The organism is Leucobacter sp. L43 (assembly GCF_016597785.1).
GTDB lineage: Bacteria > Actinomycetota > Actinomycetes > Actinomycetales > Microbacteriaceae > Leucobacter > Leucobacter alluvii.
Map to the genome: position 1 here is coordinate 55,252 of NZ_JAENJG010000002.1, position 56,639 is coordinate 111,890.

A 56,639-nucleotide genomic window follows, 5' to 3' on the forward strand; every position below is an offset into this window, starting at 1 on the left:
CCACACGAGGCCTGCCATGCCGATCCAGAACGAGCCGATCAGGCCCGCAATGACGGCACCGAGCCCGAGAACGATCGGGGCGATCTGGCCTTCGCCTTGGCTATTCGCCACGGCTGCTCCCACATGCGTCGCTGTGTTCATCGCTGGTCCTCGAACGGGTCGACGATGCTCTGAACGCCGTGCTCGGGGCAGACGAACGCCATGCGCGCCCCTTGGCCGTCGACGCTGATGCTGGGGTCGGGGTAGCAGTCTGCGCCGCACTCGGCGCACGTCCGATAGTCGTCGCTGGTGGGCATACGGACCGGCACGCCGTCCGGGCCGTCGAACTCGTCGTACTCCATGGAGCCGACTCTATGCGAACCGCCCCTCAGACGGCCTGGGGCCCGCACGTGTTCACTACACTGGCCGGCAAGGAGGTCCCGATGAGCGAAGGCGACGCAGGAAGCGAGACGCCAGCGCCTGTCCAGAGCAGGGAAGATGCCTTGGCCCTGATCGAGAAGGGGCAACAGCTCGCTGGCCACTTCCCCTCCGAGGAAGCCCTGGACCGCGCGCGTCGCCTCCTGGACGGCACCATCACGCAGGAGCAGGGCCTGCAGGAGCTCAACGCCAAGTACAAGCGCACCTGAGCGCCAGCGTCAACCGCAAAGCTCACCCTGGACAAGCAGCCGGTCACGACGTATCCCCAGCCCCGGCGCGTCAAGGCATGGGTCAGGTTCGGGCCGCAGCCGGCGCGCGTCAACGCTCTGCTGTTGCGCAGCACTGACACCGCCGTCGGCATCGAGTTCACCATCGCCGAGAAGACCTACCGCTGCTGGGTCTGGGGCAACGCCGTGGAGCTGGTGGGCTCGGTGCGCTGAACAGAGCTCGGGTGAGGGCGATGAGTAACCTCGAGGATATGAACGACCCCACCAAGCCAGGATCTGACGGGAACGATGACCGCGAAGAGAAGCTCCCGCCGATCTGGTCTGCGGACGGCCACACGTGGGTGCCGACCACGTGGAAGGCTCTACTCGTCGTGGCTGTTGGTGCCATCGCTGTCGGCATGTTGATCGCATGGCTCTCATGAAGCGTGACTACGAGCCAGGCACATCGCTCCAGCAGCAGCCGGCGTGGAAGTTCTGGCTGAGCATCCTGTTCTGCTTCCTGCAGGTGGCCGTGGGCCTGCCGGCCCTGGGGTACTTGATGCTTCGAGGGCTTGGCTGCGGACAGGGGTGCGCCGCCGCGGGTTTCGGCTACACCCTCTATGGCTTCGCCATTTTCGGCTTCGCAGTCGCACTCTCAAGCATCGTGCTGCTGTTCCTGCTCAATAAGCGAACCTGGGCCTGGATGATCCCCGGTGTCGCAACCCTGATCATCATCGTCGGATTCTTCATCACGAACAGTGCTGTGGACACTCTGCTGACGAAGTGAGAGCGCGATCGTCTCAGTACTCAGGCTGCGTCTGTGATCGGCGTCAGCATGCTCGGCACTGTGGCGATCAGGGCTTACCTTGCTGTCACGAAGACGCCCGAAGGCCGAGCTCCTGGTGAACGAGCTCCCGGTACACCGAGGCGCTGTTTCGGTGCTTGCCGCTGGCTGACCCTGAGTAATGCGTGATCCGCAAGATCGACTCGGGGCTGATGCCGGTCTGGCTCTCAATCAACTTGGCGCGTCTGCTGACCTCGCGGTAGCAATGGCCGCCGATGCACACGATCGTGTCAACATCTGCAAGTTGGTTCACCTTCGCGATGAGATCCTCAACGGCAAGCTGAACCAGCTCCGACTCTGGGCGTACCAGCGCGGAGTTCGATTGCCAGATGCTCGGGTGCAGGTCCGTCATGTACGCGCCCCAGTAGGGAGTGCCGCGGAACGCGTGCGCGAGGAAGATGTCGTTGTGTCCCGCTGGAGCGTGGAAGTTGGACCACTTTGGCCTGTTCGCGAGACCAGTCTCTGTGCCGCCCGGATTGAGGGCCACGATGATCGCACGGCCGTGAACATCCTCAAGCGCATTCGCCGTGGGGAAGGTCTGCTTGCCGGTGAGCTCTCCGGAGTCGTCAAGCTCCCAAACTGCCCAGGAGTCGATCGACGTGTGATCGGCCATTTTCGCGAAGAGGTCCATGGGACAGATCATCGCATACGGGCCGCAAGATAGGGATTGAGGTAGACCATGGTGTCCAGGGGCTTGGGCCGCAGCCAGCGCAGGCCGTTGCTCGACTTGCCGGAGACCTGATCCTCAATCTCCGCCATCAGTTGGTGCGGCAAGCGCTGCAAGCGCTTCGAGGTGCTGCCGAAATGCTCGTCGCCCTGGCGCGGTGAGCTGGACCCATACCCGGCTCTTTCCCCCGCGCACAGCTCGGCGCTGGGAGATGTACCCGGCATGCGCGAGCACCGAGAGCTGCTTGCTCAGGGCGGAATCTGTCGTCTGCAGCAGATCCCTCAATGCCGCGAACTCCTCTTCCGTGACTGGATCGAGCAAGGCGCAGATCCGCAGTCGAGGGAGTGGATGGATCACTGCATCGAGCTCCACCGGCGTAGGATCGGCCATCGTCAAATGCCGCTGACGTGGCGCGCCCAGGAGCGGTCCATCATCGGTCCGATCGTCACGACGATGAGGAACATCACCAGCGCTGCGACTGCTGGCACCCACCACCAGCCCTGCTCGGCATACACCGCGTGGCTCACGCCGCCGAGGATGCCGGCGAGAACAGCGAAACCGGCCAGCTGCCATGCCATACGGGCCGATAGCCGGATCTTTCTCACTGCGGTCGGTTGTTTCCATGCAGCGACACCGGCGATGGCCAGGACGGCGAGAACCGGAACGATGTACTGCAGCAGTCCCGGCCATGCCGAGAGGTAGGGGCGCAGCGCGAAGACTGACAGCATCAGCCCGACCATGACCCAGTACCGCCTTGGACGCCTCAGGCGCTCGGCGTTGACCTGTTTTGTCGCCTCGACAACGTCCAGGCCCCGCCGTGCGTCAGCTGCATCGTTTTCCATAGGGGCAACTCTAGCAACCCTTTTTCCTTGATGGAAAAGAGCTCTTGGTTTCCTGGCTGGACGAGCTGCCTCATGCCATCTTCAGCGTCAGCAGGTGCCCGCGGGCCAGTGCGGATGCTGTTTGGCTGTCGCGGTCGGCGATGGCGTCGAGGATGCTGGTGTGGGCGTGCTGGTCGGCATCGCTGCCGAACTCGCCTCTTAGTCGCAGCATGTCGATCATGGCTTGGCGGCTGCGCGGGGTGAAGCTGTCGAACAGGTCGACGAGGATCGGGTTGTGCGATCCGGCCACGATGGCCCGGTGGAAGGCGATGTCAGCGTCGACGTGAGCCTCGATGTCCGTTCGCTGGGCGTTACGTTTGCTCGCGGCATGCCGGATCGTGCGCAGCTCAGCGGGGGATCGCCGCTCGGCCGCGAGAGCCGCGGCTTCGACCTCGATGGCGATGCGGGCTTCGATGACCGAGTTGATGTCTGCCTTGCGCAGCGCTGTGCTCCAGTCCTCGACGACATCGAGCGCAGCTACGAAGACGCCAGCTCCTTGTCGCGTAGCCACCACGCCCTGGCCCGCTAGACGGCGAATCGCTTCGCGCACAGTCGACCTGCCGACCCCGAGCTGGGGACCGAGAGTGTTCTCCCCGGGGAGCTTCGATCCCAGTGGCCACTCGCCGGCACGAATCCGATCGAGGAGCAGATCTGCCGCCTGCTCTGCGAGCGGGGTGCGTTGCACCTGTGCCATGAAGCCTCCACTTCGCTACTTGTCTGAGAAGTTGTGTAGAGTCTAGCCCATGCCCCAGCGACTCCTCCTTCGCCGCCGCGCCAGGAACTGACTGAACCAGCCAACCTGCGCGCGGAGTGACTCACCCTTGCTGGTCTCCCTCACTTCTTGCGCGCCGTGTCTCTGCGCGCCCTGGATCGAAAGAAGCACATGAGCACGACCTCTTCCTCTCCTCGAACCCGCAACAGGCTGGGCTTGTGGGCACTGACAGCCACCCACGCAGCGAACGACTTCTACACCGGCGCAGTCGCGGCGCTGCTGCCGTTCTTCGTGCTCCACGCGGAGTACTCCTATGCCGCAGTCGCCGGCATCACGCTTGCGGCGACTGCTTTGTCGAGCGCTGCCCAGCCGATGTTCGGATACCTCAGCGACCGCTACGGGATGCGCTGGATGAGCCTGGCTGGCCTTCTTGCCGCCGGCGCTGGCATCGCCTTGAGTGGCATTGTCGCCGACTCGTATGCGGCCGTCTGGATCGTCGTGGCGATCTCCGGCATCGGCGTCGCCGCGTACCACCCGGCAGCGACGATGGAAGCCCGCGAGCTCGGCGGCGGTACCAGCGGATCGATGAGCCTGTTCTCCGTGGGAGGGAACGTCGGCGTGGCCCTGGCACCGTCGGCCGTGATTCTCGTCGTGGGCACCTTCGGGCTGTCGGGCTCGGGCTTCCTCGTCATCCCGGCGGTGTTTCTGGGGCTGGTTTACGTGCTCGTCTCGTGGAGGCACCTGTTCTCACGGACAGTGGCTGCCGAGCGGGCACCTGCCGCTACAAAGGTTTCGATCCCCGACGACTGGCGCGCTTTCCTGTGGCTCAGCGCGGTGCTGGCGACCTGGTCGGTCGCCTATGTCGGCACCTCGACGTTCATTTCGCTGTACTCGATCCAGCGGTTCGATGTGACCACGGGGTTCGCAGCGATCGCGCTCTCGGTGTTCCCGGCGGCTGGCGCGGTGGGAACCCTCGCGGGCGGCTGGCTCGCGGACCGCTTCGGGCGGCTGCGCGTCGTCCGTACCGGCTATCTGCTGGCGGCTATCTCCACCATCGCGATCGTGCTCGCACCGTCCCCTGTGGTGGTGATCATCGCGACGGCGGTCCTGGGAACCAGCCTGTTCCTGCCGTTCGCCGCGCAGATCACCCTGTCGCACTCATACCTCCCGAACAGGATCGGCATGGCCAGCGGAGTCACGCTGGGACTGACGCTCTCGCTCGGAGGTCTGGTCAGCCCGCTGCTGGGATCCATCGCGGATCAGACGAGCGTCCAGTCGGTCTTCGTGATCGTCGCTGTCCTGCTGGTGGCCGGTTTCGCGCTTTCGTTCGTCCTCAAGGAGCGCCGGAATACCTCAGTTGAGAGCCTCGCGCAGCATGAGAAGAGCACCGAGCTGGAGAGCGCCAATGATTGACCGGGAAATCCTCCGCCTTGAAGGCGTCGACTTTGTGCGCGAGTCCCGGCAGATCCTCACCGGCATCAACCTGACGGTTCGTGCGGGGGAGCGATGGGCGCTGATCGGCCCGAACGGAGCTGGCAAGAGCACCATCCTGAGCATGTGCGGAGCCGTCAAGCACCCGACCCGCGGCAGCGTCCACGTGCTCGGCCGCAAGCTCGGACGAGTCGACATCCGCGAACTGCGCGAGTCCATCGGGCACGTCAATCCTCGGCATCCACTCAGCTCGCCGCTCACCGTCCGGCAGGTGATTCTCACTGGCGCAACGGGCACGACAGAACTCATGCCGCGATGGACGCCGGACACCGCCACCCAAGCTCGCGCTGACGAGCTGGTCGAGACGCTTGGACTCGCAGGGCTCGAAACGGCAACCTGGCCGACGATGTCGCAGGGTGAGCGAGGACGGGCTCTCATCGCGCGCGCCCTGCTGCCGGACCCTCCGCTTCTGCTACTGGACGAGCCCTCCACGGGACTGGACGTCGCGGCGCGCGAGCAGTTCCTCAGCACCGTGGACCAGCTGCACCGGTCCCGCCCGCAACTTTCCACCATTCTGGTGACGCATCACTTGGAGGAGCTGCCCACAACGACAACGCATGCGATGCTGATCAAGGGCGGTCAGGTGCATGCTGCTGGACGAGCCCGAGAGGTCTTGACGACCGAACTGGTGAGCGAGTGCTTCGACCATCCAATCGAGATCGAACACCGCGCTGGCCGCTGGCAGGCACGAGCGCTGGTGAGCGCCTGAATGGTCAGGATGCGCATGGCCGTTGACTCTGCGTATCCAGAGGTTGGTATCTGCGGCGACGTGGTTGAATTTAGATTCTCGAACTGAACCTTTGGCGCATGCCGCATTCCATCGGCGGCATCCTTCTCTCCAATGAGCGCTCAAGAAAAGGGGCTCTCGCGGAGGCTTGGCGCGCCGTGAGGTGGTGGAGTTTAGGATTAACGTCTGACGGTCTCTTTGTTGAACGGCGGTACACGAGTGGCCCCAGCCGGTCGAAGCCTATTCATTTTCCTCTTGCGAGAAAACACTGGGCGATCATCGCTGCCACGGCGATGCTGGTGGTCGGCGGGTGCGCGATGTACCTGTCTTGGGGTGCGTGGGGCGTGTTCGTGGCCTGTGGTGCTCTGACGTTGGTGGGCTCGACGGCCCCGGCGTTGATGCTCCTTCCGCGGTCTGCGGTGACGAGAATGTTGGTCATGCAGGTGGCGTCTTGTGCGGTGTGGTTCATGCTCATCGGATGGGGGCTGGTCGCCCTGTTGTATCCCGCGTACACCGTCGGTTGGAGATTTCCGGGTAGAGGCGGCGGTGGCATGCGCGTGGAAGATGAGGCCGATGCATGGTGGATAGGTTGGTCCGTGCTCGGCATGGGGGTCGCCTGCGCGGCGTTGATCATTACAGCTGAGATCATCCCTCGCATCCGCCGAGCACGAGCGGAGCGGTGACTTCGAGAACGTAGTGGTCTGCCTCCTGCTGTCCGTCGAGCGTGCAGCCTTGGTATCAGCTCGAGGTGATCTTGTAGATCCAGAGGTTGGTTTGTGCGGCGACGTGGTGGAGTTCCGGTTCAACGTGTGACTTCCGCTACGGAAGTTCCAAGAGCCGACGAGTGCGGACGGTCTTACCAGTCCCGGTCTCGATCGTCAAGAACACGCCACCGGCGTCGGCCCGAACCGTCTGACGGGTGGCATGGATCAGCGCTTTCGCATCTTGCAGCTCGGCGTGCCATGTCGCCGACTCGCCTGGTTCGAGCCAGTAGGGGAGCTGCGGTGACCACGCATTGCTCTCCGGGTACTGCGCGCTCATTCCCCCTCGCTGCAGCTGGATGCCGAAGCGAGTGATTTTCGCACGCGACCTGCCATAGTTGGTGACAAGGACAGCAACCACGTCCGGCCCATTCCAGCCCTGCTCGCGCATCGACGACATGTCCCTCAGCTTGCTGTTGCGGCCGACGGTCGAGACAACAACCCCGCCGCGGCCCAGGACTCCGTGCTGGAGCGTGGCGCGAAGACGTGGTCCGTCCAGAGCCCAGGCCGCAATCTGCCAGCCCAGAGCGAGCGCTGCCAGGACAAGGCTCAGTATTGCGATCGCAAGAGCGGCGACCTCCATCAGGCGGCCTCGGTCTCTTCGCGGATCTCGCGAAGAACAGCGCTGATCGCAAGTTGTGCCTCAAGCGCTTCCTTCTTGTACTCCGGCATCTCCGGGTCGGCAAACGCCGCACGCAAGCGGTCATCGCTGCCCACCTTCCGCTCCCACAGCTCAGGGACCCGATCAGGGCTAAGGACTCCAACGAGCGTGAGGGCCTCCGCGCCCATCTGCGCTCGCTCGAGATCATCAGTTGACCCGCCGCGATTCAGATTCTGCGTCAGCCGTGTCAGCGCTTCGAGCTCGAACATCAGGTGCGAGTGCCGAAGTGCGCTTGCCCGGTCTGCGTCAGCGATCCGGCGCGCGTTCCTGCGGTCGAGCCACGAGATGATCAGAGCGATAATCGCGGCGACTACGGCTGCCAGAACGGCGGCAAGCTGGATCAGGTCTGAAGTGGTCATGATCGAAGACTAGGTTCAGGCTCCGACATCGCTGAGCACACGGTCGGGGACGGACCTCGCGACGGCCCTGATGACGCATCATCTGGAAGAGCTGCCTGCGACGAACCACGGAACGCTGATCAAGGGCGGCCAGGTGCAGTCGGCCTCGCCGATAGAAGACAGGATCTACATGGTTCGGGAAACGAAGAGCACCGCGAACGCCGAACTCCTAGGTCTGTTCGAGCGCCAGAAGACCACGACCGCGACCGCTCACTTCAGCGTGTCGGGTATCGACTATGCGAAGTCGTCGCCTTCTGGGTGGAGCCTCTAACTGTGAAGTACCAGGCTCTCGTCTGCAACGACGATTTGCCAGTCGCTCCGATGGCCAAGAGCCCTAAATGCGGGTTTAGTGGACGAGATGACAAGCAACGAGTGGTACGTATCGCTATCGACTAGGTAATAGCGCGCCAGCTACTTGTGGAGCGCTCAAGCCCAATATTCATGTACCCGCAAATGTACCCGCAAGCTCCGGGTTTTTGCCGGTTTGGGCGGGATGCGACGGGATCGTGCACTCTCCCGACTTGCTTACTCCCGCAAGGGATCTACGGCTATCGAGCGTGATAGAGAGCGAACCTATCTTCGACTCAAGGGGTCGCAGGTTCAAATCCGTCGACTCGACCGGCGGTGGCCGAGGATTTCACACACGACTCGTCAACGGATCGGAGGCACCCAAGAGTGGCGATCGTCGCAGCCTTCGCGACGCAGGCTCAGTCATCCCACATGGGCTCATGGAGTTGATCTCGATGCTTGGCATCATTGCGTGCCCCGTCAGCGCTTCGCTTACGCGAGCCTGGAAGGCGAGGCACCGTATGAGGCGTCTCGAACCAGTCCGCCTGAAGCTCATGCGCACGCGTTGCATGAATCGTTACCTGAGATGCGAGTAGGTTTCCCTTAACGATTAGCCATGCCGCAGTCGTCATCCCAAGCGAATCCAAATGCCAGATCGTCGGAAGAAAATGCTGGCTCGATGATGGCGTTAACTGACCGATGCGCTCGCCATCGATTCGAACCTCGACAACCTCCTTGCTGCTCTTACGAGCGGCTTGGAGGGGTATAAGCGTGCCAAGGACGAGCGCTTCGCCATCAGGCGTGGCGTAATTCGAGAGCACATCATGATGATGCTCCTCGCCGGTCACTTGTAGCGACGAGCCCCATGGAAGCACGCTGTACTCCTCGAAAACGGGGTCGTTCAAAGGAACCATGCGCTGCGCGTCTGTGAGCGCGAGGCGCACGTTCGCATGATGCTTGAGCGCTCGACTATTGAAGTCAGAACGCGCGACTGCCCAGATGCGAGCACCGACCACCGGAACGTATCCTGCTTCGACAATTCGCCGAATCATCGGCTGGACGATCGCGGCGACTTGCTTCTCGAGGTACCCCACGTGCTGGCCTGTGATGACGACCTTGACCGCGTTTCGATCAAACTGGTTCGTTGGCTCCGGGATCAGCTGAGCAAGAAGCGCTTCCTCTACGATCTCCTCATCTCTTCTTGGAACGCGTCCCAGTGCGCGATGGATAGCATCCATGTGTGCGAACTCGCCAGCGACCTCCGTGTTGGCATAGCTGTTGTAGCCGGGGAGGAAATATGGCGGCAGCGTCAATGCCCGCACTTCGAGCTCTCGTGCTTCACGCAGCTCACGCTCTGCCGCCTCTTGGGCCGCGCGTTTGCGAGCTTCATCGAGGAGACGTTCTTGTTCACGGGCATCCTGTTCTGCTCGAGCCTGCTCGCGTGCCGCCTGCTCTCGGGCAGCTCGTTCAGCAGCGGCTCGCTCTCGTTCGATGCGCGCAAGCTCCTTCTGAGCTGTCTTCTCGGCGCGAATCTGCTCTGTGCGCGCAACCTTCTCCTGCTTTCGGGCCTCGCGCGGAGTGAGCCGTACTGCTGGTTTCGGCCCCGACTCAAGCGGATCGAGCGTTTGCGCACCATTGTCAGCAGCGTGCTCAGTCCAAATATCGCCATCCCAGTAGCGAAATTGATGACGGCCAGTCGGATCCGGGTACCAGTTTGCCGGAGGGGTGCTGTGCATGCGAACTCTTTCAGCGGAGGGGCGTGGCAGTACTTTACGAGTATGCCAGCGCCGGACAGACGCGCGGCGTTTCGATTGCTGCTCGCATCAGCAGGCAATATCGGCACAACGGCTGCGATGACGAGCGGCCGAAATCAGAACAACTTTCGTAATCGCTCTCGCAAAGCCGCGTCACACACGTACACATACGTCCCGCGGATCCCGCGAGTGAGCAGCACCGTGTAGATGTTCCGCACGTACTGCAGCAGGTCGTCGTCGCTGTAAGTAATTCCGAGCTTCGGGTTGTTCTCCTGGCCCTTCTTGTCGTGGTACTCGGCGCGTTCGAAGACGACTCGGCCGGTCGGAGGGTCGAAGCGAAGCTCCTTGCCGATAATGACGCCCGCAAAGTTCAGGTCGTAGCCCTGAACCGTGTGGATGGACCCCACCTCGTTCACGGCGCCAGGGGAGTTGATCCAGTCGCGATCGGTCGAGTTCCAGCGCAGACGCTCGCCGTCGAGCTCGATGTCGAACGCTTGCTTGTCCTTCTTGCTGCGCCAGGGCCACGCGAAGCCGGCGACCAACCGCGCGAGCCCGTACTCAGCGTCGCGGCGCACGATCTCTCGGCGCATCTCGCCGAGATCGTCGAAGAACCGCAGGTCGTACTCGCCGAAATCCTTGCGAACGTCCGGGGGAGTATCGCTGAGGGCCGCACGCACGTATCCGACGTAGTCCGTGTCGGCCGCGATCCTCATCTGCGACCGCAACGGATACACCCGGCCGCGCGCAGAAGCCTCGTCGAGCAGCGCCCGGGTGGTGCGTTCGGGGAGGTCGGCCGGGCGCACGCTCTGGCCCGTATCGAGCATCAGGATCGTGTGCGTGCTCTGCTTCGTGATCCAATCGAGCTGCGTGAGCTGTGGGTCGTCGTTTCCGAATTGCTTCTCGTTGATGCGCTGAAACTTCTGATTGAGCGGCCCCGAAGCCTGGTTCGCGCGTTGATTGAGGCGGTGCGCCTCGTCGACGATGAGCAGGTCGAACTTCTCGTCACTCTCGCCGACGGCGAAGGGCGTCAGCACGAGGTTCTTGTGCAGGCCCGGGGTGAGCGTAAAGACCTTGGCGATGGATCGCCGGAGCGACTGCTGAGGTACCACGATGCCGACCTTGAGCGAGGACAACAGCTCGGCGTGACCCGGAGTGAAGAAGTCGCTGAAGATCGAATCGTGGTCAACGGGTTCTTCGAAGTCGTACCGCCGAATGTCTTCCAGCAGCTTCAACAAGTAGATCGCGACGACGGTCTTGCCGGTGCCGGGGTTGCCCTGCACCACCACCGTGCTCTCCGCGCCCTGCTCGAGGTCGGCGAAGAGCCCCTCGAGGATGTCTTCGACAGCGATCGCCTGATCGTGGTTGAGCGCCTTGAACGGCGAGAGCTTGAAGAGGTCGCTGTTGATGATCTCGGGCAGGCTGCGCTGAAAGAGGTGCTCTTGGGTGCGCAGCTGCTCGAAGACAGCGTCGAACGTCGGCTGGTAGGTCTCCCGCCGGTAGTAGTCGGCATCTGTGATGCCCGCGTTGTGATTGAGTACCTGGAGGTGTCCATCTCCCGAGAACATTCGGATCAGGAACGACTCGAGGTCCAGGCACGTCGACTTGTTGAACGTGTCGTCGAGCACCACGCGCACCCAGTCGAGTCGACTCTTCTCCGCGGATTCGAGGTGCTGGCGCATCCGCCCGTGGGCGTTGAGCGATTCACCGACGTACACTTCGCGGTCATTGTTCAGTACATATACGACCGGCCAGTTGCGATGACGAGGATCAGCCGCGCCCCATGCCTGCACCGCGTCCGCCGCGAAGGGGAGTCGCTCCAGCTCGAAGCCGGTCATGCGCTTCGCTGCTGCCTGCAATTGACCGCGCCGAGAACGTCGCGAAGCAGAACCTCATCCATGGCGCTCACGCTATCAAACGGCGGGCAGGTGCCTCGGAAGCACCGGCCCGTATCATCGAAGTTCGCGCCGCTGAACCCCCGACGGCTACCGCGACGAGCAACAGGGGCTAAGCCCGTTCGCGATTGCCCGCCAGATCGAAATTGCGTCTCAGGCAATACCAACGCACGATCCTCTTCTCGCGAGCGTTCGTTAGTACATCTCCCAACTCCCGGTGCCATTCGAGATGTGCGAACGCAGCGTCTTGATGGCGAGTCGGGCGAAGTCGCGTGTCGCCGGTGAAAGCGCATGGTCCTTTCGCTTCACGAGAGCAATGACGTCGTAGACGGGTGGATCGTACGAGTGGACGACGAGGTTCTGCGGAAACTGAGGGGCCTGTGTGACGGCGCGGCAAGCGAAGGTCTCCCCATGCCCCGCTGCGACAAGACCAATGGCGGTCTCGACCCGCTCGACCTCGATCTTTGACTCGAGATTCTTGCCGACCGCGCGTGCGCGTGCCGCGATCTGGCCACGCGTGGGATCCGTCGCTCCGTGGGATGCGTCGTAGAGGATCAGAGGGCGTTCGAGGGTGGCCTCGATGCTCAGCGGCTCCGTGATCCCCGCTGAACCGGGTGAGATGTGCACGACCTCGTCACGAACAAGTCGTTCGACGTGCAGGCCCTTGGGTTCGCCGTTCAAAACGACGAGCCCGGATTCGAGCTCGCCGTTGACAACGGACCGCACGGTCTCCGCCGAATTCTGGCCGACGAGCTTGACGGATACGAGTGGGTGCAGGGCATGGAAATCGATGACGAGGTCTGAGAGATGGTAGTAGTCGGCGTTCCGGAGGAGGCCGAAGCTCGCGTTCCCTCCCTCAAGCCGATTGAGCGCGAGAACCGAGGCCGACGCCGCTGTCGCGGACGCGACCGTTTGGCGAGCGTGGGGGAGCAGCTCCTCTCCCGCCGCCGTAAGCGTGAGTTTGCGGGGTCCTCGAACAAAGAGCGCGGCCTGGAGCTCTTCCTCTAACCGCCGCACCAGGTCAGAGATCGCGGGCTGGGAGAACTTGAGTTCGCGTGCGGCTGCGGTGAACGACCCCCCGTTCACGGCAGCGAGGAAGGCGTGGAGTTGGGTGAGCGTCATGGCGCAGTGACTCCTCGTGGTCGGCGGAAAGTAGAGCCATAAGTTTATCTTTTGGCAACAGCAAGTAAAGACGGTCTTGTCTATAGCATCTGAACTTTCTTAACCTGGGTCGAGCAACGAAGCACAGGAATTGAAACGACCAAAGCACGTTTCGTTCCGACCGAACAGCCCCGCTAGGCGGGGCTGAAAAGGAGAGAAGATGACCAAGCTCACAGGCGGTCAGATTGTGGCTCAAGCTCTCAAAGAGTACGGCGTGGAGTACGTCGCGGGGATCCCCGGTCACGGAATCTGGACTCTGACCGACGCGTTTCTCGAAGAGGGGTCAGAGATCCCCTTCATTCAGACGTTCCACGAGCAGAGCGCCGTCCACATGGCCGACGGGTACTTCCGGGTCACCGGGAAGCCGATGGCCGCGGTGACGTCGATCGGTGCGGGCGCGAGCAACACGGTCATCGGTATGGCGACTGCGTACACGGACTCCACGAATGTGGTGCTGGTCACCGGCGGCCCGCCCACGCACATGCGCGGACACGGGCTGCTGCAGGAGCTCGAACGATTCACGGCGAACGACTTCCCAAAGATCGCGGAGGCAGTATCGAAGCGACATTGGACCGTGAGTCGAGTTGATGAACTGCCGTTCGTGATGCAGCGGCTCTTCAGCTCGATGTGCACCGGCCGGCCCGGCCCCGTGCACCTCGAGATTCCCATGGACGTGCAGGCCGAAAGCGCCGATGTCGAGATTCACGAGCTGTCGAAGCGGCTCCCCATCGGCAAGGTCTTCCCCGATCCGGCAGCCGTTTCGGCTGCGGTCGACGTGCTCACCGCTTCAGAGCGTCCGGTCATCGTTGTCGGAGGCGGAACCATCACTGCCGACGCCACGAATGAGGTGCTGCGGTTCGCCGAGCACTGGAACATTCCGGTCGTGACCACCTGGAACGGTAAGAGTGCCTTCCCTGAAGATCACCGACTCTTCGCGGGGAGTGTCGGCCAAACAGGAACAACGGCGGGAAACGCGATGTCGTCAACGGCCGACGTCGTCATCGCAATCGGCTGCCGATTCACCGACTGGTCAGCATCGAGCTTTGTGCAGGGAATCTCCTTCTCGCTTCCGCCGGGCAAGCTGATCCATATCGACATCGATCCGCAGGAGATCGGCAAGAACTACCCCGCCGAGGTCGGCATCGTCGCCGATGCCAAGCACGCCGTCGACGCCATCGAGCGCGCGTTGCCCAGTGCAGTGCCGGCACGGGAAACGTATCTCGCCGAGCTTGACGAGAAGAAGGCCGAGTGGGAGGAGCAGCTTGCCTCGCGCCGCGACTCAGATCGATTCCCGTTCACTTCGCAGCGCCCCCTCGGCGCACTGCGCAAGGTTCTGCCCCGCGACGGCATTGTCGTGGTCGGGTCGGGGAACACGCAGGGCGCGGTCAAGCAGACCTTCCCGGTCTACGAGCCACGAACGCACCTCACCTCTGGCGGATTCTCATCCATGGGCTGGGCCGTACCCGCAGCGATCGGCGCCAAGCTCGGCGCACCCGACCGCAAGGTGGTGTGCGTGCTCGGGGATGGCGACTTCCTGATGACGAACCAGGAGATCGGCCTCTGCGTCACCAACAACATCCCGGTCGTCTTCTTGATTCAAGACAACTCGGGCTTCATGTCGATTCGCGGAGGGCAGCGGAAGCAGACGAGCCGCCACATCGGCACTGAATTCAACCGCCCCGACGGCACCCCCTACAGCCCCGATTACAAGATGCTGGGCGAGTCGTTCGGGCTCAAATCCTTCCGAGTGAACTCGGACAGTGAACTTGAAGACGTACTCCGTGAAGCGGTCGAGTCTGACGAGCCGACGCTCATTGTGGTTCCGACTGATCGAAACGCAGCGGGCCCCTGGGTTCCGGGCTGGTGGGATTTCCCGATTCCCGGCTACATCGACGACGAGCGTCAGGCCGAGTACTCGGAGTTCCGAGCACGAGAACAGCACCAGTAGCCTGCCCACCCGGCGGGGCGTTTATCCGCACACCGGCAACGCCCCGCCCGCTCGATTCCCCTGAGACCTCGACAGATCAAGGATGACCATGACCACTCCATCGCAACCGCTGAGCTCGGACGCGCTCCTCGAGAAGCCCGCGGGCGACCTGGCCACCGACGTGGTGATCGTCGGGTCGGGGATGGGGGGATCCGTGGCAGCGTGGGCTCTGCGAGATTCAGGGCTGAACGTGCTGGTGGTGGAGCGCGGCGACTTTCTTCCCGAGGAGCCGCAACGGGGCGATGCCCGGGCGGTGCACATCGAGAAGCGGTACGCCAATGCAGAACAGTGGTACGACGGGAAGACCGGGAAGCCGTTCTCACCCGGCGTCTACTACTGGGTCGGCGGCAACACCAAGCTCTACGGGGCATGCCTGCCGCGATTCCGCGCCGAAGACTTCGCCCGCACCCAGCACCACGACGGATTCTCACCGGGGTGGCCGTTCACGTACGACGATCTCGAGCCCTTCTACTCCCAGGTTGAAGAGCTGTTCGAGGTTCGGGGAAACCTGGGTGAGGATCCGACGGAACCCCGGCATTCATCGGAGTACCCCGCGCCGGCACTGCGACACGAACCCGCCATCGAGAATCTTGCGGAGCGTCTCAAACGCCAGGGGCTGCACCCGTTTCACATGCCAAACGCGCTGAACGTCGAGTCTCAAGCAGATCGCGAGCTCGAAGCGATCTCAGACGGAGCGCCTTCGGCTGGAGGGCTGAAGGGTGACGCAGAGAACCGGGCACTGGCACCGGCGCTGGCATCGGCGAACGTGTCTCTGCTCACCCGCACGCGCGTCGTTGAGGTGCTGACCACGGAAGACGGAACGACGACCACCGGGGTTCGGGCGACGCGCGACGGTGAGACATTCACCATCTCCGCAACAACTGTGCTGCTGTGTGCGGGCGCGGTGAATAGCGCGAGCCTGCTCTTGTCATCTACGAGCGCGGCCCACCCTGACGGGCTGGCGAACAGTTCGGGACTCGTCGGGCGAAATTACATGGTGCACAACAGCACCTTCTTCATGGGGGTGAAGCCCTGGCGCAAGAACCGCACGGCGTGGCAAAAGACCCTCGGTGTGAACGATTGGTACCTCGCGGGACGGGGTCGAACGTACCCGCTCGGCAACGTCCAGATGCTCGGGAAGCTGAGGGGCGCGATGGCGAAGGGGGTGCGCCCGCTGATCCCGATGTTCCTGCTGAATTTCGTTACGAACCGCACCGTCGATCTGTACCTCACCACTGAGGATCTGCCTGCGGAAGACAACCGCGTGCGATTGGTCGACGGCAAGATTCACGTGGATTGGACCCCGACGAATCTGAAGCCGCACGACGAACTGGTCACTGAGGTTTCTCGAGCGGTGCGCCGGGCAGGGTATCCCTTCATTCTGACCGAGCGAATGGGGATCGCGACGAACTCCCATCAGTGCGGCACCGCAGTGGCCGGTACAGATCCGCGCAGCAGCGTGCTCAATGCGGACTGTCGCACGCACGACGTCGACAACCTGTGGGTGCTCGACAGTTCGTTCTTCCCGTCTTCGGCGGCGTTGAACCCCGCACTCACCATCGCAGCAAATGTCTTGCGAGTGATGCCGAAGATTGTCGCATCGAGCGTGCGCCAGCCATGAACCCCACGCATTCCCATTCCATCCGTAGATGAGAAAGAAGACATCATGACGAAAGTGCTCTCCCTGTTCGGCGGATGGCCCGGACACTTTCCCCAGGAGATCTCGGCCTGGGCAGACGCCCTCTACGCAGAGCTGGGGTACAACGTCGATCGGTCGAGCGACATCTTCACCCTGGACCGTGATTTGACGGGCTACGACTTGATCGTCATCGGGTGGAACAACGCCCTCACGACGGAGGATCTCACCGATGCTCAGGAGGACCGGCTTCTCGAAGCAGTCGAGGCTGGCACCGGGCTCGCGGCGTGGCACGGGGCCTCGGCAGCGTTCCGGGCGAGCCTCCGCTATCGGTTCTTGCTCGGCGGCGATTTCGTGGAACACCCGGCGGGCGAGGCGTTCCCAGAACCGTACACGGTGCAGATGACCGGGTCGGGGCACCCGGTCGCCGACGGCGTCGACGACTTCTCAGTGGCATCCGAGCAGTACTACATGCACGTGAACCCGAATAACACGGTCCTCGCAACGACGACCTTCTCGGGCGAACACCTCCCGTGGATTGAGGGTCACACCTCCCCGGTCGCCTGGGTACGGAACTGGGGCGAGGGGCGCGTGTTCTACCACTCCATCGGACACACGCCGGCCGACCTCGACGAACCGAGCGTGCGCAAGCTGACGAGACAGGGCCTGGAATGGGCAAAACGAGAATGACGGTGTAGCGCGCAGCGCCAGTACCGCGCCTCACTCAGCGGTGTGATCGCACACCGCACCAGACACCTCTTCCGAGGGATCCTCCCTCGGGTCTATTTGGCGTGCCGTAAACCGAGGCACGCAACGCAACGAAAGCGACAGACAAATGGCAAGACACCTCAAAACGGCGAGTGGATCTGCGTCCGACGCCCCCGATCTTGTTGGCGTGCCGGATCGAGTCCGCGAGATTATCGCGGAGGTATCGGCAACCGGGGATCAGGCCGTGCGCAAGTTCTCGACCGAGTTCGACGGCCACGAACGCGACACCTTCAGGCTCAGCGAAACCGAGATCCACGACGCGATGGCGCGGGTACCCGACCAAACGCTGGCCGACATCCGCACGGTGCAAGAGAACGTGCGGCGCTTCGCGCAGTTGCAACGCGAATCGATCCGCGACTTCGAATCCGAGGTCGACCCCGGAGTCATTCTCGGCCAGAAGAACATTCCCATCACTTCAGTCGGTGCCTATGTGCCCGGCGGGCGTTACCCATTGCTCGCCTCAGCTCACATGACGATCCTGACCGCCAAGGTCGCAGGAGTTTCTCGCGTCATCGGCACCACACCGGCCCCGAAGGGCGTGCTTCCCGATGCGTCCGTGGCAGCGATGCACCTCGCCGGCGCAGACGAGATCTACGCGCTCGGCGGCGTGCAAGCGATCGCGGCCATGGCGATCGGCACGCAGACCATCGCTCCGGTTGATTTTCTCTGCGGGCCCGGCAATGCGTTCGTCGCCGAGGCGAAGCGTCAGATGTACGGCCGAGTGGGAATCGACCTCTTCGCCGGGCCGACCGAGGTGCTGATCCTCTCGGATGGAAGCGCCGACCCCTTCTTGGTCGCTGTCGACCTCCTCAGTCAGGCTGAGCACGGACCTGACTCGCCGGCCATTCTGATCACCACGGATGAGACACAGGGCGCAGAGGTGATCACCGAGGTCGACCGGCAACTCGAAAGCCTATCGACGGCGTCGATCGCGCGACCCGCGTGGAAAAACTTTGGTGAGGTGATTCTTGCCGATGATCTCGACGAGGCGTACCGCATCGCTGACCAGTTCGCGAGCGAGCACGTGCAGGTGCTCACGAGCGACCCGCGTCACGCGCTCGAGAGGCTGCAGAACTACGGTGCGTTGTTCTTGGGCGACAAGACCTGCGTCTCATATGGCGACAAGGTCATCGGCACGAACCACGTGCTTCCCACTCGGGGGGCCGCTCGCTACACGGGTGGCCTCTGGGTCGGCAAATTCCTCAAGACGGTGACGTACCAGGAGGTGACCACGTCGCAAGCCACCGCCGAGCTGGGGGAGCTGCTGGGACGCTCCGCCCGCGCGGAGAACTTTGAAGGACACGCCCGTGCCGGTGACCTGCGAGTTGCACGGGCCCGCGGCGAACACCTCTCGTGGGCGCCCGAGCGGTTCTAGGCGGAAGTCATCATGTCACTCACACTGGATCGAAGCGCGGAAATGATAGCGCTCCTGCTGCCCGGAACGGGTGGAACGGTCGCGCGCGACTTCGCACTTCTGGCTGCCGCACTGGAGTCGCACGTGCGATCCGACGGATACGACTATCGATCGGACACGGGATCGACCTATGAGTCCATGGTGGAAGAAGTGATCGGGCGAATCACCAGCGAGCCCGTCGGAGAGTTCCTCATCATCGGGTACTCGCTGAGCGCAGCAATTGCCGTGGGAGTCGCCGCGAAGATTCCCGACCGCGTCGCAGGCCTCGTGCTGATCGCGGGCTTCGCAGACGGAACCGACCCTCGCGTGGTCAACGAATTCCGATACTGGCAGCACCTGATCGAGCTCAATCCGGCCAGTTTCGCATCGCGGGTCGCCGTGATCGGACATCACGCGGACGTCGAGGCAGCGCTCGGCGAGACCGAGATCGCGCGCCGGGTGTCTGAGTACCTCAGCATCATCGACCTTCCGAAAACGATGTCTCAAATCGCGATCGATCTTGAAGTGCAACTCGGACGCGTCCCCGCAACAATCGCAGCGCCCGTTCTCGTCATCGGGTGCGAGGGAGACCGAATCGTTCCCGAGCCCGTCACCCGCGAGCTCGCCGGTCAGTTCCCGAACAGTCAATACGAGGTCATCGACGCCGGCCACTTCGCTCTGGTCGAGCAACCCGAACGAGTCACGCAGATCATTCTGGACTGGATTGCAGCCTCCTCGAGCGGGCGAAGCGTCGGCGCCAGCTCGAATCTTCGGAGTGACCGAGAAGAAAGTACGCACATGAAGCATCTCGCACGACACCCCCTGACCGAGTCCGGAAGCCTTGATGGAGGTCGGACATCATGAGCCTGATTGAGATTGAGGGCGTCTCGGTGATCTTTCCGGGCGTCAAAGCACTCGACAACGTGGGCTTCACTGTCGACGAGGGCGAGGTCATCGCACTGTGCGGTGAGAACGGCGCGGGGAAGTCCACCGTCGGCAAGGTCCTCTCAGGCGTGATCAGTGTCAGCGATTACGTCGGCACGGTGCGCATGAACGGAGAGGTGCTCCGGAGCACCAACACGATCGACGCCGCGGAACAGGGCATCGTCATCGTGCATCAAGAGCTCAACCTCTTCCCCGAACTCTCCGTCGGGGAGAACATCTTCATCGACCAGCTGCCCGGGCGAGCGGGTGTCATCGACGCCGCGCTGCTGCGCAAGCGAAGCGTGGAGATCTTGGACCTGCTCGGGGTCGACATCGACCCGGATGAGAAGGTCAAGAACCTCGCGGTCAGCGGGCAGCAGCTCGTCGAAATTGCCAAGGCGCTCGCGCGGGATCCGAAGGTGATCGTGTTCGACGAGGCCACGAGTTCCCTGAGTAAACCCGAGGTGGCCGCGCTGTTCGCGATCATTCGACGACTCCGCGCACGTGGCATCGCGATTCTCTACGTCTCGCACAAACTCGACGAGATTTTCGAGATCTGCACTCGCGTCATCGTGCTGAAAGACGGGCAGTTCGTTCGTTCCTCGCCGGTCGGCGAGACGAACCACGACGAGGTGGTCTCCTGGATGGTGGGGCGTGCGGTCTCCGATCTGTACCCCTCGCGCTCGTCCGCGCTGGCGCTGACGGATACGCCAGCGCTCGAGGTTCGCGGGTGGACCGTTCCCAATGGTGTTGCGGGGCAACGGAACCTCGTCGACGACGTGTCGTTCTCGCTCGGCCGGGGAGAGATTCTGGGTGTATACGGGCTCGTCGGTGCGGGGCGCACCGAACTGCTCCGGTCCATCTTCGAGGGCCGAGCATCCGCTGTCCGCGGTCAGTTGTTCCTCAACGGTGTCGAGACGACCCTGCGGGATCCACGCGATGCCATTCAGCAGGGGCTCGCACTCGTCACAGAGGATCGAAAGCACGACGGTTTGGTCTTCACGATGAACGTGAGGGAGAACCTCACGCTCGCAGCGCACCGACTGGTGAGTTCGAGAGCGGGCGTCATCCGCCGTTCCGACGAGCGAACGCTCGCACAAGACATCTCAGACCGGCTCAAAGTCAAAGTTCCCGGGATCCAGTACGGGGTGAAGAAGCTCTCGGGCGGCAACCAGCAAAAGGTCATTCTCGGAAAATGGCTGCTCACCCGACCGCAGGTCTTGATCCTCGACGAGCCGACTCGGGGTATCGATATCGGCGCCAAGTCAGAGATCTACCGAATCATGCACGAGCTCAGCGCCGCGGGCGTCTCGATCATCATGATCTCCTCCGAACTGCCCGAAATCCTCGGCATCTCCGATCGCATTCTGGTGCTCCGCGAGGGGCACCTGCAGGGCTCGATCGATCGTTCCGAAGCGAATGAAGAGCGCCTCGCTCACATCGCGATGACCGGCGCGACGGCCTAGCGATGCAACGATGCGTTCGCCGAATTCACCTGAAAGAGAGAACCCCATGAGTAGCTCGGCAACGAGAACCCGCTTCACGTTCGACTGGAGGGAGAACACCTCTCTCATCGGACTCGCCCTGGTGGTGGCGGCAGCAGCGGTGCTGTCTCCTACATTCTTCACCTCGCCGAATCTGATGAACCTGCTGGTGCAAGTGTCTTCCCTCGGTATCCTCGCCGTCGGAATGACGTTCGTGATCCTGACAGCGGGAATCGACCTCTCAGTCGGGAGCCTGCTCGCGCTTATCGGCGTTATCGTCGCCATGGTAGCGAACCACTTCGGTGTGTGGAGCGGGCTGGGAGCGGCGCTCGCACTGGGACTGTTGGTGGGGTGGTTCCACGGAACCACCATTACCAAACTGAAGGTACCTGCGTTCATCGTGACGCTTGCGGGACTCACCGCGTACCGTGGACTCGCTTACGTGATCACCGGGTCCGCCGCGGTCCCAGCCCAAGACGAACTCTTCTTCGTCATCGGATACGGCCGAGTTCCCGCCCTCGCCGTAGCGGTGGCCGCGGGCATCGTGGCCACGATGATGGTCATTCAGCTCGTTCGCGCCGCGCGCAGCGGGGTGCGCCCGAAGTACTTCGCGGCCGCTCTCGGGATCGTGTTCATGCTCGGATTCGCCGCCTTCACGTTCACCACGAACGGGCTTCCCGTTCCGGTGATCATGATGCTGGTGGTGTTCGCCGCTGGGTGGTTCGTGCTCAACCGCACGACATTCGGCCGGCAGACGTACGCCATCGGCGGCAATATCGAGGCCGCCCGCCTCGCCGGGATCCGCGTCGATCGAAACCTCGTCATCATCTATGCCTCACTCGGGCTTCTCGTATCCCTTGCCGCAATCATCACCACTTCTCGCCTGGGTTCGGGCGCGCCGTCGGTGGGCAACCTGGCAGAACTCGACGCGATCGCCGCGGTCATCATCGGCGGAACGAGTTTTGCGGGCGGCGTCGGACGACTCGGCGGCACGGCCATTGGTGTGCTTCTCATCGGTGTCATCAACAACGTGCTCTCCCTGCTCAACGTCACCTCGAACATGCAGATGATCGTCAAGGGACTCATCATCTTCATCGCAGTGGCGCTCGATTCGAAGGTGAGAAAGCGGTAGAACGCCACCTTCGAGCTTCGCATTCACAACGCACGAAACCATACGAAAGGATATTCAATGAAGAAATCACGATGGACACTCGGGGTCGCAGCTGTGTTGGCGGCAGGGCTGCTGCCCGCATGCGCGACAGGCGGCGCTGCAAGTGGCGGCGCGGACGCCGATGACCAGATCGTCATCGGCGTCACGAACACGTCGATGAAAACCCCGGTCTACGAAGTCATGCGCGAGGCTGCCCTGGAAAAGGCGGAGGAACTCGGCGCAGAGGTGATCTGGCAGAGCGCGGAATTCGATGCAAATGCTCAACTGAGTCAGGTCCAGAACATGATCGCCGAGGGCATCGACGTTCTGGTCATCGAGCCCGTCGACAACAACGCCGCCGCACAGCACGTGCAGCTCGCGTTGGATGCAGGCATTCCCGTGGTCAATCTCGAGTACTACATCGAGGGCGCCGACCTCTCCCTTCGTATTGTCGCTGACAGCGAAGCTGTTGGAGAGCTCCAGGTGCAGACGTTTGTCGACAACTGGGACGGGAGCGGAGAGGCGAACGCCGTCATTCTGTCGGGCACGAGTGGGTCGGAGATCGCGGATTCGATCACCGCCGGGAACGAGAAGGGGATTGAGGACGCAGGCAACATCAACGTCGTCGCGCAACAGAACCACAACAACTGGGACCAGGAATTGGCACTGAAGACGATGGAGAACGTCCTGCTTCGGGAGAACAATGACGTTCAGGTCGTTTTCGCGAACAACGACGAGATGATCCTCGGCGCTTACCGCGCGGCGCAGCAGGCCGGGGTCGCTGACGACATCATCTTCGTGGGATCTGACCACGACGAGATGGTGGTCCAGGCAATCCTCGACGGGGCGAATATGTTCACCGTCGATAAGGGAGCCAGGACTCAAGGAGAGCGGATCACCGAGGGCGCGATTGCGGTAGCGAAGGGAGAAGAAATTCCTCAGGATGAGGTGATCGACGACATCCCGGTCTGGTGGACTCCCGTGGCTGTCGTTGACAGCGAGAACCTCGAGCTCTCCGAGGCCAAGTTCCCGCAGCTGTTCGGATAGGACGAATCGGTAGGTCATGCCACCGTCGGGTGCGTGAGCACGGGCTCACGACAGCACCAACTCAGGCGGGAATCTCTGGGAGCAGAGGTTCCCGCCTGAGGTCTGCGGGGGTTCGTCCCGCGAGCCCGAGGGTTTCCCCGATCAGCGCAGCTCCCGTCGTCGAAACACCCCCACAGCTACCACCATCAGCACCGCACACAGCCCCAGCCCGGTCGCAACCGGCCACCAGATCGCGGGCGCATCGGGAAGAGTGCCCGTGGCCGTCGCCATTGCGGCCGGGAGGAGGCCCGCGGGCGTGAACTCAGCGAGACGCGGTGCTACGCCCGCGAGTGCCAACAGGAAGAACGTGCCGACGCCGATGCCCGCGGCGGCGGCCATCGCGTCGAATGTCGCTGAGGCGAGCAGCGACACCGTGATGAGCACCGTGGCGAGCACGACCCAGAGCCCGGTCGCGCCAAGCACCGCCGCTAAGTCACCGCCGCCAGCGCCGTCACCAGCACCACCAAACACGACCCGGGTCACACCCCAAGACACCAGCGCCCCCACGAACGCAGCAACCGCAACGAACCCCACGAGCACCACCGCGTGGCTCACCACGTACGCGGCCCGCGACGCGGGCTTCACGAGCAGCAGCGATGCGACGCCCGAGCGCACCTCGGTGTTGATGGCGCCGGCTGCCATGATTACGACCACGAAGACGGCGAGCTGTGAGAGGTCGGTGATCCACCGCGCTGCCGCGTCAGCGGCCGTGGGTTCGGGCAGCGCGAGCGCGGTGAGCTCGCCACCGCCGAGCGCCCCGGCGAGAATCTCGTTGGTGAAGCGCGCGATGAGGGGGCCGCTCGCCGCGAGGAAGACGAGCACGACGGGCAGCACCCAGATGCGCCAGGTGCGCACCACCTCGCGAGCGCGCAGCCGCAGGAGCGGAAGCATGGCGTTCATCGGGCACCCTCCACGAGATCGACGAACACGTCTTCGAGGCTGGCCGCCCGAGGTTCGAGCCGGAAGAGGCGGCAACCGAGCGAGCTCACGACGGCGGCGACGCGGGCGGCACCATCCTCCACGTCGTCGACGGTAACCACGAGGGCGCGCGACCCGGGGGCGTCATCGGCCACGTCGAGCACCCAGCCGGATCCGGCACCAACCCTCGTAGCAGCACGAAGCGCCTCGCGCAGCCGCTCCGGTTCATCGGTCTCGACGACGAGTCGACTGCGCGATCCGCCGAGTCTGGCCCGCACATCGCGGAGCGCGCCCTCGGCGGCGACGCGTCCATTGCTGAGAATTGCGACGTCGTCGCAGACGCGCTCGACGTCGGGCAGCAGGTGCGTGGAGAAGAACACGGTCGTCTTTCCTTTGAGTTCGGTGATGAGTTCGAGCACGGCTCGGCGGCCCATCGGGTCGAGTGCGGAGGTCGGTTCGTCGAGCACGAGCAGCTGCGGGCTGTTGATGAGGGCCTGCGCGAGACCGAGCCGCTGACGCATGCCGCGCGAGTATCCGCCGACGCGGGCGCGGGTGTCGGCGAGGCCGGTGAGCTCGAGCAGCTCAGGAACCCGGCGCCGAACAGTGTTCTGGGGGAGCTGAAACAGCGTCGCGGCCTGCTCGAGCACCTCGCGCGCGGTCATCCACGACGGAAACCCGGGAACATCGGGGCAGTAGCCGATGAGGGGCCGCACCTCGGCGCTGCCGGGCGCGTGGCCGAGCATGCGGGCGCTGCCACTGGTCGCGCGGGCGAGGGCGAGCAGGATCCGGATCGCCGTCGTCTTCCCCGCCCCATTCGCGCCGAGAAAACCGAACACCGACCCCTGCTCGACCCGCAGATTCAGGCCATCGAGCGCGGGCCGCGATCCGTAGTGCTTCGTGAGCGAACGGGTTTCGATCGTGGGCGAGTCGTGGGGGCCGCTCATCGCTGCACCCCGGTCGCACCGGGCTCGGAGCCGTACAGGCCCTGGACGGTGCTCGCCACGTTCGCCGGAGCCTGCGCGGCAGTGTCGGCGACGGGCGCGGGTCGGCGGCCCACCGCGAGGAACAGGATCGGCCCGATCGTATTCGCCACCAGGATGATGAGCACCCACGGCCACTTGCGTCCGAACTGCACCCGCTGCGTGGGGGTCTTGACGAGCACCAGCAGGCTGACCGCGGCGAGCAACGCCTGCAGCGACAGGGCGACCACCACGATGAGCCCGGTCGTCGTGGCCAGTGAGGGGAAATCCGTATTCATGCGCGATCTTCTTTCTCGGCGTGCGAAGCCAGTGGGTAGGTATTGCCTATATCCTTGCAATACAAAGTACCCGAGTCAAGTCGGCCGTGTCGGTGGCCGGATCGCGCAGCGCACCGCCGCCTCAGCCCATGCGGGCCCGTTTCGCCTACGGAGTGGGCGTCGTGCCCGCGCTCACATCTGTGCCAGCGCCCGCACCGGCCGCGCGCCAGGCGCGGCGGAGCCCGGCCCGCAACGGCAGCACGATCATGGCGAGCGCTGCCGCGATCCCGAGGGGGAGGGTCGCGGGGACGAGCAGCCCCCAGCGTCCGTGCGGGTGCCGCGCGTCGAGTATCGATGCGGCGATCACGGAAGCCGACATCGCGGTGAGCGTCGTCGCGCTCGCGGTGCGCACGAGCTGGTCCTCGGTCGACGTCTGCTCCCGCGCGGCCCACAGTGCCGCGCCGACGCCGAGCGCAGCGGTAGCGGCGAGAGCGCGCTTCGACCCGGAGCGATTGCGCCGCCCCGTGAGGCTGAAGCCGGAGGCGACGCGGTCGGGGAGCCGCTTCCAGGTCAGCGCCAACGCGCCGGACGATGCCGCCGCGATCACGAGGGGAGTGAGCTGGGCCGTGCGCACCGCGCGATCGGGAATCTGGTCGAGCACATCGCTCGTCGCGTCATCGGGGCGGATGAGCCGCATCCGCACCGCGAGCGCGCCGAGGTTGACCGTCCACCCGGCGCCGAGCAACCGCGGCACGAAGAGCTGCGGGCTCCCGGGGTTCCAGGTGCGAGACCGCACCTCGGCGCTCAGCGGGCCCCGCAGCTCGACGGGCACGCCGAGCACGCGGAGGTTGGGATTCTCGGCAGGGGAGTCGCTCGTCAGTGCGTCGAGCAGATCCGCCGCGTAATCCTGTGCCGGCCCCAGCGCCTCGACCGGATCGATGCCGGCTTCGGAGAGCTCGTCGAGCTGGGCTGCGAGCGCTTCGAGCGCGAGCACCCGATCCTGCCGCGAGAGTGTGCCGAGGTGCGCGTCGACCTCCCGCAGATACGTCTTCATGCGTCGCCCTCCAGCTGCAAGATGTGGTGCATCGCGCTGCTGAGGGCGCTCCATGCGGTGGCTCCCTCGGTGAGAGCGGCACGGCCCTCGTCGGTGAGGCGGTAGTACTTGCGCGGCGGCCCGCCCGCGGCCTCCACCCAGCGCGTCTCCACCTTGTCGGCCTTGTCGAGTCGCGCGAGCAGCGGGTAGACCGTGCCCGGCGTCGCGGTCAGCGCCGGGTACTCGCCGAGCTGCTCGATGATCTCGATCGAGTAGCACTCCTCGCGGTCGAGCACGGCGAGAATCGCCAGTTCGAGCACTCCCTTGCGCAGCTGCGCGGTGCGATCACTGGTGGGCATGCTGAACAGCCTTGCAATACCTAGGTGGGTTGTCAACGCGGGAGCGGGGATCGGTAGTGGCCCCTCGGTATTGCTGTGATGGGCGATGCAGGATCGCTCTCCCATCGATCAGACTGTCTTACTTCTCCGACCAAAGTGTCGCACTGGGGCGGAAGGGGTGTTTCATTTTGTGCCCTACTCTTTCGCACAGGAAGAATCGTGCTTAGCCTGTGCGTGTCATCACAGTGAGGTGGTCTGATATGCACAGTGCTCCCGCGGTCGCCAAACGGCGGCCAGGTTCGAGGTTCGTCGCGATTCTGATCTGCGCCGCAGTCGCTGCGTCGGGTCTCGTTCTGACAGGGGTGACGGGCGGCATAACGCCGGCGGCCGCGGCGGAGACGGATCTTCTGGACTGCACGCCGACCTCGCCGTTCGTCTACAACCTGCGAAGCCCCGACCAGACGGTCGGCGGGGAGCGCGTGAACCGGGTGGAACGGGTGAACGTCACGACGGGGGAGGTCGAGGTCATCGCCGACTTCTCGGCCGCGTCGGCGCCACCGGATCTGGTGATCGAGGAGCAGGTGAACGGGCTCGGCATTCGACGGGATGCCCAGGGCCGGGGGCGATGGCTGGTGTTCTCAACGAGCAACATCGCCGACCTGGAAGCGCCCCGGAACGTCTACCAGTACGACCTCTTGACCGAAGAGCTGGTGACGTCGCGCATTCCCGACGAGATATGGGCGGCGGATTCGAATCACACGACGCGGCACGGTGCGGTTGATCTGAGCACGGGGATCTACTACACGGCGACCCACCGCAACAATACGGATGAGTTCACGTTGATCGCGTTCGACTTCGCAACCGAGGACGTGTGGCTGGCCGGTCATCTGGCGACGCCGGGCGCATCGGGATCGAGCGGTGACATGGCGTTCGATTCGCTGGGAAATCTGTTCTTCGTGGTGGGGGGCCAGTCTTCTGCTCGGCAGTTCACCGGGCCCGCCGGGTCGCTGCCCACAACGCCGGGCGAGCAGGTGGAGCTGACGCTGACGGACATCGGCGGTGCCGCCACCGATGATGCGGCGGCGCAGCAGGTGCCCCCGCTGTCTCGGACGAACGGGGTCGGTGTCGCGTTCGGCCCCGATGGGTACTTGTACGAGACCTTCGGGTCCGGCTTCCTGTACCGTGTCGACCCCTCGACGGGCACGATCGTTCCCGATTCGAGCGTGCGTCCGCAAGATGTGGCTCTCGTCGACCTTGGTCCCGCTCAACCCGGGTCGTCAGCTCGAGGAGGGTCATCAACAGATCTGGCGACCTGCGCCTCGCCCAGCACGCTCGAAGTGCTCAAATACGTGAACCACCGCGCTGAGGACGCCGACCAGTTCACGCTGTCCGTCGCCCGCGACGACGGAGTGCCCGTCGGCGAACCAGCGACGACGAGCGGAGACGACGATGGGCTCCAGGCCGAGAAAGTCGGCCCCGTCGGCATCCTGTCGCTGCACGAAGACGGCACCACGCCCTGGTCGCACACGATCACCGAGGTAGGAGCCGGATCCACGGATCTCGCCGACTACGACACGAGCTACCGATGCGTGGACCGCAACGACCCGGGGTGGGGGTCGTACGAGGGCACGCTCAGTGACGCAGACGAGCGCAGTTTCACCATTCCTACGCCACCGCGCGGGGCTCCGGGCGGAAGCCGGGCGATCGTGTGCACGCTGACCAATGCCGCACCGGGAAACCCGATCATTCAGAAGAGCTTCGATGCAGGCACGCCATCCGCCGTAGTCGACGACGTCACCGTGACCGGGACGTACCGATGCGAGTTCACGGGAACCGATCCGGCGACGGTGAACGAGGGCACCTGGATCGCGCGAGGCGCGGCACCCGCCCTGCTGGTGCCGGCAGAGGGATCGAGCACAGACGTTCCCATCGGATCGGTGTGCCGGGTCTGGGAGGACGAGCTCGAGAACTCCGTGTTCCCCGACGACTCGTGGGCGTGGGGAACGCCGGTGCTCTCGCCGGAGACGCCCGGCGACCCCGCTTCAGCGACGGTGACGATCACTGCCGACGACCCGGTGGCGAACACCGTCTCGATCGTGAATTCCGCGCGGCAGTCGACCGGGCCGCTGCAGATCGTGAAGGACTTCACCGGGGAGGTGCCGGACTGGGTCGCGGGCGTCGTATTCGACGGTACGTACACCTGTACGTACCCCGGCCTGGACACCGTCCCTGGAACGGATGACGATATCGTCAACGCGGGAACGTGGCAGATCACGGGCATCGGCGGCGCTTCACTCGATCCCGAAGCGCCTGCCCTTCCAGTCAACTCCCGATGCACGATCACCGAGAACGCGCCTTCCGACGAGGACCTCCCCGATGCTGCGTGGCACTGGTTGGCACCGGCCTTCGAGCCTGCTTCGACGAGCGGAACCGCAGCGGATCTCACGGTCCGCGACCCGGAGGCGAACGTTGCGACGATCACGAACTCGGCGACCGCATTCCGGATCGTCAAGGCGTTTCCCGAGGGTGCCCCGGAATGGCTGAATGAGGTCACCTACACCGGAGAATACGTCTGCGACACCGGTGCAGGCTCGATCGGGGGTTCCTGGACGATCACCGGCGCAGGCATCGCCGACCTTGCCGCGAGCGGAGATGATCCATCTGCGATTCCGCTCGGATCCACATGCACCGCGACGGAAGACCCGCTCGACGACGCCGACTTGCCCGACGACACCTGGTCCTGGGCGAGCGCCGAGATATCCCCGGCTTCCGTGACCATCGGATCGAACCTCGAGGCGGGTACGCTCACCGTGACGAACGACGCGACGCAGGAGCTGCCCACCACCGCACTCACGGTTGAGAAAGCGTTCGCGGATGACGCCCCGGAGTGGCTCGCAGACGTGACCTACACCGGGACGTACGTGTGCGCCTCCGACGAGGTCGAGCTGACCGGCAGCTGGAGCGTCACCGGGGAAGGTGCGGCCACGCTCACTCCGGAGGAGGGCTCCACCACGGACTTCCCTGTCGGCTCGGAGTGCACCGTTGCTGAAGACGCGCTCGACCCGGAGTCTCTGCCCAATGAATCGTGGGCCTGGGAAGAGCCGGTGATCGATCCGGTTCCGGTCGTGCTCGCCGACGACGGCGACAATACGGTCACCGTCACGAACAATGCCACTCAAGCGACGACCGACCTGGCGATCTTCAAGACGTTCACCGAGGGTTCGCCCGCATGGGTGAACGAGATCACCTACACGGGCGCGTACGCCTGCCTGATCGGTGAAGAGCGGAACTCCGGCACGTGGAGCGCCGTCGGCGGCAGTGCAGCGCTGCTCGTTCCCGACGAAGGCACTTCCGCGAACCTGCCTGTGGGCTCGGAGTGCACGGTCACGGAGGATGCCCTCGATCCGGAACTCCTGCCGAACGAATCCTGGGCGTGGAGACCACCGGTGATCACCCCGGTTCCCCTCGTGCTCACCAGCGACGGTGAGAACAGTGTGATGGTCACGAACAGCGCCGCACAGGCGACCACGGGTATGAACATCGTGAAAGCGTTCCCCGAAGATTCTCCCGGTTGGCTCGGGGAGATCACCTACACGGGTACCTATTCCTGTGTGATCGGAGAAGAAATGAACACGGGCACGTGGTCCGTAACCGGCGCCGGTGAGGCGATGATCGCGGCCGATGCAGGCACGAGCAGTGCTCTCCCCGTCGGATCACTCTGCGACGTCGCCGAAGACCTGCCACCGGAGGGGGTGCTTCCGAACTCCTCCTGGTCCTGGGAAGACCCGATCATCGATCCGGTCCCGCTCGAATTGACGGTCGACGGCGACAACACGGTGACCGTGACGAACTCGGCCACACAGGCTCTTACAGCGCTGACGGTCGTGAAAGCGTTCGGCGCAGACAGCCCGGAGTGGATGAACGAGGTCACCTACACGGGCACGTACCGCTGCGCGATCGACGATGAGGTGCACACAGGCGACTGGGCAGTCACCGGCGCCGGGGTGGCAGTGCTGACCCCTGCAGAGTCGTCGTCCACCGACATCCCCGTCGGATCGGCATGCACCGTCGCCGAGAACGCGCTCGACGACGCCGAGTTGCCGGACGCGACGTGGAGCTGGAGCGCGCCGGTCGTCGATCCGAATCCGCTCATCCTCGCTGACGGCGCGGAGAACACGATCACGGTGACCAACGGCGCCGAACAGGTGCCGATGACGACTCTTGCAATCGAGAAGGTCTTTCCCGAGGGAGCTGCCGACTGGCTGAACGACGTGGGATACACCGGTGAATACACCTGCAGCTTTGCCGACATCTCCTACGCCGGCACGTGGGCGATCACCGGGACGGGCGCCGCAGTGTTGCAGCCCGGCGCCGAGCTGCCGATCGGGGCCGAGTGCAGCGCGACCGAAGACGCGCCGAGTGCGGATGACCTTCCCGACGCTTCATGGGCATGGGACGAGGCGGTCGTGAACCCCACGACACTCGTTCTGGGGGAGGACGCCGAGACGAATGTTCTGACGGTGACGAACTCCGCCAGCCGAGTGACGGGAGACTTGGAGATACATAAGGTTCTCGCCGATGGCAGCCCTGAGTGGCTGGACGGCATCACATACACTGGCACGTTCGTCTGTTCGTTCGAAGACGAGAATTATGACGGCACGTGGTCGGTCACGGGCGCGGGAACAGCGGACCTGGCACCCGATCGGGAAGTGCCGAACGGCGCCGTATGCTCCGTGTCGGAGGACGAGCTCAGAGCAGACGATCTCCCGGACCGGAGCTGGCAGTGGGAACAGCCGCGTATCGACATCCAATCGATCACCATCGACGCTGATGCCCCCGTCACTCCGGTGCAGGTCACGAATGCCGTCCAGCACAGCGGGGCTCCCGAACCAGCCCCGATTCCGCCGACTCCCGCACCTCCGGGGCCCGGCCCGCTTCCCACGACCGGCGGCGACGCGCCCGTCTGGTTGATGTCGCTCGCCGGGGTCGGCCTGCTTCTGGGAGCGGGGCTCCTTGCGCTCAGTCGCCGCCGAGAACGGCAGTCTGCATCTCAGTCGGCAATCCGGTCGTTCTCGGGGAAGTGAGGAGTGCCAAGGGCGGGTACGGTGACGGACGCGTTCGATGACTGAACCGTCCTCCGGCGGCGCACGAGTGACCTCTCTGGGCGTACTCCGACGGAATGCCACGATCGCGGCCACCGCGGTGGTGCTCGTCACGGTGCTGATCCTGTCCGCGACCAGTTCCACTGACGCGGATCGCTGGCTCGCGACCGGTTTCGTCGGGGTGTTCGTCGCGTGGACGCTTCTTCGCATGGTGCGAGACGTGCTCCGGGGTCATGTCGGTCTGGACGTACTGGCAGTGGTGGCGATGATCGCCACGTTGGTGGTGGGGGAGTACGTCGCGTCGCTGGTCATCGTCCTGATGCTGTCGGGCGGCGAAGCCCTCGAGGATTTCGCGGCGCGTCGTGCGAGGCACGATCTGTCGGCATTGCTGGATCGATCGCCCCGCACCGCTCACGTGTTCACGAATCCGCACAACGCACAGTCTGACGACGTTCGAGACGTACCCGTCGACGACGTCCGTGTCGGCGACATGCTGCTCGTGCGACCGGCCGAGATCGTCCCGGTCGACGGCGGCCTCGTCACTGAAACCGGAACCTTCGACGAATCGTCGCTCACGGGCGAGAGCATGCCGGTTTCGCGAACGGCCGGCGAGGAGGTCCTCTCGGGCGCAATCAATGGGAACCGCGCCGTTCGCGTCCGCGCCGTGCGGCGCAGTGCGGACAGCCAGTACCAGCAGATCGTCACCCTCGTCAGGGATGCAGAACAGTCCCACGCTCCCATCGTTCGGCTGGCCGACCGTTTCGCGATCCCGTTCACGGTCGTCTCTCTGATGCTCGGAGGCATCGCGTGGCTGCTCTCCGGCGACTCGACGCGTTTCGCCGAAGTCTTGGTGCTCGCTACGCCGTGCCCGCTGCTCATCGCGGCGCCCGTCGCCTTTCTCGGCGGACTCTCGAGGTCGGCGAAGGCAGGGGTCATCATGAAAGGGGGCGCGGTCATCGAGCAGATCGCCCGGGTGCGATCGGCCGCGTTCGACAAAACGGGAACGCTCACGCAGGGCCGTCCGCAACTCGTGGATGTGCGCCCGACCGTGGGATTCGAACGTGCTGAACTGCTCCGACTGGCTGCATCCGCAGAACAGTACTCGACGCACGTGCTCGCGGATGCGATCCGCCGCGCTGCTCGGGAACGCGGCTTGAACCTGTCGCCTGCAGATGAAGCGAGAGAAGTGGCGACCAACGGAGTATCGGCCTCCATCGCGCACCGTGCAGTCATGGTCGGCAAGCCCAGCTTCATCGCCGGAGTCGCACCCGACACTTCGCGCGCGACGCTCGAGCCAGGCCAAGCCGCAGCATACGTCGCCATCGATGGTCGCTTTGCCGGCGTCCTCGTCCTCGCCGACGACCCGCGACCCGAGGCACGAGAGGTCGTGTCGTGGCTCAGAGGTCACGGCATTGCGCGCGTCGCGATGTTCTCCGGAGATGTTGCGGCAACGGCGGTCTCCGTGGGCGACCAGGTGGGCATCACTGATGTGCATGCCGAGCTCCTGCCGGACGAGAAGGTGCGCCTCATGGGAGCGCTGCAGCCGCGACCCACGATGATGGTCGGCGATGGGATCAACGATGCGCCCGCGCTGGCAGCGGCCGATGTCGGCGTCGCCATGGGGGCGAGGGGCGCAACGGTTGCGGGTGACGCGGCAGACGCTGTGATTCTCGTCGATTCCCTGGAGAAGGTCGTGGAAGCGGTCGTCATCGGGCGCCATACCCGGCGAGTGGCGCTCACCGCGATCTGGATCGGCATCGGGTTGAGCCTCGGGCTCATGGTCATCGCCATGACCGGAGCCATTCCTGCGCTCGCAGGTGCGCTCATCCAGGAGCTCGTCGATCTCACCACGATCCTGTACGCGCTGCGTGCTCGCCGGGGTCCGCCGGTCGAGTTACGCCGGTGATCGGACGAGCGGGCACCCTCCCGACTACTGCCGCTTCGCCTCGATCTCGCGCACGTGCACGCGCACGAGATCCGCGATGAGCTCATCAGGGAGCGGCGCCTGCAGCGTGAACTGCACGGCATGCGCTGTGGTCTTGTACGGGGTGAGTCGATCCTGCAGCTCTTCGATCGCCCATGACGACGGATAGAAGCTCAGGTGCTTCTTCGACGCCGTGAAGTAGACGAGCGCCCGCCCCAGATAGGAGAGGGTCGGCATCCCGTAGCTCATCGACTCGACAGCGTCGGGCACGAGCGATGTCACGAGCGCGCGAATTCGTTCGAGCTCGGCGCGAGGCTCGGGATCGAGCGCGGCCAGATACTCGTCGATCGTTGCCGCCTTCGAGACCATGAAGTGAGTGTACTCCGCCGCGGTCTGCGCCGAGCGTCGGAGATTCAGCGTCGGTGAGGCGATCGCCGGGGGATGCGTCTCACCGACGCCGAATCTCTCACCGAAGCCGAGAAGCGCAGCGCTCCCGCCAAGGAATCTCTCACCGACGCCGAATCTCTCATCGACGCCGACGCGCGCAGCCCTGCCGCAACCGGCGCCCCTTTGCTAGCGTAAGCCGCGTACGGGGCCCGATTCGAGAACGGCGAGTGAGCGATGACCGAAGACACCGGAACCAACGGCGGCACGGGCGACACGAGCGCCGCCGACGATGACGACGACGGGCTGCCCATCTTCGAGCCGCCGTTCGGCCTCGACGACGTGCCCGGCTTCTGTGAACGGCTCGTCGACCACTTGATCTCGACCGAGACCGGTGAGGAGTTCACGTTCGAGGGCGTCGAGGGCGAGCAGGCGCAGGGCGTCTGGATCCTGCCCCTCGGCGGCTACGACCCGAAAGAGGACCGGACGCTCACCGAGGGCGCCCCAGCAGACCGCGAGCTGCCGCCGGGCGGCTACGCCGAGGTCGCCGACACGTGGGCGCAGGGCGTGCGCCGAGTGCTGCGCGAATCGTGGGGCACGCCGCTCGTGCGCACCCCCAAGCTCGTGGGGGTCTCGATGGAGCCCGAGGGCATTCTCGACTACCTCATGGTCGCGGTGCGCATCGAAGAGGCCGAGATGTGGGATCGCGGTGCGCTCTGCTGCGTGCTCCTCACCAGCTGGGACGGCGAGCCGATGACGAGCATGCTCCGCCAGATCCTCGTCGTCATGCCCCGCGAATACGCCTTCGGCGGCATGGCGGTGCTCGCCGACGATGAGATCACGGTGCACGACCTCCTGATGCACGGCGAGCACCTCACCGAGCTGCGCCGTCGCGCCTGGCTCATGAGCGCGCTCGCCGGCCAGGGAGAGGTGCGCGTGCGCGACACCGCGCTCGAGGCGTCCCGCTTCAGCCTGCGGGCGAGGAACGGCACCACAACGGTGTGGACGTTCACCGATGACGGCCGGGCGCTGGTGCTCATGCAGGATCCCCAGTCCGATTTCGTCTCCAGCGCCGCCGAGCAGCTCATCGCCGATCAGCTCGCGGAGGCGGAGCACGCGGACGAGCCCTCCGAGGAGCAACTGGAGGAGGCGCAGCTGATCCTCATCGCCCGCATGCTCGACGGCGTGCCCGAGGATCTGCGCGAGCTGATCGCCGCCCGCACCGAGAACGGCCGCGGCGAGCCTGCCGAGCACGAGCTCGAGTTCCGCATGCTGGGCGATCAGCCGCTGCCGCTCATCTCGGGAGCCGTGTGGTTCGACGGGGAGCACTGGCGGGTGACGCGCAGTCTGCTCGAGATCGGCAGCCTCAACGACTTCGGCATGGACGACTTCGGATTCGCCGAGGCCGTGCGCAAGCCCTACCGCCTCGGCGGATCGTTCACCCTCGAAGACTTCTCGGGGCGCACCAGTGAGGATCGCCGCGCGCAGATCGAGCAGGTCTTCGCGGCGTGCCCGTACCCCGAGCAGCCGCGCCCGTCCGACGCTGAGCGCCTCGGCTACGGGTTGCCGCGCGACACGACCCACGCCGAGATGGTGCTGGAGATCGAGCGGGCGACCGAGAAGTGGTGGGATTTCGACCCGGAGCAGGTCGATGTGCAGGATCGCACGTTCCGCGTCGGCGGCCGCGAGCTGCGCGCCATGGGCGGCCGCGTGCTGCGCTCGGTGATCGCCCTCGCCGAGCCCTGGTCGGTCGACGTGCTGCAGGCCTGGGTCACGGAGCTGAGCGACGCGATGGAGAATCGGTGGGGGCCCGCCTTCGAGATGCAGGCGCGCGAACCCAAGACCGGCGTGGAGCGCAAGACGCCGGTGGCGCGGGTGATGCGCGCGGTCGGGCTGATGAACGCGCCGATGTGGTGGGTGAACGGCCACGCGGTGCTGCTGATCGCGGGTGCTCCCGACCCGAGTTACGCCGAGGAGCCGCAGGCGATCATCGTGATCGGCCGAGCCGACGCGGTCATCGACCTGATGCGCGGCACCCGCACGTGGGAGCTGCGCCAGCGCACGCGGGTCATCGGCGCGCTCGCCGCACAGGTGGCAGGCGAAGCCGCACCGCACGAGATCTCGTGGCGCGGGCCGAGCCTCGCGGGATCCGATCTGCGACCGAACGCGGTGCGCGGGCGCATCCGGGCCGACGATCACTACTGGGTGTGGCACTTCGCTCACGACGGGCGCGGACTGCTGATGTCCTATCCGGTCGATGACACCGCCGCGGCCGTCGCGCGGTCGTCGTTCGAGGATCAGGCCGAGCTCTTCCGCGGCGTTCCGGTCGACCTGCTGTCACTCGTGACGGACCGCGACCCCGCCGGCCTGTATCGGGTGGTGACGCGGCCGGGCGGTGCCGATCCGGATCGCCCGCCGATTCCCGGTCTGCTGCGCACCGCGACGTCGCTCCCTGCCGTGCAAGCCGTGTTCTGGCGCGACGAGAGTGATTGGCGCGCGTCGACGGGCATGCTGCAGCAGGTGCGACCCGCGGCCCCTGAACGCGGCGGTGAGCTCGAGGACGCGACCCCCGAGTCCGCGACGCCCGACACGTCGAACCCGTTCGCCACGCTGTACTCCGACGCGACCGGCGTACCGCAGCTGCAGTGGGCGGTCGGAGCGGGTGAGAGTCTCACCCCCGACATCCTCGCCGACGACCGCTACTCGAGCGTGGTATTCGGCAACCGGGTGACGCTCGACGAAGCCGAGGCGGCGTATGCGCAGCTCGGCGACGTGCACCAGGTCGCGCTCACGGGCACGCTGAACCAGTTTCTCGACACGGTACTCGGCATGCCAGCGCGCCGGTACGTGCTCGACGCCGCGCTCGCGAACCCCGACCCGCGCAACCGCCGCGAGCTCGCGATGCTGCTCCTCGAAGACGTCGACGACATCGACGCCTCGATCCAGCTCTCGCACCTGACGCCGATCAACGTGCTGTTCGAGAACCCGACGCTGGAGGCCGACGACCTGCTCCTGCTCATCCGACTGCTCGAAGCCGGCGCGCAGGCTGGCCCCGGGCTCGGCGGCTCGAGCGTCGCACGGCACCCGCTCGTGCAGCTGGCCGACCGCGACGCGGAGGAGGCCGAGTTCGAGCCGCTCGTGCACACGCTGCTCATGCGGGGCGAGCTCGACCTGCACGCCCCCGCGCTGCCCGACGGGCGCAGCGTGCTCGACTACGTGGAAGCCGGCGTGTTTCCGCACCGGTATTCGCGGGCTGGCCTCCTCGCCCAGCTGCGCGAGGCGGCAGCGGCTTAGCGCCGTCTCCACCGCGGCGCCTTGGTGAGCTTGCCGAGCACCCACTCCAGCGGGCCCTGACCCACGAGCAGCGCCCACGCCGTGCATCCCACCAGTACGCCCACCGTCATCGGCCAGAACGGGTCCAGCGCGCGAAATCCCAGCGACGGGTCGACGCCGGGGTCGCGCGCGGTCTCGACCGCGATCCAGATCGCCCAGATGCCGATGTGCACGACGTAGGCGGTGAGCGGCATCGAACCGACCGCCCGCAGGGGCAACGCGATCCAGCGCAGGGGAGTCATGCACACGAGCACGGCGGCGCAGGTGACCGCGAGGGCGAATCCGCCAGAGCCGAGGGCCTCGCCGACCCCTGACGAGTGCGGTGCGTCGCTCAACGCGGCGACCCACCACTCGGTCGGGCCGACGCCGACCGCGGCGAGACCGGCGGGGCCGACCACGCCGTATCCGACGACGGCGAGCACGATGCCCGCCGCGAGCAGAGGCCACGCGAACTTCCACGAGCGCATCAGCAGCGCCCCGGTCGCCATGCCGCAGAGCATGAACGCCAGCCACAGCGGAAGCGGGTAGTTCCAGGCGATGAGGCGGAGCGACTCCTCGACTGACACCGGATCGTCGCTGCGGGCGACCATCGAGTTGATCCACCACACGACGAACGGGGCGCCGACGGCGAGCACCGCCGCGAGGGCGAACAGATGCCGTGCGGCGAGCGAGGTGAAGGGGATCGCCAGCACGAAGAGCGCGCCGTACGCGGGAAGGATGACGTACACGGGCACATCGAGATCGTCGAGCCAGACTCCGAGCAGCCAGAGCAGGATGCCGCGCAGCAGCAACTGCGTGCGGAGCCCCCAGAGCGGCCTCGACCGATCGGCCGACTCGGCCGCGCCCACTCGACGACGCCGAGACGCCACCGAGATGATGCCGAGCGACACCCCAGCGAGCATCGCGAAGAGCACCGCGGACCGGCCCTCGACGAGCCCCGACCACGTGCCGGGATCTCTCCACTCCAACGGTGTGATCACGGCGAGGTGCGCGGCGAAGACCCCGATCACGGCCAACCCGCGCGCGAGATCCACTCCGGCGAGGCGGTGCGGGGGCTCCAGCCGGGAGATCTGCGCGCGGAGGCGCGAAGCGAGAATTGTGATGCCGTTATTCTCGCTCACGGCCAGAAGCGAGAACAAGCGGCGCGATATTCTCGCTTCCCACCCAGCGGGGCGCTGATCGCGAGGGGCCGTCCGGCCTGCTACCGTATCTGCGTGACTGAATCGGTGAAGACCAGTGCGCCCGAACGCGAGACGTGGGGGCGGCGCAGCGCCTTCATCATCGCGGCCATCAGCTCGGCCGTCGGGCTCGGCAACATCTGGCGATTCCCCGGTGTCGCCTACGAGAACGGCGGTGGGGCGTTCCTGATCCCGTATCTCGTCGCCTTCTTGACCGCCGGTCTGCCGATCCTCTTCCTCGACTACGCGATCGGCCACAAGTACCGCGCTGCGCCGCCGCTCGCCTTCAAACGGCTCAATCGCAAGGCAGAGCCGCTCGGCTGGTGGCAGGTGGGCGTGTCCTTCCTGATCCTCACCTACTACGCGGTGATCATCGCCTGGGCGCTCGGCTTCGTCTGGTTCAGCTTCGGCCGCCAGTGGGGCGACGACGCGGTCGGCTTCTTCACCGGCGAGTACCTGCAGCTCGCAGAGGCGCCCGGCGTGACCTTCGACTTCGTGCCCGCCGTGCTCATCACACTGCTCATCGTGTGGATCGCCGCGATCATCGTGATGTCGCTGGGGCTCCGCCGCGGTCTCGATCGCGCGAACCGCATCACGCTGCCGCTGCTCGTCATCGTCTTCGTGATCATCGTCGTCTACGCGATGACGCTGCCCGGCGCCTGGGACGGCATCAATCAGTTCTTCGAACCCGACTTCGCCGCCCTCGCGAATCCCGCGGTGTGGCTCGCCGCCTACGGCCACATCTTCTTCTCATTCTCGATCGCCTTCGGCATCATGCTCACGTACTCCTCGTATATGAAGCGCCGCAGCGACCTCGCCGGCTCCGGCCTCGTCGTCGCCTTCGCGAACTGCGCGTTCGAGATCCTCGCGGGCATCGGCGTGTTCGCGGCACTCGGGTTCCTGGCCTACTCGCAGAACGTGCAGATCGACGACCTCGAAGGGTTGAGCGGGGTCGCGCTCGCCTTCATGACGTTCCCGACACTCCTTAGCGAGATGCCGGCGGGCGCCTTCATGGGGGTGCTGTTCTTCGGATCGCTCGTGCTCGCCGGGTTCTCGTCGCTGCTGTCGATCTACCAGGTGGTCACCGGGTCGCTGCAGGACAAGACCGGCTGGTCGACCCGCCGCGTCGCGGTCACCGTCGGCCTCGCGGCAGGCATTCCCTCCGTGCTGCTGTTCGGCACGTCGTCCGGGCTCAACGTCCTCGATGTGCTCGACGCGTTCGTCAACAACATCGGCGTCACCGGCTCGGCCGTCGCGACGCTCGTGCTCGTCGCGTGGGTGTTCCGCGCCGTACCGAGCCTGCGCTCGCACCTCAACGCCCTGTCGTCGCTGAAGCTCGGCCGGGTGTGGACGATCGCCGTGACGGCGGTGACCCCCGTGATTCTCGCGGTCATCCTGGTGCGCGGCGTCGCCGAATACCTCACCGAGGGCTACGGCGGGTTCCCCACCTGGTTCATCACGACGATCGGGTGGGGCGCGATCGCCCTGCTCGCGATCTTCTCGTTCGCGATGAGCTACCGCAGGTACCGCCGCTCCGATGCCGATACGTTCGTTCCCGATGAACCCGAGCAGTTGCACACGGAGATGAACGATCTCATCACGGTCGCCAAGGAAGCCTCAGCCACTCGCCGAAACTCAGGGGGAACACGATGACCACCAGCGCACTCGTCATGATGGCGCTCTCCATCGGCATTCTGTGGGGCGGGCTCGCCTGGGCGATCCTGCGCCTGCGCAAGCACCCCGACGTGAGCGGGGTCGACGACGAGGCGTGACGGTCGCCGTATGATGTCACGCAGGGAACTCGGGGGAGGGCAAGCGTGACGATCGCGATCGATGCCGACGACGTGGCGACCATTCGCAAGCATCTGCGAACCGCTACAGAAGACGTCGGTGAGGCTGTTCCGCAGCTGCCGGGCGCGGCGGCGTTCGGGCCGCAGGTGCTCGGCAGCGCCGTCGCATCGTTCGAAGCGGCAATGCGTCGCGAGGCCGACCGACTCGCCGAGCGGTGGGCGGCGCTCGACACGGGGGTGCGCGACACCCTCGACGATATGAGCGCGGTCGAAGACGAGCTCGTCGCCGGAATCGGGCGATACGGGGCGGTCTTCGGTGCGGCCGCGGGTGCTGCAGGGAGCGACATGGTCGGTGGCGGCGCCGACGCGCCCCGCACTGATGGGCTGCTCCGGTGACCGGGGCTCCCGAGCTGCTGCGGCAGGGCGCGCAACGGCGCGGTACGAGCTGCTCGATCGGCTTCATCGCGACGAAGCTGCGGCCGTCCGACGCTGGCGGGGGAATCGCGGCACGCCTCGGCATCTCGAGCCGGGAGGGCCGCACCACGGTCGAGCTCGGCCCCGGCGAGTCAGCGGCCCTGCCGGGCGGTGGGTCGGTGCACGTCGTCGACATCTTCGTCAGCCCGGATGGCACGCAGACCGCCGCAGCGATCGAGGTCGCGGAGCCGGACGCATGAGCCGCGGGCGCAGGATCGCCGCCGTGATCGTCGGCGGGGCCGCCGTCGCAGGGGCGGTCGTGGCCGTCGGGTGGCTCGGCTTCGCCGGGGTCGAGCGCACGGTGGTCGCGGGCACGCAGTCTCGGATCTGCGGGACGATGGTCGGCGTCTCATCCGTCGAGCCCGGTCGCTCGGTGCGCGTGCTCGGCCCCTCGGACGCGACGTTGGCCGTCGGGGATCGGGCGCGCGTGCATGCGCTCTGCGTCGTCGAGGTCGTCGGAATCGAGGGCCAGCATGCCGAGGGTGCGGATGTCGACCGTGCGGATGTCGACGGTGCAGATGTCGACGGTGCAGATGTCGAGGGTGCAGCAGAGCGCGTGCGACTGAGGTGGCGGCTGTGGTGAGCTCGTTCGGCGATCCGGCGGCCGTCGAGGCCGCCGCTGCTGCGCTGCACACCGGGGCGCAGGCCGCAGAGCGCGCCCGGAACGAAGCCGCGCGTGCGCGGCCGGACACCTGGACCGGTGCCGCTGCAGACGCATACACCGCCGCTGCCTCGGAGACGCTGCCCGAAAGCCTGCGCATCGCGGACGCGCTCGAAGGGGCGGCCGGCACGCTGCGCCGGTACGCGGCCGTCCAGCGGGAGGCGCAGTCGCAGTACGACGAGGCCCAGGGCGATGTGGATCGCGCGGCCCGGGCGCTGCGCAGCAACCCGCTCGACATTCCGGCAGCGCTCTCCGTTGCGCGCGCGGAGCTCGCCGCGTTCGGCGCGCTCGGGCAGGTGCAGCAGGCGGCGTCGACGGCGGCCGATGAACTGCGCGCCGCGATCGGCGAGGAGGGCGACGGCCGACCCTGGTGGGATCCGTTCGGGTGGTTCAACGATCCGGAGGATCCCGACGAGCGCGTCTCGGACAACATCCTCGACGACGACGCATTCGACCCCGATGACGTCGCGCAGGGCAGCATCGGCGACTGCTTCATGCTCAGCTCGATCGTGTCGCTGCTGGACAGCGACGAGGGCGACGAGTTCATTCGCGACAACGTGCGCTGGGACCCCGAGAAGGAGGGGTACTGGGTGACGCTCTACTCGAACGGGGAGCCGCAGGAGGTCTTCGTCGAGCACGTCTTCGACAACGGGGCGAAGCAGAGCGACTGGGACTGGTGGATCTTCGGCGGCGACAAGCCCTCGATCGCGGCGCTGTACGAGGCGGCGATCCGTCAGGAGTACGGGTACGACTTCATCGACGGCGGAGTGCCGGCCGAGGCCATGGAGATCATCACCGGTCACCCCGTCGACGTGATCGAGAACAGCAACTACGCCGGGCTCGACCCCGAACAGGTCGACGACCTCAGAGAGGTGCTCGACGACGGCGGGCAGGTCGTGATCTCGTCGCCGAGAAGCGGCGATCACCAGATCACGGTCACCGACGCCGACGGCAACTCGCGTGACGTCGACGTCGTGACCTCGCACTCCTACGTCATTACCCGCATCGACCCCGACGGAAGCGTGTGGATGCGCAACCCGTGGGGGCCGGGCAACAGCGCCGACGGCGGCGGCGAGTTCCGCGTCAGCCCGGAAGACGTCGAAGATCTCTTCTGGCGGGCGACGATGACGAACGTCACCGAGTAGTCACGAGACGTCGCCGAGAGACGGCAGTGCCCCCGGAACCAGAACGGTTCCGGGGGCACTGCCGTCGGAGCGGCCCTCCGGGGAGTGGCGCGCCGCTAGCCGATGGTGCGTCGGCGCCGCAGCGCCAGCGTCAATCCGCCCACGAGGCCGGCGGCCAGCAGCAGCATCGCGCCGAGGGCGGCAATGGGAGCCGTGTCGGTTCCGGTTGCGGCGAGGCCGGCGTCGCCCGATCCGGCACTGCCCGCTGCGCCCGCCGCAGCTGAACCCGGCGCGGCAGGCGCACCTGCCCCGGCAGCCGGAGCCTCCACGTATCCCTCGAACGCGAAGGTGAGCGGTTCGCCCGTTCCGTTGTCGACCGTGATGACGAAGGAGTAGGGCCCCTCATGCAGCGGCGTACCGCTCAGGACTCCCGTGATGGGATCGAGTGAGACGCCCTCGGGCAGCAGGCCGCTCGAGACGCGGTACGTCGGCGCGGGATCCGAATCGACGCCCTCGCTGAGATCGATCTCGAAGTGCTTGCCCTGCTGCAGCTGCGGCAGCTTGACCGCGCTCCCCGCGGCGTGCGCGGGTGACTTCACGACGGTGCCCGTGAACTCGTGCGAGATCGCTGCGCCCACGCCATTCGACGCGGAGACCGTGAAGGCGAACGCGCCGGACGCCGTCGGCGTACCCGTGATCGCGCCGGTGAGGGCGTTCAGGGCGAGCCCGGATGGGAGGGAGCCGGCGGTGACGGCGTACGTCGCTGCAGGAGTGCCCTCGGCGAAGACGCCGTCGGCGAACGCCGTGCCCACGCGCAGGCCACCGAGGGTCGTGTCGACCCAGACGGGGGCTGCGGCGACGATGCCGGCGAGTTCGAGCGGCACGGGATCGCCGATGCCGTTCGACGCACCGAGCGTCACCGTGTAGGAGCCGGGTGTCGTCGGCGTGCCCGTGATCTCACCCGTCGACTCGTTCAGCACGAGCCCCTCCGGCAGCGCGCCCGACAGGATCGAGTACGTGGGAGTCGGGGTTCCAGTCGCGGTGAAGATCGCCGAGACCGCGACTCCGGTCTGGAGCGCGAGACCGTCGTGAGCGTCCCACACCGGTGCCTGATCCACGACGCCGGAGAACTCCCGGGTGGTGGTGCTGCCGATGCCGTTCGACGCCGTGACCGTGAAGGAGTACTCACCTGCAGCAACGGGCGAACCGCTGAACTCGCCCGTGATGGGGTTGAGCGAGACACCCTGGGGCAGCTTGCCCGCAGTCACCAGGTAGACGGGAGCGGGGGTGCCGCTGGCCTGCAGGGTGCCGATCGCGTCGGCGCCCACGACCCAGTGCCCGGGTTCACCGGTGATCGCGCCCGGAGCCGCGGTGACCGTGCCGGAGACGCTGAGTCCCTGCGTGCCCTGGGTGTTCGACGCGAGAATGATGAAGGAGTACGCGCCCGGGGTGGTGGGCGTGCCGGTGACGCGACCCGTGGCCGCGTCGAGCGTGAGCCCGTCGGGCAGCTCGCCCGAGCTGATCGAGTAGGTCGGCGTCGGAGTGCCGGCAGCGGTGAAGGTCACGTCGAGCGCTTCGCCGACCTGCGGACTCCAGCCGACGGTCACGTTCCAGTTCGGAGCCTGTTCGACGGTTCCGGTGAACTCGCGCGTCGTCGCCGTGCCGATGCCGTTCGAAGCGGTCACGGTGAACGCGTACGCCCCGGCCTCCGTCGGGGTGCCCGAGAACGCTCCCGTCTTCGGGTCGAGCGTCACGCCCGCGGGAAGTGCGCCAGCGGCGACCGTGAAGCTCGGCGCGGGGGCACCGGTCGCCGCGACGGCGCCCGCTGCGGCGGTGCCGACGACGAACTGCCCGGGTGCACCGGTGATCGCGCCGGGCGCCTGATTCACGGTTCCGGTGACCATGAGGTCGTCGGTGCCGGTCGGGTTCGTGGCGCGCAGCGTGAAGGTGTAGTCGCCGGCCGTGGTCGGGGTGCCCGATACGACGCCTGTCGTCGCGTTCAGGGTGAGGCCGTCTGGCAATCCGCCGTCGACGACCGAGTACGTCGGCTTGGTCGCCCCGCTCGCGGTGAACGCCACCGAGACGGGGGTTCCGACGACGGGGTTGCCGAGCGACTGCTGGTTCCAGACCGGGGCCGCGGGAGCGCCGCACGTGAAGCCGTTGAGCGGTGCCGAGACCTGCGTGGTCTGGCCGATGGCATTCACCTTCGTGACGCTGAGGCGCAGCTGGCTGCCGGGCGACTCGACGAGGTAGCAGCTCGCGCCGGTCGCGCCTGCGATCGGGGTGGCCGCCGCGCCGTTCGCCGACTGCGTCCACTGCACGCGCGTCTCCGTGATCGGCGAGCCGCCGTCGAGCCAGGTGCCCTCATCGAAGGAGATCGTGCTGCCCTCCGTCAGGGATCCGGTGAAGTACGGCAGACCGGCGTTGACGGGCGCGGTGCGGGCGGCGAGCACGCGGAATGAGCGGGCGGTGCTCTCCGCGGGCACGTATTCGGCGTTGCCGGCCTGGTTCGCGACGATCGTGCAGGTGCCGACGTTGCCGGTGAAGGTCACCGTGCTGCCGTTGACCGCGCAGATCGACGTGGTGCTCGTGCTGAATGTGACGGCGCCGCCCGGGGCGGTCGCGCTCACGGTTCGTGCACCATCCGTGACCACGTGGTCGGAGAGCTGATCGAAGTCGATCGGGTTCGCGAGCCCGAGCTTGAGCACGTTGTCGATGTACATGTTCGACCCGATCGCGAATCCGCCGGTCTGATCGTACGTCCCGTTGACGAAGCGGAACCGGTAGGTGCCGTCGGTCGGGATCTTCTTGCTCGACGTCGTCCAGCCCTGGGTGTTGCCGCGTCCGTAGGCGATGAGCGTGTGGTCCTCCGGCGTGCCGTAGCCCTGACCATCGACTCGCACCAGATAGGCGTAGACCTCGTAGTCATCGCTGACGCGCTGCGCGGCCCAGTCGAAGGAGACGGCCTGCCCGCTCGTCGCGGTGAAGGGCTGCGAGTAGACCTCCGGGCCGAACGACGAGCAGTAGGTCGTGAGCCCGCCGAAGGTGTTGTTGCTGTCGCAGTTGCCGCGCGAGTTGAGCTGCAGCACGCCGGTGCGGTTGAGGAAGGAGACGTTCGACTGCGAGCCGAGCGTCATCTGAGCGTTGCGCTCGTCGCTCTCCCGCTGCCAGCCGGTGTTGGTCGCCGCGTAGTTCCAGTCGGTCACGAACTCGTAGGGCTCCTTCGACTTCGCGTCGGTGCCGCGCACGGTGTACGGGCCGATGCCGCTGATCGACACCGCGCCGCGCTGCGAGCGGCTGGCGAGATCGCCGAGCACGACGCGGTTGTTGTTCGGTGCCTCGAACTGGATGCTCTCGACCGCGGCCTGAGCGGGCTGCGCGGTGCCGAGCGCGAGCCCGGAGAATGCGATCGCAGCCGTAGCGGCGATGGCGACGACGCGGCTGGCGCGCGATCGCAGTTGGTGCGTGCGTGTGTGCGGCACGCCGATGGTTGACAACATGTGCTCCCAGATACCCGTGCGACATGTCGAGCGATCGTCATGTCTGAATCATCAATGATCAAGTCGTGATCGCTCACTCCCCGCGTGAAACTTAGCGGAAGCCGAAACATGCACGTTCATGTTCTGGGAGAAATCACCCCCGCTTTCACCCGGTCTCCCTGGTTCGGGGGAGCGCGGAGCACCGGGCGAGCAGCGGCTATGAGCCCGAGGACACCCGGCGCACCACGTCAGCGAGCGCTCGCCAGGCGGTCTCGGTGGGGGCGATGAGCGCCCACGAGGTCGGCCAGAATCCGCTCGCCTCGTCGAGTTCGGCGTGCGGGCTCACCCCGAACGTCGAGTAGCGCAGCTTGTCCATCTGGCCGCTGCGGAAGAACACGATCACCTTGCCGTCGCGCGCGTAGCCGGGCTGACCGTAGTAGAGCTTCGGAGCCAGACCGGGGGCTTCCTCAGCGACGATCCGGTGCACGCGCTCGGCCATCCGCCGATCCTCATCGGGCATCGCCTCGATCTTGGATGCGACCTCCGCCGCCTCCGCTGCCGCCTTCTCCGCGTTCTTGGCGCGTTTCGCCTCCGCCTTCAGCTCCGCGGCTCGTGCGCGCATCGAGGCGCGCTCTTCGCGGGAGAATCCATCGCCGTCGTTCTGCTGCTGCGCCATCGTCGCTCCTCCGAACCACCGCACCCGTACGCGCGTCGTTGCGGCCAACGGTAGCGCGACACGCGGCGACCCACAACGGGATGAGCTTGACCCGGACCCTGCCGAGTGATCCACTGGCAGCAGGCGGCGCTGAGCTCTGCGCCGCGACGAGGGGGAACAGCATGCTGCGGTGGTGGACTGCGAAAGACGGCGCAGACAAGGTCGGCGCAGATGAGCTGCCGACCACGGCGGCCTCCAGCCCGGGGTACATCCCGTGGGGCAACGGCGCGCGCATCAACCCGTTCACCTTCGGTCTGCTCGGAGCGCTGGGGGTGCTCGTCGCGCTGCTCATCGGCGCGATCATCGGGCAGCTCGGCACAGTGCTCGTCTACGTCGGCGTCGCCCTCTTCCTCTCGCTCGGCCTCGACCCCATCGTGTCGCGCATCGAGCGTCGGCTGCCGAGAGGCGCGGCGGTCGCGGTCGTCGTCGGCGGAGTGCTCCTGGCCTGCGCTGGCATACTGCTCGCGATCGTGCCGGTGCTCGTGAAGCAGATCGGCAACCTGGTCGAGAACGCCCCGCAGATGGTCGGCGACGTCATCCGCTCCGACTGGTACGCGTGGCTCACCGATCAGCTCGGCACGAATTTCGACAATGCCATCTCGGGCGCGCTCGACTTCCTGCAGGATCCCACGAACCTCGGCGAGATCGGCGGCGGCATCGTGGCGGTCGGAGCCGGCATCGCGGGCGGCGTGACCGGAGTCATCATCGTGCTGATCCTGACCCTCTACTTCATGGCATCGATGCGCGCGATGAAGCGGCTCGTCGTGCGATTCGTGCCCGCCTACCACCGCCCCCGCTTCCGGGAGCTGCTCGAAGACGTCTCGGGTGCGGTCGGACGCTATGTGATCGGGCAGGTGAGCCTCGCGCTCTGCAACGGTGTGCTCAGCCTCATCTTCCTCAGCATCATCGATGCACCACTCCCGGCGCTGCTGGCGCTGATCGCGTTCGTCGGATCGCTGATCCCACTGGTGGGCACGCTCTCCGCATCGATCATCATCACGGCGGTCTGCTTGGTGAACTCGCCGACGACCGCCCTCATCGCGGGTATCTACTATCTCGTCTACATGCAGATCGAGGCATACGTGCTGAGCCCGCGCATCATGAGCCGAGCGGTCGCCGTACCCGGATCCCTCGTCGTGATCGCAGCCGTCGGCGGCGGTGCACTCGGCGGCATTCTCGGCGCGCTCGTCGCGATCCCCGTCGCCGCGAGCGTCATCATCATCGTGCAGAAGGTCGTCTTCCCCGCGCAAGACATGAAGCGACTCCCGCCGGGGGAGCGAGCGGTGAGCGAGCCCGAGGCCGAAGCGCAGGCCGAGGCGCTACCGACCACCGGCGCGTGACCCGGGCGCAGGATCGCCCTACTGCTCGACCTGCTCGTTCGAACGCCCGTACGTCTCGAGCAGCCGCAGCCAGATCTCGCTGATCGTCGGATACGACGGCACCGCGTGCCAGAGCCGTTCGAGCGGAACCTCGCCGACGATCGCCACCGTGGCCGAGTGGAGGAGCTCGTGCACGTCGGGGCCGACGAAGGTCGCGCCGACGAGCACCCCGCGATCCTCGTCGACGACCATGCGCGCCGTGCCGCGGTACCCGTCGGCGTGCAGGCTCGCACCGGCGACGCTGCCGATCTCGAAGTCGACGACCCGCGTCAAGACGCCCTGCTTCTCCGCTTCGGCCGCGGTCCATCCGACCGAGGCGACGGGCGGATCGGTGAATGTGACCTGGGGCACCGCGGCGTGGTCGGCGGTCGCGACGTGGCGCCCCCAGCGCTCATCGCGCAGCGCAGTGCCGTTCGCGCGGGCGGCGATCGCGTCGCCGGCCGCACGCGCCTGGTACTTGCCCTGGTGCGTGAGGAGCGCGCGGTGATTGACATCGCCCACGGCGTAGAGCCAGTCGCCGGCGAGGGGTGCGCCGTCGGCGCCGAGCACGAGCAAGGTGTCGTCGGTTTCGAGCCAGCGACCGGGCTCGAGTCCGATCCGCTCCACGCCGAGGTCGGAGGTGCGGGGCACCCGGCCGGTTGCGACGAGGATCTCGTCGGCTTCGACCACATCGCCGTCGTCGGTCGTGACGCGCACCACGCCGTCGTCGCCGCGCTCGACCGACGCGGGCGAGGTGCGGAGACGGAGGTCGACGCCGAGCTCGCGCAGCGCCGCACCGACCAGTTCGCCGGCGAACGGCTCCTGGCCCGAGAGCAGCTCGCTCCGCACGAGAGCGGTCACGTGCGAACCGAGCGACGCGAAGGCGGTGGCGAGCTCGGCCGCGATCACGCCCCCGCCGATGATGGCGAGTCGCGAGGGGATCTGCTCTGCGCTGGTCGCTTCGCGGTTCGTCCAGGGGCTCGATTCGGCGAGTCCCGGAATGTCGGGAAGGAGCGCCGCCGAGCCCGTCGCGACGACGACGGCATGCCGGGCGCTGAGCACGCGCTCGCTCGCCGCCTCGGTCGCCGCGTCGCTCGTCGCCGCGCTCTCCGCAGACCGCACGGTGACCTCTCGCTCGCCCGAGATCACTCCGTGACCGCGCACGAGGTCGATGCCGGCACTCGCCACCCACTCGACCTGGCCCGAATCGTCCCACCCGCTCGTGAAGGCATCGCGACGGCGCAGCACCGCAGCTGCGTCGACCGGGCCGGTGACCGCCTGCTTCGCGCCCTCCAGTCGGCCGGCGGCGCGCACGGCTTCACTCGAACGCAGCAGGGCCTTCGACGGCATGCACGCCCAGTAGGAGCACTCGCCGCCGACGAGCTCGGCCTCGATCAGCGCGACCGTGAGACCGCCCTGGACGGCCCGGTCGGCCACGTTCTCGCCGACGGGGCCGGCACCGATCACAATGACGTCGTATTCACTGGGCATGGTGCTCCTTCTCGATCGCGGCGGTGCTGACCGCATGCTACCGTGGTCGGGTGAACGGTACGAAGCAGACGGCCCTCGGGCGTCAGGAGGTCGGCGGCGGAGCATCCGCCCTCGACAGCTGATCGATCGCTCGGCGATGCGAGCCGCAGGTGCGGCCCCGCCGAGACGCGCTTCCGCGCCCGATCCGGGCGCGCTCCCCATCACACACCGGCCTCTTCCGACGCCGTCGCTCGCCGCGCACCTCTGCCGCGGCCGCACCTCGGAACGCCCCGTACGAACAGGTTCTCCCATGCTCCCGCTCACCGCGGCATCCATCCGCTCCAGCTTCGTCAACGCCTCACGGAAAGAGGTCTCCGTCGCCGGGCTCCCCGAAGACCTCGAGGCCCGCGACTGGGATGCGCTCGACTACTTCGGCTGGCATGATCCGAAATTCGCCAAGCGCGCCTATGTCGTGCTGCCCGCGCCCGACGGCACCCCGACCGGCATCCTGCTGCGGCAGGCCGACGCATCGCCGCAGCGACGGCAGATCTGCGAGTGGTGCCGCGACGCGCGGCTGATCAACGAGGTCGTGTTCTTCTCCGCGCGCCGCGTCGGCGAATCGGGCCGCCGGGGCAACACCGTCGGCACTCTCGTCTGCCGGAACTTCCAGTGCTCCTGGGTCGTGCGCACCGACCCGCCCGTGCCGTACGACGGATTCGACATGGCGGCCGATCGGGAGCGGCGCATCGAGCGCCTGCAGCAGCGGGTCGCCGGGTTCGCCGACATGCTGGTCACCGGACGCTAGCGGTGGCGGGCGGCCGGGTCTAGCGTTGAGGCATGCGCGCGATCGTCATCACAGCAGATCACCGGCTCGAACTCGCCGACGTGCCCGAACCGGCAGCAGGCGACGGCGAGATCCTCATCGACGTCGTCGCCGCGGGGGTGAATCGCGCCGACGTCGCCCAGGCGGCCGGCCAGTACCCGCCCCCGCCCGGAGCCTCCGAACTGCCGGGGCTCGAAGTGTCCGGGCGCCGCCGCGACACCGGCGAGGCCGTCGTCGCGCTGCTCGCGGGCGGGGGATACGCGGAGGTCGTCGCCGTGCCAGAAGCGCAAGTGCTGCCAGCGCCGCCGGCGCTCTCGCTCGCGGAGGCCGGCGGCATCATCGAGGTGGCGGCGACCGTGGTGTCGAACCTCGTGATCGAGGGCGGATTGCGGGCGGAGCCCGCTGGCGGCGACGGGGGAGCGGCACCCGAGCCCCAGACCGTGCTGATCCACGGCGGCACGGGCGGCATCGGCACCTTCGCGATCCAGTTCGCGAGCGCCCTCGGAGCACGCGTGCTGACGACGGTCGGATCGGACGCGGCCGTCGACGAGGTGCGACGACTCGGAGCGAGCGAAGCGTGGAACCGGCACACGACCGACGTGGTGGCGGCGGTTCGCGAGGCGGGCGGAGCGGACATCATCCTCGACGTGATCGGCGGCCCCGCCTTGAACGACAACGTCGCCATGCTGCGCGAGTTCGGGCGGCTCGTCATCATCGGCACGATGGGAGGCGCGACCGGCGAGCTGAACGTCGGAGCCCTGATGGGCAAGCGCGCCCGAGTCATCGGCACCACCGTCCGCTCGCGCGAGCCGCACGACAAGCAGCGGATCCTCGAGCGGACGGCAGAGCTCGTCTGGCCGCTGCTCGAGAACGGCGAAGTCACGCTGCCCGTGCACGCCCGCGTGCCGCTCGCGGACGCCGCACGGGCGCATGAGGTGCTCCGCGCGGGCGGCCATCTCGGCAAGGTGATTCTCGATGTCGGAGAGTGACGCTGCTGCCGAGCCGCTCATCTTCGCGGACGCGGCGGCGTGGCGCGCCTGGCTCGAAGTCCACGAGGACGCGCACGACGGCGGATGGGTGGTGCTCGCCAAGAAAGGCACCACCGCGCCGACGTCGCTGAGCTACCAGGAGGCGCTCGAAGTGGCGCTCTGCAGCGGGTGGATCGACGGCCAGAAGCAGTCGCGCGACGCCGCGACGTTTCAGCAGCGCTTCACTCCGCGGCGAGCCCGCTCGATGTGGTCGAAGCGGAACGTCGACATCATCGCCCGGCTCGACAGCGAGGGGCTGCTGCGCCCGCGCGGGCGGGCGGAAGTGGCGCGGGCGCAGGCCGACGGGCGCTGGGAGCGCGCCTACGCCGGGTCCGCGAGCATGGTCGAACCCGAGGAGCTCACGAGCGCGCTCGCCGCCGAGCCGGCCGCGCGGGCCGCCTTCGACGCGCTGAGCCGGAGCGCGCGCTACAGCGCCCTCCACCCGATCGTCACCGCCGTGCGGGCGGAGACGCGGGTGAAACGCGTCGCCGCGCTCGTCGAGCAGCTGCGGCAGGCCTAGGGCGGCGAAGTTCGGCCGCGCTATTCCACTGGAGGCCACGCGAACCTACGATACTCAGCATGGGGAAACGCAGAGGGCGATGGGGCGCGCTGGCCGCGATCCCGGCACTGGTACTGACCGGCTTCGCAATCGCTGCTTCGCCAGCGTCTGCGGCGACGACGCCGCAGTGGGCTGACTGGACGGAGCTCGCGGGCTCCGGCGGCAACTACTCGACGTCGGTGCAGATCGCAGAGACCCCGGAGCTGAGCGCCGAGATGCAGTCCGACTCCCGCTCGGGGCAGATCGGTGTGATCTCGGGAGCGAGCACCTGGCTCGGGCCCGGCACCCCGGTCGGAGAGAAGTACGGTTCGAGCCGCGATCAGCAATATCTGAACCTGCGGCCGAAAGCAGACACATCCACGGGTGCCTCCACGACGACGTACACGTTCTCGCGGCCGACGCCGACGACCAACTGGACATTCGTGCTCGGCGATATCGACGCCGACCAGGTACAGGTACGGGCCATCGGCCCCTACGGCGTCGCGCTCACCGCCGAGCAGCTCGGCTACAACGGCGGCTTCAACTACTGCGCGCCCGGCATCACGGGGAAGCCCTCGTGCACCGGATCCGCGAACGATGTGCCGCAGTGGGACGCGGCGACCCAGACGCTCACGGGCAACGCCGCCGCGTCCGACACCGCAGGATCGGCCGGTTGGTTCGAACCCACCGCACCGATGAGCTCGCTGACCCTCGAATTCACGAGCCGTCTCGGGTTCCCGATCTACCAAACGTGGTTCGCGTCACTGGCGCGTGACGTGACGGGTACAGTGACCGACGCGAGTGGAACCGGGGCCGGCGTCGTACTCACCCTGACTGACGCTTCGGGCGCGATCATCGGCACGACGACCACGGGGCCGGGCGGCACCTATGCCTTCACCGGAGTGCAGGCGACCGAGGGGTACGCAGTGCACGCGAAGGCGCCCGAGGGCAAGATCGTCTCAGGGGCGAATGCGAAACCGGTGGATCTCGGCAGCGCCGACGCGGTCGCCGATTTCGCGATCCGCGACATCGTTTCCGTTGCCGTCTCCGGCACGGTTCGCGACCTCGACGGGGCTCCGATCCCGGGAGCGATCGTGACGATTCCAGGCGTGGGTGAGATCGCGACGGGACCCGATGGGAGCTACCTCTTCGACGAGGTGCCGATCGGCACCTATCAGCCGACCGTGCAGCTGCCAGGCGGATACACCGTCGTCACGAATCCGCCACCCTTCGCCATCGATGGCTCCTCGGAGGATCCGATCACCGACGTCGACTTCGTGGCGGTCGAGCTGCCTGCGCTCTCGGGCACGGTTTCAGCTGGCGGGTCGGCGTCGCCGGGTGTGACCGTGACCGCGATCGGACCGGGCGGCGACATCCTGAGTACGGTCACCGACGCGGACGGCAATTACGAATTCCCGGGACTCCCGGCAGGCGAGTATCGCATCAGCATTCAGGTGCCGGATGGCGCTGAGAGCGTCGGCCCGGCGGAGCGGACCGTGAGCGTCGCCGCCGAAGACGTCGCGAACATCGACTTCGAGCTCGCACGGGCCGGTTCGGTGAGCGGCATGGTCACGGCCGGCGGAATGCCGGTCTCCGGGGCCACCCTCACGCTCGCCGGCCCCGACGGGCCTCTCATCGGGCTCACGACCGATGAAGGCGTGTACGACTTCAGTGGTCTTCCCGCCGGTGACTACCTGATCACGGTGACCCCGCCCGAGGGCTTCGTCGTCGAAGGCAGCGCTTCGCGATCCGTGACGGTGATGGCAGCCGGCGAGGTCTTCGTCGATCAGGACTTCGTGCTTGTCGCCGACGCTGCGGGGCCGGGAGCCGGCGCGGAAGCTGACGCCGAAGCTGACGCCGACGCGACCGATGCGGCCGACGCCGATGCGACCGCTGGTTCAGGGGCCGACGCTGCCGCTGGGGTCGGGGCCAGTGCCGACGCTGGTGCAGGGGCCGACGCCGGCGCGGGGGCCGGCACGGCGATGGGGGCGAACGTCAATGGAGACGGTACGGGTTCGTCAGGCCTCGCGCGCACCGGCACCGACTTCACCCCCATGCTCGGCGTCGGAGGCGCCCTGCTGCTCGTCGCAGCAGGCACGCTGCTCGTGCTGCGTCGCCGGGGCGTCATCGACGAATAGCGCGCGGGGCCGAGCGGCGTCTCGCGCTCGGCCCCGCAGCATCTTCGCGTGGCGGAACGCTACTGCACCGACCAGCCCCCATCCGATGCGAGGATCGCGCCGTTGATGTTCACCGCGTCGTCGGAGAGCAGGAACGTGATCGATGCGGCGAGGTGCTCGGCCGTGGCGATGGTGGGAATGGTCTGCTGGAACGGGGCCAGTCGAGCGGAGCCCTCCTCCGACATGTTCGGAGGCATCGGGATGCCCGTGGCGACACCGCCGGGGGCGACTGCGTTCACGCGGATGCCCTTCGGCCCGTACATGAACGCCGCCGATTTCGTGACGCCCACGATGCCGTGCTTGCTCGCCGTGTAGGCGTTGCCCGAAGCGTTTCCGCGCAGCGCGGCCTCGCTCGCCACGTTCAGGATCGCGCCGTGCCCGGCAGCCTCCATCGCCGGCAGTACCGCGCGAATCAGCTTGAACGGCGCCGTGAGATTGATCGCGATCACCCGATCCCAGACCGCGTCGGGCGTCTCGCCCGCCGGCGAGAAGTCGTCGTTGATGCCGGCGACATTCGCGAGCCCGTCGATCCGTTGGCCTGCCGCTGCGATCACGCGGTCGATCGCGTCCTGCTGCGTGAGGTCGCCAGCGACAGCGACGATGTCGGCTGCGGGCAGTTCCGCGACGAGTGCGTCGAGCTTCTCGGCCGCGATGTCGCAGGCGATGATGCGGCCGCCCTCCCGTGCGATGCGCGAAGCCGTCGCCTTGCCGATGCCCGACGCTGCGCCGGTCACGATGACCGTCTTGCCGTCGAATCTGCCGGGGGTGACGCGCTCGCTCCACCCGGTCGCCGCGGGCGCATCGGGCATCTCCCCGCCGTTCGCCGCGCGCACCAGGTCGTCGACGACCGACTGCGGCATCGCGCCCTGGCTGAGGACGACGAGCTGCTGGAGGGGGAGCCCGAGCACGGGGGCCAGCGAGTCGGGGTCTGCCCCGGACTGCGCGAGGAGCCCGCGCACGAGCTCGCCTCCCGTCGGATCTGCGAGCCAATCGCCGATGCTGGACTGAGCGGTGAGTGCCATGATGTCTCCTTCGGTGGGAGCGGGCGCGAGGGGAGCCGCGCGAAGCATGTTTCGCAACGGTGCGTCCACTAATGAAACACGTTACACCCGGGTAGCCTGATTGCGTGCCGAGACCTCGTAGTGAATCCGCCCGCCAGGCGGTGCTCGCCGCGATGCGTCGGGCGGTCGCCGGAGCGGGGTACGAGGCGCTCACCATCGAGCAGCTCGCAGCCGACGCGGAGGTCTCGAAGCAGACGATCTATCGCTGGTGGCCGACGAAGGCGGCCATTCTGGGTGAGGCGCTCGTAGCAGGGGTACTGCCGGCATCCCTCCCGCGACCGACTGCAGCAGGCGACGACGCCCCCGACCTCGCGAACGATCTGCTCGCCTGGCTCACGGCCTCCTCGCGACAGCTCCAGCAAACCGAGGGCCTCGGAGTGGCTCGCGCGCTGATCGCCGTCACCGCCTCAGACCCGGCCGTCGGGGCGGCGCTCAATGAGCGCCTCGCGGCTCCGATCCGCGACTGGGTGCAGCAGCTCATCGAGCGCGCCGCCGCGCACGGCGCGCTGCGAGAGGGCGTCGACGCGATCCTGCTCGCCGATCACCTCATCGCGATCACCGCGTATGCGGCGCTCACCGGCACGGTGCACAGCGAACAGCGCCTGCGCGGCATCGTCGACCAAGTCATGCACGGAATCGTCGCGACGCCGCCCGTCCGCTAAGCCGGCGCCGACTTCGGGGCTCCCGCTGATCGCGCACCGCCCCGAGATCGGGCCCGATCCCGAATGTTCTCGCACCGCCCGTGAGCGTTGCGTCAGCATCCGCGCGAACGCCGTATGGATTCCGTGAGGATCGCCCGGCACCCCGCGCCGCGGGTGTTCGATCAGGAGATGAGCCCGATGGACGGGCCCCCGGCCGGAGCATCGGTCGGCGCTTCTCGATTGGAGATCCCGTGTTGGATCTGGTCACCGTACTGGGCATGATCGCGGTCTTCGCGCTCATCGGCGTGCTGGGCAAGGCGGTGGAACGACTGTGATCGTCTTCGAACTGCTCGCCGCCGTGCTGGCCCTCGGCGCACTCGCGTACCTCATCGTCGCACTCGTGAAACCCGAGCGATTCTGATGGCCACCACCACGGCGCTCCTGGCGCTCGCATCGATCGCGACCGTCGCACTCGTGCTCGTCGCCCTCTACCGGCCGTTCGGCGACTACCTCGCCTGGACCTACACGTCTCGGAAGCACTGGCGCGTCGAACGGATCATCTACC

At 66.5% G+C, this 56,639-nt stretch carries 54 protein-coding genes (2 of these 54 only partly in view); 31 read left to right on the forward strand and 23 right to left on the reverse strand.

All coding sequences use genetic code 11. The features are described 5' to 3' along the window. Both JE033_RS09510 and JE033_RS09515 read right to left on the reverse strand, forming a co-directional pair. Window positions 1–141: the 5' portion of a hypothetical protein gene (locus JE033_RS09510; RefSeq protein WP_200331203.1), read on the reverse strand. It extends 261 nt beyond the left edge of the window; the window shows 141 of its 402 coding nt (coding positions 1–141); it begins with the start codon at window positions 139–141; its stop codon lies beyond the left edge, outside the window. Beyond that, window positions 138–341 carry a hypothetical protein gene (locus JE033_RS09515; RefSeq protein WP_200331204.1) on the reverse strand — a complete coding sequence of 68 codons (204 nt, stop codon included), beginning with the start codon at window positions 339–341 and terminating at the stop codon, window positions 138–140. The genes JE033_RS09510 and JE033_RS09515 overlap by 4 nt, the downstream gene beginning before the upstream one ends. A gap of 81 nt (window positions 342–422) precedes the next feature. Between JE033_RS09515 and JE033_RS09520 the strand changes: the two genes are divergently transcribed. From JE033_RS09520 to JE033_RS09530, 3 genes are all read left to right on the forward strand, one after another. Beyond that, window positions 423–626 (forward strand): hypothetical protein, encoded by a 204-nt coding sequence (locus JE033_RS09520; protein WP_200331205.1) that lies wholly within the window; start codon window positions 423–425, stop codon window positions 624–626. 269 nt (window positions 627–895) lie between these two features. Further along, window positions 896–1,066, forward strand: coding sequence for a hypothetical protein (locus tag JE033_RS09525; protein WP_200331206.1), 171 nt, complete (start codon window positions 896–898; stop codon window positions 1,064–1,066). Beyond that, the gene (locus JE033_RS09530) at window positions 1,063–1,410 is read left to right on the forward strand and encodes a hypothetical protein (RefSeq protein WP_200331208.1); all 348 of its coding nucleotides are present in this window, start codon (window positions 1,063–1,065) and stop codon (window positions 1,408–1,410) included. Before JE033_RS09525 ends, JE033_RS09530 begins: the two co-directional genes overlap by 4 nt. Window positions 1,411–1,495: 85 nt before the next feature. Here JE033_RS09530 and JE033_RS09535 read toward each other — a convergent pair whose 3' ends face one another. The 4 genes from JE033_RS09535 to JE033_RS09550 form a co-directional block, all read right to left on the reverse strand. Further along, window positions 1,496–2,098 (reverse strand): hypothetical protein, encoded by a 603-nt coding sequence (locus JE033_RS09535; protein ID WP_200331210.1) that lies wholly within the window; start codon window positions 2,096–2,098, stop codon window positions 1,496–1,498. Window positions 2,099–2,212: 114 nt separating this feature from the next. Further along, complete coding sequence (locus tag JE033_RS09540) at window positions 2,213–2,524, reverse strand: transcriptional regulator (RefSeq protein ID WP_200331212.1); 312 nt, start codon at window positions 2,522–2,524, stop codon at window positions 2,213–2,215. A 2-nt stretch (window positions 2,525–2,526) separates the two neighbouring features. Further along, window positions 2,527–2,976: a hypothetical protein gene (locus JE033_RS09545; RefSeq protein WP_200331214.1), complete on the reverse strand. Its 450-nt coding sequence runs from the start codon at window positions 2,974–2,976 to the stop codon at window positions 2,527–2,529. A gap of 70 nt (window positions 2,977–3,046) precedes the next feature. Then, complete coding sequence (locus JE033_RS09550) at window positions 3,047–3,709, reverse strand: FadR/GntR family transcriptional regulator (RefSeq protein WP_200331216.1); 663 nt, start codon at window positions 3,707–3,709, stop codon at window positions 3,047–3,049. Window positions 3,710–3,898: 189 nt separating this feature from the next. On the opposite strand from JE033_RS09550, the gene JE033_RS09555 reads away from it, so the two are divergent. Continuing rightward, a complete protein-coding gene (locus JE033_RS09555; protein WP_200331218.1) occupies window positions 3,899–5,140 on the forward strand; it encodes an MFS transporter in 1,242 nt (413 codons plus the stop codon). Beyond that, window positions 5,133–5,927 carry an ABC transporter ATP-binding protein gene (locus tag JE033_RS09560; protein WP_200331220.1) on the forward strand — a complete coding sequence of 265 codons (795 nt, stop codon included), beginning with the start codon at window positions 5,133–5,135 and terminating at the stop codon, window positions 5,925–5,927. Before JE033_RS09555 ends, JE033_RS09560 begins: the two co-directional genes overlap by 8 nt. Window positions 5,928–6,189: 262 nt before the next feature. Here the strand turns inward: JE033_RS09560 and JE033_RS09565 are convergent, their stop codons facing one another. From JE033_RS09565 to JE033_RS09575, 3 genes are all read right to left on the reverse strand, one after another. Further along, the gene (locus JE033_RS09565) at window positions 6,190–6,414 is read right to left on the reverse strand and encodes a hypothetical protein (protein ID WP_200331222.1); all 225 of its coding nucleotides are present in this window, start codon (window positions 6,412–6,414) and stop codon (window positions 6,190–6,192) included. A 350-nt stretch (window positions 6,415–6,764) separates the two neighbouring features. Further along, window positions 6,765–7,289, reverse strand: a complete 525-nt coding sequence (locus JE033_RS09570) for a hypothetical protein (protein ID WP_200331224.1) — start codon at window positions 7,287–7,289, stop codon at window positions 6,765–6,767. Next, the gene (locus JE033_RS09575; protein ID WP_200331226.1) at window positions 7,289–7,726 is read right to left on the reverse strand and encodes a hypothetical protein; all 438 of its coding nucleotides are present in this window, start codon (window positions 7,724–7,726) and stop codon (window positions 7,289–7,291) included. The genes JE033_RS09570 and JE033_RS09575 overlap by 1 nt, the downstream gene beginning before the upstream one ends. Window positions 7,727–7,796: 70 nt before the next feature. Between JE033_RS09575 and JE033_RS09580 the strand changes: the two genes are divergently transcribed. Then, window positions 7,797–8,036: a hypothetical protein gene (locus JE033_RS09580; RefSeq protein ID WP_200331228.1), complete on the forward strand. Its 240-nt coding sequence runs from the start codon at window positions 7,797–7,799 to the stop codon at window positions 8,034–8,036. 436 nt (window positions 8,037–8,472) lie between these two features. On the opposite strand, the gene JE033_RS09585 is transcribed toward JE033_RS09580, so the two are convergent. From JE033_RS09585 to JE033_RS09595, 3 genes are all read right to left on the reverse strand, one after another. Next, on the reverse strand, window positions 8,473–9,789 hold the full coding sequence (locus JE033_RS09585) for a DUF2510 domain-containing protein (RefSeq protein ID WP_200331230.1): 1,317 nt from the start codon (window positions 9,787–9,789) through the stop codon (window positions 8,473–8,475). A 134-nt stretch (window positions 9,790–9,923) separates the two neighbouring features. After that, window positions 9,924–11,642: a DUF2075 domain-containing protein gene (locus JE033_RS09590; protein WP_200331231.1), complete on the reverse strand. Its 1,719-nt coding sequence runs from the start codon at window positions 11,640–11,642 to the stop codon at window positions 9,924–9,926. Between the two features lie 252 nt (window positions 11,643–11,894). Beyond that, the gene (locus JE033_RS09595) at window positions 11,895–12,821 is read right to left on the reverse strand and encodes a LysR family transcriptional regulator (RefSeq protein ID WP_200331232.1); all 927 of its coding nucleotides are present in this window, start codon (window positions 12,819–12,821) and stop codon (window positions 11,895–11,897) included. 199 nt (window positions 12,822–13,020) lie between these two features. Here JE033_RS09595 and JE033_RS09600 point away from each other — a divergent pair, with 199 nt between their 5' ends. The 8 genes from JE033_RS09600 to JE033_RS09635 all read left to right on the forward strand — a co-directional run bounded on the left by JE033_RS09600 (window position 13,021) and on the right by JE033_RS09635 (window position 23,249). Continuing rightward, window positions 13,021–14,808: a thiamine pyrophosphate-binding protein gene (locus JE033_RS09600; RefSeq protein ID WP_200331233.1), complete on the forward strand. Its 1,788-nt coding sequence runs from the start codon at window positions 13,021–13,023 to the stop codon at window positions 14,806–14,808. A gap of 88 nt (window positions 14,809–14,896) precedes the next feature. After that, on the forward strand, window positions 14,897–16,468 hold the full coding sequence (locus JE033_RS09605) for an FAD-dependent oxidoreductase (protein WP_234037422.1): 1,572 nt from the start codon (window positions 14,897–14,899) through the stop codon (window positions 16,466–16,468). Window positions 16,469–16,513: 45 nt separating this feature from the next. Then, window positions 16,514–17,173, forward strand: coding sequence for a ThuA domain-containing protein (locus tag JE033_RS09610; RefSeq protein ID WP_200331235.1), 660 nt, complete (start codon window positions 16,514–16,516; stop codon window positions 17,171–17,173). A gap of 145 nt (window positions 17,174–17,318) precedes the next feature. After that, a complete protein-coding gene (gene hisD, locus JE033_RS09615) occupies window positions 17,319–18,626 on the forward strand; it encodes a histidinol dehydrogenase (protein WP_200331236.1) in 1,308 nt (435 codons plus the stop codon). 12 nt (window positions 18,627–18,638) lie between these two features. Further along, window positions 18,639–19,508 carry an alpha/beta fold hydrolase gene (locus JE033_RS09620; RefSeq protein WP_200331237.1) on the forward strand — a complete coding sequence of 290 codons (870 nt, stop codon included), beginning with the start codon at window positions 18,639–18,641 and terminating at the stop codon, window positions 19,506–19,508. Further along, window positions 19,505–21,034 (forward strand): sugar ABC transporter ATP-binding protein, encoded by a 1,530-nt coding sequence (locus tag JE033_RS09625; RefSeq protein ID WP_200331239.1) that lies wholly within the window; start codon window positions 19,505–19,507, stop codon window positions 21,032–21,034. The genes JE033_RS09620 and JE033_RS09625 overlap by 4 nt, the downstream gene beginning before the upstream one ends. A 46-nt stretch (window positions 21,035–21,080) precedes the next feature. Continuing rightward, window positions 21,081–22,184: a sugar ABC transporter permease gene (locus tag JE033_RS09630; RefSeq protein WP_200331241.1), complete on the forward strand. Its 1,104-nt coding sequence runs from the start codon at window positions 21,081–21,083 to the stop codon at window positions 22,182–22,184. A gap of 57 nt (window positions 22,185–22,241) precedes the next feature. Beyond that, window positions 22,242–23,249 carry a substrate-binding domain-containing protein gene (locus JE033_RS09635; RefSeq protein ID WP_200331243.1) on the forward strand — a complete coding sequence of 336 codons (1,008 nt, stop codon included), beginning with the start codon at window positions 22,242–22,244 and terminating at the stop codon, window positions 23,247–23,249. 141 nt (window positions 23,250–23,390) lie between these two features. Here JE033_RS09635 and JE033_RS09640 read toward each other — a convergent pair whose 3' ends face one another. The 5 genes from JE033_RS09640 to JE033_RS09660 form a co-directional block, all read right to left on the reverse strand. Beyond that, a complete protein-coding gene (locus JE033_RS09640; RefSeq protein ID WP_200331245.1) occupies window positions 23,391–24,188 on the reverse strand; it encodes an ABC transporter permease subunit in 798 nt (265 codons plus the stop codon). Beyond that, a complete protein-coding gene (locus tag JE033_RS09645; protein ID WP_200331247.1) occupies window positions 24,185–25,150 on the reverse strand; it encodes an ABC transporter ATP-binding protein in 966 nt (321 codons plus the stop codon). The genes JE033_RS09640 and JE033_RS09645 overlap by 4 nt, the downstream gene beginning before the upstream one ends. Then, window positions 25,147–25,464 carry a PLD nuclease N-terminal domain-containing protein gene (locus JE033_RS09650; RefSeq protein WP_200331249.1) on the reverse strand — a complete coding sequence of 106 codons (318 nt, stop codon included), beginning with the start codon at window positions 25,462–25,464 and terminating at the stop codon, window positions 25,147–25,149. Before JE033_RS09650 ends, JE033_RS09645 begins: the two co-directional genes overlap by 4 nt. A 145-nt stretch (window positions 25,465–25,609) precedes the next feature. Then, entirely contained in the window at window positions 25,610–26,497 is an 888-nt protein-coding gene (locus JE033_RS09655; RefSeq protein ID WP_200331251.1) for a hypothetical protein, read from the reverse strand. Next, on the reverse strand, window positions 26,494–26,835 hold the full coding sequence (locus tag JE033_RS09660; RefSeq protein WP_200331253.1) for a PadR family transcriptional regulator: 342 nt from the start codon (window positions 26,833–26,835) through the stop codon (window positions 26,494–26,496). Before JE033_RS09660 ends, JE033_RS09655 begins: the two co-directional genes overlap by 4 nt. A gap of 239 nt (window positions 26,836–27,074) precedes the next feature. On the opposite strand from JE033_RS09660, the gene JE033_RS09665 reads away from it, so the two are divergent. Together JE033_RS09665 and JE033_RS09670 are read left to right on the forward strand one after the other, a co-directional pair. Then, on the forward strand, window positions 27,075–31,898 hold the full coding sequence (locus JE033_RS09665) for a DUF5979 domain-containing protein (protein WP_200331255.1): 4,824 nt from the start codon (window positions 27,075–27,077) through the stop codon (window positions 31,896–31,898). A 37-nt stretch (window positions 31,899–31,935) separates the two neighbouring features. Continuing rightward, complete coding sequence (locus tag JE033_RS09670; RefSeq protein WP_200331257.1) at window positions 31,936–33,822, forward strand: heavy metal translocating P-type ATPase; 1,887 nt, start codon at window positions 31,936–31,938, stop codon at window positions 33,820–33,822. Window positions 33,823–33,846: 24 nt separating this feature from the next. Here JE033_RS09670 and JE033_RS09675 read toward each other — a convergent pair whose 3' ends face one another. Further along, window positions 33,847–34,209 (reverse strand): iron chaperone, encoded by a 363-nt coding sequence (locus JE033_RS09675; RefSeq protein ID WP_200331259.1) that lies wholly within the window; start codon window positions 34,207–34,209, stop codon window positions 33,847–33,849. 252 nt (window positions 34,210–34,461) lie between these two features. Here JE033_RS09675 and JE033_RS09680 point away from each other — a divergent pair, with 252 nt between their 5' ends. Further along, window positions 34,462–37,518: a hypothetical protein gene (locus JE033_RS09680; RefSeq protein WP_200331261.1), complete on the forward strand. Its 3,057-nt coding sequence runs from the start codon at window positions 34,462–34,464 to the stop codon at window positions 37,516–37,518. Here JE033_RS09680 and JE033_RS09685 read toward each other — a convergent pair. Beyond that, window positions 37,515–38,678 carry a heparan-alpha-glucosaminide N-acetyltransferase domain-containing protein gene (locus tag JE033_RS09685; RefSeq protein WP_200331263.1) on the reverse strand — a complete coding sequence of 388 codons (1,164 nt, stop codon included), beginning with the start codon at window positions 38,676–38,678 and terminating at the stop codon, window positions 37,515–37,517. The two genes, JE033_RS09680 and JE033_RS09685, sit on opposite strands and share 4 nt — an antisense overlap. 93 nt (window positions 38,679–38,771) lie before the next feature. Here JE033_RS09685 and JE033_RS09690 point away from each other — a divergent pair, with 93 nt between their 5' ends. Genes JE033_RS09690 through JE033_RS14695 form a run of 6 tightly spaced genes read left to right on the forward strand, consistent with a single transcriptional unit; the run spans window position 38,772 to window position 42,805 of the window. Further along, complete coding sequence (locus tag JE033_RS09690) at window positions 38,772–40,388, forward strand: sodium-dependent transporter (RefSeq protein ID WP_336662427.1); 1,617 nt, start codon at window positions 38,772–38,774, stop codon at window positions 40,386–40,388. Next, a complete protein-coding gene (locus JE033_RS09695) occupies window positions 40,385–40,507 on the forward strand; it encodes a methionine/alanine import family NSS transporter small subunit (RefSeq protein ID WP_090151163.1) in 123 nt (40 codons plus the stop codon). The genes JE033_RS09690 and JE033_RS09695 overlap by 4 nt, the downstream gene beginning before the upstream one ends. A gap of 45 nt (window positions 40,508–40,552) precedes the next feature. Continuing rightward, window positions 40,553–40,921, forward strand: a complete 369-nt coding sequence (locus JE033_RS09700; protein ID WP_200331265.1) for a hypothetical protein — start codon at window positions 40,553–40,555, stop codon at window positions 40,919–40,921. Then, window positions 40,918–41,199 (forward strand): hypothetical protein, encoded by a 282-nt coding sequence (locus JE033_RS09705; protein ID WP_090151158.1) that lies wholly within the window; start codon window positions 40,918–40,920, stop codon window positions 41,197–41,199. Before JE033_RS09700 ends, JE033_RS09705 begins: the two co-directional genes overlap by 4 nt. Continuing rightward, on the forward strand, window positions 41,196–41,582 hold the full coding sequence (locus JE033_RS09710) for a hypothetical protein (RefSeq protein ID WP_200331267.1): 387 nt from the start codon (window positions 41,196–41,198) through the stop codon (window positions 41,580–41,582). Before JE033_RS09705 ends, JE033_RS09710 begins: the two co-directional genes overlap by 4 nt. After that, window positions 41,576–42,805, forward strand: coding sequence for a C2 family cysteine protease (locus JE033_RS14695; protein WP_200331269.1), 1,230 nt, complete (start codon window positions 41,576–41,578; stop codon window positions 42,803–42,805). The genes JE033_RS09710 and JE033_RS14695 overlap by 7 nt, the downstream gene beginning before the upstream one ends. 95 nt (window positions 42,806–42,900) lie before the next feature. Here the strand turns inward: JE033_RS14695 and JE033_RS09720 are convergent, their stop codons facing one another. Both JE033_RS09720 and JE033_RS09725 read right to left on the reverse strand, forming a co-directional pair. Beyond that, a complete protein-coding gene (locus JE033_RS09720) occupies window positions 42,901–46,284 on the reverse strand; it encodes an Ig domain-containing protein (RefSeq protein WP_200331271.1) in 3,384 nt (1,127 codons plus the stop codon). 196 nt (window positions 46,285–46,480) lie between these two features. Beyond that, entirely contained in the window at window positions 46,481–46,939 is a 459-nt protein-coding gene (locus JE033_RS09725) for a DUF1801 domain-containing protein (protein ID WP_200331273.1), read from the reverse strand. Between the two features lie 80 nt (window positions 46,940–47,019). Between JE033_RS09725 and JE033_RS09730 the strand changes: the two genes are divergently transcribed. Continuing rightward, window positions 47,020–48,318 (forward strand): AI-2E family transporter, encoded by a 1,299-nt coding sequence (locus tag JE033_RS09730; protein ID WP_234037423.1) that lies wholly within the window; start codon window positions 47,020–47,022, stop codon window positions 48,316–48,318. Window positions 48,319–48,336: 18 nt separating this feature from the next. Here JE033_RS09730 and JE033_RS09735 read toward each other — a convergent pair whose 3' ends face one another. After that, on the reverse strand, window positions 48,337–49,827 hold the full coding sequence (locus tag JE033_RS09735) for an NAD(P)/FAD-dependent oxidoreductase (RefSeq protein WP_200331275.1): 1,491 nt from the start codon (window positions 49,825–49,827) through the stop codon (window positions 48,337–48,339). 289 nt (window positions 49,828–50,116) lie between these two features. Between JE033_RS09735 and JE033_RS09740 the strand changes: the two genes are divergently transcribed. From JE033_RS09740 to JE033_RS09755, 4 genes are read left to right on the forward strand one after another with little or no spacing between them, the layout of a single operon-like run. Further along, window positions 50,117–50,611: an FBP domain-containing protein gene (locus tag JE033_RS09740; protein ID WP_200331277.1), complete on the forward strand. Its 495-nt coding sequence runs from the start codon at window positions 50,117–50,119 to the stop codon at window positions 50,609–50,611. Window positions 50,612–50,643: 32 nt separating this feature from the next. Continuing rightward, the gene (locus JE033_RS09745; protein ID WP_200331279.1) at window positions 50,644–51,618 is read left to right on the forward strand and encodes a zinc-binding dehydrogenase; all 975 of its coding nucleotides are present in this window, start codon (window positions 50,644–50,646) and stop codon (window positions 51,616–51,618) included. Next, window positions 51,605–52,177 (forward strand): YdeI family protein, encoded by a 573-nt coding sequence (locus JE033_RS09750; protein ID WP_090151133.1) that lies wholly within the window; start codon window positions 51,605–51,607, stop codon window positions 52,175–52,177. Before JE033_RS09745 ends, JE033_RS09750 begins: the two co-directional genes overlap by 14 nt. 59 nt (window positions 52,178–52,236) lie before the next feature. Beyond that, window positions 52,237–54,333, forward strand: a complete 2,097-nt coding sequence (locus JE033_RS09755) for a collagen binding domain-containing protein (protein ID WP_200331281.1) — start codon at window positions 52,237–52,239, stop codon at window positions 54,331–54,333. A 59-nt stretch (window positions 54,334–54,392) separates the two neighbouring features. Here JE033_RS09755 and JE033_RS09760 read toward each other — a convergent pair whose 3' ends face one another. Beyond that, a complete protein-coding gene (locus JE033_RS09760; RefSeq protein WP_200331283.1) occupies window positions 54,393–55,394 on the reverse strand; it encodes an SDR family NAD(P)-dependent oxidoreductase in 1,002 nt (333 codons plus the stop codon). 104 nt (window positions 55,395–55,498) lie between these two features. On the opposite strand from JE033_RS09760, the gene JE033_RS09765 reads away from it, so the two are divergent. The 3 genes from JE033_RS09765 to kdpA all read left to right on the forward strand — a co-directional run. After that, entirely contained in the window at window positions 55,499–56,095 is a 597-nt protein-coding gene (locus JE033_RS09765; RefSeq protein ID WP_336662437.1) for a TetR/AcrR family transcriptional regulator, read from the forward strand. A 310-nt stretch (window positions 56,096–56,405) separates the two neighbouring features. Then, window positions 56,406–56,495 (forward strand): potassium-transporting ATPase subunit F, encoded by a 90-nt coding sequence (locus JE033_RS09770; protein ID WP_090151121.1) that lies wholly within the window; start codon window positions 56,406–56,408, stop codon window positions 56,493–56,495. Beyond that, on the forward strand, window positions 56,495–56,639 hold the beginning of the coding sequence (kdpA, locus tag JE033_RS09775; RefSeq protein WP_200331285.1) for a potassium-transporting ATPase subunit KdpA. 1,541 nt of this gene lie beyond the right edge of the window; only the first 145 of its 1,686 coding nucleotides appear in the window; its start codon is at window positions 56,495–56,497; its stop codon lies off the right edge, out of view. Before JE033_RS09770 ends, kdpA begins: the two co-directional genes overlap by 1 nt.

Coding starts and splice junctions, on each gene's coding strand:
- JE033_RS09515 (WP_200331204.1), bottom strand. CDS start 341: ATGGAGTACGACGAGTTCGACGGCCCGGACGGCGTGCCGGTCCGTATG.
- JE033_RS09520 (WP_200331205.1), top strand. CDS start 423: ATGAGCGAAGGCGACGCAGGAAGCGAGACGCCAGCGCCTGTCCAGAGC.
- JE033_RS09525 (WP_200331206.1), top strand. CDS start 896: ATGAACGACCCCACCAAGCCAGGATCTGACGGGAACGATGACCGCGAA.
- JE033_RS09530 (WP_200331208.1), top strand. CDS start 1,063: ATGAAGCGTGACTACGAGCCAGGCACATCGCTCCAGCAGCAGCCGGCG.
- JE033_RS09535 (WP_200331210.1), bottom strand. CDS start 2,098: ATGGACCTCTTCGCGAAAATGGCCGATCACACGTCGATCGACTCCTGG.
- JE033_RS09540 (WP_200331212.1), bottom strand. CDS start 2,524: ATGGCCGATCCTACGCCGGTGGAGCTCGATGCAGTGATCCATCCACTC.
- JE033_RS09545 (WP_200331214.1), bottom strand. CDS start 2,976: ATGGAAAACGATGCAGCTGACGCACGGCGGGGCCTGGACGTTGTCGAG.
- JE033_RS09550 (WP_200331216.1), bottom strand. CDS start 3,709: ATGGCACAGGTGCAACGCACCCCGCTCGCAGAGCAGGCGGCAGATCTG.
- JE033_RS09555 (WP_200331218.1), top strand. CDS start 3,899: ATGAGCACGACCTCTTCCTCTCCTCGAACCCGCAACAGGCTGGGCTTG.
- JE033_RS09560 (WP_200331220.1), top strand. CDS start 5,133: ATGATTGACCGGGAAATCCTCCGCCTTGAAGGCGTCGACTTTGTGCGC.
- JE033_RS09565 (WP_200331222.1), bottom strand. CDS start 6,414: ATGAACCACACCGCACAAGACGCCACCTGCATGACCAACATTCTCGTC.
- JE033_RS09570 (WP_200331224.1), bottom strand. CDS start 7,289: ATGGAGGTCGCCGCTCTTGCGATCGCAATACTGAGCCTTGTCCTGGCA.
- JE033_RS09575 (WP_200331226.1), bottom strand. CDS start 7,726: ATGACCACTTCAGACCTGATCCAGCTTGCCGCCGTTCTGGCAGCCGTA.
- JE033_RS09580 (WP_200331228.1), top strand. CDS start 7,797: ATGACGCATCATCTGGAAGAGCTGCCTGCGACGAACCACGGAACGCTG.
- JE033_RS09585 (WP_200331230.1), bottom strand. CDS start 9,789: ATGCACAGCACCCCTCCGGCAAACTGGTACCCGGATCCGACTGGCCGT.
- JE033_RS09590 (WP_200331231.1), bottom strand. CDS start 11,642: ATGACCGGCTTCGAGCTGGAGCGACTCCCCTTCGCGGCGGACGCGGTG.
- JE033_RS09595 (WP_200331232.1), bottom strand. CDS start 12,821: ATGACGCTCACCCAACTCCACGCCTTCCTCGCTGCCGTGAACGGGGGG.
- JE033_RS09600 (WP_200331233.1), top strand. CDS start 13,021: ATGACCAAGCTCACAGGCGGTCAGATTGTGGCTCAAGCTCTCAAAGAG.
- JE033_RS09605 (WP_234037422.1), top strand. CDS start 14,897: ATGACCACTCCATCGCAACCGCTGAGCTCGGACGCGCTCCTCGAGAAG.
- JE033_RS09610 (WP_200331235.1), top strand. CDS start 16,514: ATGACGAAAGTGCTCTCCCTGTTCGGCGGATGGCCCGGACACTTTCCC.
- hisD (WP_200331236.1), top strand. CDS start 17,319: ATGGCAAGACACCTCAAAACGGCGAGTGGATCTGCGTCCGACGCCCCC.
- JE033_RS09620 (WP_200331237.1), top strand. CDS start 18,639: ATGTCACTCACACTGGATCGAAGCGCGGAAATGATAGCGCTCCTGCTG.
- JE033_RS09625 (WP_200331239.1), top strand. CDS start 19,505: ATGAGCCTGATTGAGATTGAGGGCGTCTCGGTGATCTTTCCGGGCGTC.
- JE033_RS09630 (WP_200331241.1), top strand. CDS start 21,081: ATGAGTAGCTCGGCAACGAGAACCCGCTTCACGTTCGACTGGAGGGAG.
- JE033_RS09635 (WP_200331243.1), top strand. CDS start 22,242: ATGAAGAAATCACGATGGACACTCGGGGTCGCAGCTGTGTTGGCGGCA.
- JE033_RS09640 (WP_200331245.1), bottom strand. CDS start 24,188: ATGAACGCCATGCTTCCGCTCCTGCGGCTGCGCGCTCGCGAGGTGGTG.
- JE033_RS09645 (WP_200331247.1), bottom strand. CDS start 25,150: ATGAGCGGCCCCCACGACTCGCCCACGATCGAAACCCGTTCGCTCACG.
- JE033_RS09650 (WP_200331249.1), bottom strand. CDS start 25,464: ATGAATACGGATTTCCCCTCACTGGCCACGACGACCGGGCTCATCGTG.
- JE033_RS09655 (WP_200331251.1), bottom strand. CDS start 26,497: ATGAAGACGTATCTGCGGGAGGTCGACGCGCACCTCGGCACACTCTCG.
- JE033_RS09660 (WP_200331253.1), bottom strand. CDS start 26,835: ATGCCCACCAGTGATCGCACCGCGCAGCTGCGCAAGGGAGTGCTCGAA.
- JE033_RS09665 (WP_200331255.1), top strand. CDS start 27,075: ATGCACAGTGCTCCCGCGGTCGCCAAACGGCGGCCAGGTTCGAGGTTC.
- JE033_RS09670 (WP_200331257.1), top strand. CDS start 31,936: ATGACTGAACCGTCCTCCGGCGGCGCACGAGTGACCTCTCTGGGCGTA.
- JE033_RS09675 (WP_200331259.1), bottom strand. CDS start 34,209: ATGGTCTCGAAGGCGGCAACGATCGACGAGTATCTGGCCGCGCTCGAT.
- JE033_RS09680 (WP_200331261.1), top strand. CDS start 34,462: ATGACCGAAGACACCGGAACCAACGGCGGCACGGGCGACACGAGCGCC.
- JE033_RS09695 (WP_090151163.1), top strand. CDS start 40,385: ATGACCACCAGCGCACTCGTCATGATGGCGCTCTCCATCGGCATTCTG.
- JE033_RS09710 (WP_200331267.1), top strand. CDS start 41,196: ATGAGCCGCGGGCGCAGGATCGCCGCCGTGATCGTCGGCGGGGCCGCC.
- JE033_RS09720 (WP_200331271.1), bottom strand. CDS start 46,284: ATGTTGTCAACCATCGGCGTGCCGCACACACGCACGCACCAACTGCGA.
- JE033_RS09725 (WP_200331273.1), bottom strand. CDS start 46,939: ATGGCGCAGCAGCAGAACGACGGCGATGGATTCTCCCGCGAAGAGCGC.
- JE033_RS09730 (WP_234037423.1), top strand. CDS start 47,020: ATGAGCTTGACCCGGACCCTGCCGAGTGATCCACTGGCAGCAGGCGGC.
- JE033_RS09735 (WP_200331275.1), bottom strand. CDS start 49,827: ATGCCCAGTGAATACGACGTCATTGTGATCGGTGCCGGCCCCGTCGGC.
- JE033_RS09740 (WP_200331277.1), top strand. CDS start 50,117: ATGCTCCCGCTCACCGCGGCATCCATCCGCTCCAGCTTCGTCAACGCC.
- JE033_RS09745 (WP_200331279.1), top strand. CDS start 50,644: ATGCGCGCGATCGTCATCACAGCAGATCACCGGCTCGAACTCGCCGAC.
- JE033_RS09750 (WP_090151133.1), top strand. CDS start 51,605: ATGTCGGAGAGTGACGCTGCTGCCGAGCCGCTCATCTTCGCGGACGCG.
- JE033_RS09755 (WP_200331281.1), top strand. CDS start 52,237: ATGGGGAAACGCAGAGGGCGATGGGGCGCGCTGGCCGCGATCCCGGCA.
- JE033_RS09760 (WP_200331283.1), bottom strand. CDS start 55,394: ATGGCACTCACCGCTCAGTCCAGCATCGGCGATTGGCTCGCAGATCCG.